This window comes from Cyclobacteriaceae bacterium (assembly GCA_025808415.1).
Taxonomy (GTDB): domain Bacteria; phylum Bacteroidota; class Bacteroidia; order Cytophagales; family Cyclobacteriaceae; genus UBA2336.
This window is the reverse complement of record CP075525.1, coordinates 3,168,715-3,226,385: the sequence shown is the minus strand read 5'-3', so window position 1 is coordinate 3,226,385 and position 57,671 is coordinate 3,168,715. Positions and strand designations below refer to the sequence as shown.

Sequence of the window (57,671 nt, the reverse complement as noted above, 5' to 3'; positions counted from 1 at the left end):
ATATTATCGGGCATCGTGTAGGGCCCTATGCCATTGAGTTGCAGGATGTGTATATCCGTTTGGATAAAAACATAGAGGACCTGCTTAAAAAACTGGATCAGGCTGTAGGAGAGGGTAACTACCTGGTTTTCCTTACGGCTGATCATGCCGTTGCAGAGGTGCCACAATTTTTGGCCGACAATAAGGTGCCGGCCGGTATACTTCGGGCAAGCCAGCTTTCGGCAAACCTGGGCGAATTCCTGAATACCTATTTTCCGGATAGAAAAGTTATTAAAGCTATTTCCGGTGAGCAAATACATCTCAACCATGAAAGTTTTAGTGCCGATCCGCGCTCGGGCGGAGTAGATTTACTGGTGGCGACAGAATTGATTTCAAACTTTTTGATGCAACAGTCTGGCATTGCCAATGTGTATCCGAAAAGTTTGTTACGCCAAGGCGATTTCAATGAAGGTGGACTGAAAGGCATGGCCATTCGTGGGTATCATCCGAAGCGCAGTGGCGACATGACCGTAATCCTTGAACCGGCTTGGTTTGAAAGCGGCCGCATACAAGGAACAACGCATGGCTCACCTTATACATACGACACACACGTACCTATTCTTTTTTACGGCAAGGGCATTAAACAAGGATCATCCGTACAGCATTACACCATTACCGACATAGCCCCAACACTTTCAATGCTGCTGAAAATAAAACTCCCCAACGGCAGCACGGGGCATCCCATTGGGGAGTTAATGAAATAGTTGGAAAGTTTTATACGTCTGCCTTAATAACGCCTATTGTTGCCAACAACACCAACAGGATTACAATCGGGCAGATGAACTTTATAAAAAATATCCACAACTGCGAGGGGGATAATCCAAACACAAGCTTCTTATGGTAGAACGGTGAACCCAACCCGATTTCATCCGAAACCTTTTGAGGCTTAAGTACCCAACCTACATAGAGGGCAGTCATTAAGCACACAATCACTATAAATAAGGTGCCAAATAAAGCATCCATTATATCCAGAAAACCAGTTTTTGCTGAACCGAAGAAATTAATACTGATTTCTGTAAAAAACTTTGAAGCTCCGCCTGATAAGGCAGAAGGGATACCAATCAGGAACGCAGCAATGCCAATAATCCATGATGCTTTTTTGCGGCCCCATTTCTTTTCGTCAATTAAATATGAGGCCGGTACTTCAATCATGGAGATAGATGAAGTTAAGGCTGCAATGCACAATAACAAAAAGAAGAGTGCGCCTACAATATTACCGCCCGCAGGCATGGAGTTGAAAATTTCGGGCAGCACCTGAAACACTAGGGTTGTTCCTCCGGCAGGATCTTTTCCAAAGGCAAACACAGCGGGGAATATCATTAACCCGCCAAGCAAGGCAACAAGGGTATCCATGGAGCCTACCCACAATCCGCTGCTGATAATGTTGTTGCTTTTCGGCAGGTAGGAGCCATAGGTAATCATGATGCCCCAACCAATGGAAAGCGAGAAGAAAGCCTGGCCCAAAGCCGCCAAAATGGTATTGCCGTTTATTTTGGAGAAGTCAGGAGTGAGGTAATATTTCACACCATCCATGGCGCCCGGTAAGGTAATGCTTCTGAAAATCACCAGAACAATTAAGATGAAAAGAACGGGCATTAAAATTTTTGAAGCTTTCTCAATCCCTCCTGATACACCTGCCTGAACGATGTAAACCGTAATAACCATGAACACAGCAAAAAAAGGTATTACATAAAGTGCATTCGAACGGAAGGTTTCAAAGTCTTTAATAAAGTCGGTGAACTCACTGATGATGTAACCGATGGTCCATCCGGCAATTACTCCATAATAAGTGAGCACAAAAAAACTTACTGACAGTGCAAGGAAACCAGCCGTGATCTGCCAAAACTTATTGGCCCCGGTATCTTTAAATGCACCTACGGTATTTTTACCGGTTAGGCGGCCAAAAGCTGTTTCGTTGTACAATAACGGCAAACCAACCAAAAGCACACACAGGATGTAAACAAAAACAAAAGCGCCACCACCATTTTGGCCGGTTATATAGGGAAATCGCCAGATGTTGCCAAGGCCCACCGCAGAGCCTGCGGCAGCCATGATAAAACCAAACTTTGAGCCCCACTGGCCACGATTATCAGATGCTTGAATTGACATAGATTAAGGATTTAAGCGCGGAAATTGTAAAATTAAATTGATTGCACAAAGGTGTTCTGATAGTTTTCTACCTTTAACGATATGATCGGCTTCATTTCTTGCACTATCAGAATTACCCGAAAGTTTTTAGTAATCACCATACCGGTATCAATACTGTTTACATTTTATAGTTGTTCTGATCCCGAAGTAAAGCCAGATCAGCTCACTGCCTACCAAAGGGAGGTTATTGATTATTTTGTTGATGTAACGCTTGGTTTTGAGTTTGGAAGTGTATCGCGCGTTACCCGAAAATGGAAGACAGAAGTTAAGGTTTTTATTGGTGGTGATAAAAGTAATGAAATGCTTAACGAGTTGGATCGGATTATAGCTGAACTTGAAGGGCTTACTGAACTTACGTTTTCCATAACGCAGGATACGCTTCAATCTAATTTTTACATCTATCTCGGAACGGCAACCGGATTTGTTCAACGAATACCTTTCGCCCAGCCACACGTAGCTTCAAATTGGGGGTTGTTTTATGTTTATTTTAACGGATCGAATGAAATTTATTCGGCTGTGATGTATGTGGACACACAACGTGCCACGCAAGCCAACGCCCGCAAACATTTACTGCGTGAAGAATTTACACAGGCACTCGGCCTTGCACGCGATTCGAACAAGTATCCTCAAAGTATATTTTTTCAACAATGGTCAACAACAACTGAGTATGCCCCAATCGATCGGGATATTATAAGACTATTATACCATCCATCAGTAATTACCGGAATGAACGAAGCAGCCGTCCGCAACCTGTTAAAGAACCTGGTGAAGGAACTGGAAATTGGGGTTTAATTTTTTAATTGTGATTGTAAAACAGCCAACCCTTCGCTAAAACCGTGCGGGGCATAACCCAGTTCCTTTTGTGCCTTGGCAATAATGAAACCTGTTTTCAGCGGCCTTCTGGCCGGTTGTTTAAATTGTGTTGAATCGGTTGGTTTGATGAGCGATTCATCTAAATTAAAATAGTGGGCTGTTTGAACGGCAATATCAAACGGGCTTAAAAAATCTTTTCCAGAGACATGGTAAATACCTTTAGCTTTTTTTTGTGCGGCCAGCCAGCAACCCATGGCTAAATCTTCGGCCAATGTTGGCGTGCGCCATTGATCGTTTACCACGTTTATGGTTTTTCCTTCTTCCAGGCTCTTCTTTACCCACAGCACAATGTTGGACCGGCTCATGTCCGTTGACACACCGTAAACCAAAACGGTGCGAACAATGCACCACGAAATAGAACTTGCCAAAATTAGTTTTTCTGCGGCCAGCTTGCTTTCGCCATAAAAATTTACCGGGGCCGGTATTGCGGATTCATCCAAAGGCCCCTCTTTACCATCAAAAATAAAATCAGTAGAAACGTGGATGAGATGGATATTATTTTTTTTGCAGGCTTCAACCAGGTATTCAACAGAAGTAACATTTGCCTGCCAGCAAGCTTCACGCTCGGTTTCGCAGCGATCTACATTGGTCATGGCAGCTGTGTTAATGATCACATCAGGTTGGGTTTTGCTGATCACCAGGTTAGCCTGTTGCTGATTGGAAATATCAAGCACATGAAACTCGCCATTCATTAAGGCAGAAACCAGTGGTCGTTGTGCGGTGGCTATAAGGTTCACACCCGGTTGTTGCTGAAGTAACGCAATTAACTTTTGCCCCAGTAAACCATTTGCCCCGGTAATCAGTACACGCATATTATTTGCTTTCAGGATATTTGTATCCGTACGTTTTTTCGATTTTGGCTTTTGGCATTTCTTCAACCGTAATAAACATGCGAATGTCTTCTGCCGGGCGGTCGCCAGGGCCTTTTTGTACGGCTGCGATTTTATCAATAACCTCAAGTCCTTTTATAACCTTACCAAACACGGTGTAGTCGCCATCCAGGTGGGGCGAGCCGCCAACTTCTTTGTAACGTGTCTTTTGTTCGTTGCTGAATGAAAATTCGCGGTAGTCTTTTTTAACTTTTTGAATGAGGGTGTCAGATTTTTCAAAGAAAGCCCCCAGCCATTCACCATCACCTTCTTGTTGTTTGCGGATAACCAGGTTGCGCACACTTTCATATTCAGGCATGAAAAGTACTTCGCGTAAGGCCTGGTTTTTACGGTTATAGCGGGCAGCCTGTTCCAATTGGGTTAATTCATCGTCCGAAAACTTTTTGCCCTGGACAATGTAAAACTGACTTCCGCTGCTGGCCTTGGTGGGATTAGCCTGATCGCCTAAACGCGCGGCTGAAAAGGCACCTTTCTCATGAAAAAATTTCGGGTTGAATTCGGCATCAACGGTATAGCCAGGCCCGCCATTGCCTAACGATTGACCGGGTTGCGCTTTTTTGGAATTTGGGTCACCTCCCTGGATCATAAACTCTTCAATTACCCGGTGAAACAACAGGCTGTCATAATATTTTTCTTTGGCAAGCTTAATGAAGTTTGCTTTATGCTTGGGTGTTTCATCATAAAGAATGGCCACCATATCACCGTAATTGGTTTTGATAGTGATAACATAGTCGTGATTTTTCTTTTGGGCACAACTGGTAACAATAAACGATACGATCAGAAAGGAAGTAAGGACACGGTTCATACGAACAAGGTTTGTTAAACAAGTTTCAAAAATAAATATTTTCAACATCTGGATTATTAAATCAGGGATTAATCACCCGGGCGAGTTGCAGCGAAAGATCCATAAAAATCATTTTAGCGCTTCCGTTGCGTTCAAGGTGGTAGCTGGCATCATTTAACATGCGGTATGCCTGCTCTATTTTTTTTACATCCATAACTTTGCTGAAGTCCTGAATAAATTTTCTTTCCTCGCCTTGCGAACGTTGAATTGCTGTGGCTCCTGATTTTTGCAGTAGCACTTCCCGAATCATATTCATGCTGTATTGCATCATATTGCGCTGGGCTAACTTGTCCAGGTTGTGGTATTCATCCGACAGCGCTACCAGGCCGGCAAAGTTTTTCTTAAAGCAAGCACGCATCCACTCAGCAAAGCGCTGGGCATGGTCATCTTCTTCATTGTCGATTAGTTTTAATGCTAAATTAAGATTGCCCTCAGCCAGTTGGGTGAGATGCGCTGCCTTTTTTGGTTCAACGGATTGATCAGTTAAATAGGATTGTACTTCACTATCGTGCAATAGTGGTACAGAAATTATTTGTGTACGGGATATAATCGTGGGCAGCAACTGGTCGGCTGCGTTGGTCACTAATATAAAGTAGGTGTTTGGGGTGGGCTCCTCCAGTATTTTAAGAATACCGTTCGCTGCCGAGGGGTGCATCAGTTCGGGTTGCCAGATGATCATTACTTTAACCGGGCTCTCAAATGGTTTGAGTGAAAGTGTTTTTATGATTTCCCTGCTTTCATCGCGCGAAATAAAAGCTTGCTTATCCTCACCTCCATAATAACCAATCCAATCGGCAAGGTTACCGAACGGCTGCTCCATTAAAAATGATCGCCACGATTTAAGGGTTTCAGCTTTGAAGCGGTCTTCATCCTTATCGTTTTTTACATTGTTTACCGGAAAGACAAAGTGCGTGTCGGGGTGGATGTACTTGAGGCTTTTGCTGCAGGCTTTACACGTACCACAGGCATCATCGCCTTTTTGTTCGCAATGGAGGTAAGTAGCAAAGGCTAATGCCAGGGGAAGGTTTAAGGCACCCTCTGTCCCCGCAAAAAGTTGAGCATGCGCGGCATGTTTACTTCTTATCGAATCAACAAGTAAATTTTTTATTGTTGATAAACCTGGAACAGCACTGAACTTCATGTTACTTCTTTTCCCAAATTCTGTTACCTGCCGTTGATTCAAAAATATGTTTCAATATTTTTTTCTCCACTTCATCCAATGAAAGATTTCGCCTGGCCATAACTTTTTGTGCGGTATCAAAAGCCTTGGCCAGTTGAAACGTGGAGAAGCCGCTGGCCCCTCCCCAGGCAAAAGAAGGAATAAACGTGCGCGGAAATCCATCGCCAAAAATATTTGCCGACACACCCACTACGGTGCCCGTGTTAAACATGGTATTAATGCCAGCTTTACTGTGGTCGCCCATCATCAATCCGCAAAATTGCAAACCTGTATCGGCAAACCCACCTTTGGCATAACTCCAGATTTTAACATTCTCGTAATTGTTCTTCAGGTTCGATGTGTTCGTGTCAGCGCCCAGGTTGCACCATTCACCCAAAACACTGTTTCCTAAAAAACCATCGTGTGCTTTATTGCTATAGCCAAAAATAACGGAGTTGGTGATTTCTCCTCCAACTTTTGAGTAAGGGCCTATGGTAGAATCACCCCGCATCTTTCCGCCCATGTTTACATGCGAACCTTCGCACAGTGCAAAGGGGCCTTTTATCAGCGCACCCTCCTGTATGACAGAATTTTTCCCAAGGTAAATGGGGCCATCTTCGGCATTTAATACCGCAGCACGTATGGTTACTCCTTCTTCAACAAAAATATTTTCTTCATGGTATCGTATAGTGTGTTTATCCTGTACGCCCTGCGATTTTCTACCTGCGGTTATCAGTTTAAAATCTGCCCGCAGTTGCGCAGCATTTTGCTGAAAGATTTTCCAAACCTGATCAATCAGGGTAACATTTCCTTCGTATTCAATGAGATTAGCTTTTTCAAAGTGATCCAAGCTAGCTTTTTCGGCACGAAGTGCTAACCGGATACCGTTTTTAATAAGTCCGGAACCCTTGGAAAGGCCTTTCAACGCATGCACTAGGTTTTCATCCGGACAAAGCGCTCCATTAATCAGGAGATTGTCATCGGTTTGGTTCACCGGAAACTTTGCTGACAGATATTCTTCGGTAAGAGAAGAAGGTTTAGTTCCAATCAACTTTTGCCATTTCTCATCAATGGTAAGTATACCCACCCGCATTTTTGCTACAGGTCTGGTAAAGGTGAAGGGCAGCAACTGAATTCGAATGGAAGGGTCGTCAAACAAGACAATATTCATGGGGTAAATATAGGAGTAATCAGCAACGATAGTTGGTTGGCAGTACAGCCAAGGAAATAAAAAAACCCTGACGGAATCGCCAGGGTTTTCATGCATATAAGAAGAAGTGAATTAAGATTTCTTTTGGTATTTCTTTTGGAATTTCTCCACACGGCCTGCAGTGTCCACAAACAACTTCTTGCCGGTAAAGAAGGGATGGGAAGCAGAACTAACTTCCACTTTAACCAATGGGTATTCTTTGCCGTCTTCCCAGGTAATAGTTTCCTTGGTTTTAACGGTAGAGCGTGTTTTAAACTTAAAATCGCTTGAAGTATCGTGGAAAACAACTTCCTGATAGTCTGGGTGTATGTCCTTTTTCATCGTTTTTAGCCTCTAAACCTTGTTTTTTCCTTAAGGGACTGCAAAGATAGTAAGCATGGGGCTAATTTCAAGAGGAGAATAAATGATTTTTGGCTCAGAAGGCTAACCTGTGTATTTTGGGCTGAACTGAATGATTCATGAGGGTAATTCTATTTTTTGCATTTATAGCTATCCATGTTGGCTTGTTCGCCCAAAGCAACTATGCTTCGCTTAATGAGACCTACTACCATTGGATAGACCGATACGAAGTCAAAACCGGGGGCACATTGCCCCAGCTTTTTACCTCCATTAAACCTTACAAACGCTCCGCCATAATTTCCTTCCTGGATTCGGCCTCAAGACTTGAGGTTTTTCGTTCTGAAGCCGATCGGTTTAACCTGGCTTACATGCATAATGATAGTTGGGAATGGGCGCGGCCTGAAACCAACGACAGCAGAAAGCCATTGTTAAGGCATTTGTATAAAAAGAAGTCGGATTTGCTTTACGTTGACATCCCCGAATTTGACCTGCATGTTAACCCGGTACTTTACCTGGGTGCCGGGCGCGACTCACGTTCGGATAACATGTTGTTTACCAACACCCGTGGAATGGAGGTGCGTGGCATGGTGGATAAGCGAGTGGGTTTCTATACTTTCCTAACGGAAAACCAGGTTCGGTTAGCGGATTACATTTCACGAACCATTGCTAACGATACAACGCTTGGCTATTACCCGGTAATTCCGCATGAGGGGTTTTGGAAAACCTTTAAAGGAAACAAAGGTTATGACTTTTTCCAGGCACGGGGCTATATCACTTTTGAAGCTACCAGGCACATTAACCTGCAGTTTGGCCACGATCGTTTTTTTATCGGCAATGGATATCGCTCCCTTATCTTTTCAGACGTTGCGCCACCCGCGTGGTTTTTAAAAGGCAACCTGAAAGTATGGAAGCTTAATTATTTCTACTTATTAAACCAATTTACTGCCAATGTTCGTGGAACATCGGGGGGGACACAAGGGTTGAAAGGCGGCTACCCGCAAAAGTTTGTAGCGTTGCACCACCTGAGTATTAACATTGGTAAAAAATTAAACCTGGGTGTTTTTGAATCGGTGGTGTTTAGCCCTGATGATGAAACGGGAGCTTCGCGTTTCCGGCTCGATTACCTCAACCCAGTAATTTTCTTCAGGGCCATTGAACAACAAAACGGAAGCAGTGATAACGTAATCCTTGGAGCTGATTTTAAATGGAATGCTTTGAAAAATATTCAGTTCTATGGTCAATTTGTGCTGGATGAATTCTTGCTGGACAACCTGCGCGATGGCAATGGCTGGTGGGCCAATAAATTTGGTGTGCAGTTGGGGGCAAAATATATTGATGCGTTTAACGTCCCTAACCTTGACTTACAGGCTGAAACTAATCTTGTGCGACCTTATACCTATTCCCACAACACCAAGTATGGAAGCTATTCCCACTACCGGCAGGCTTTAGCCCATCCGTTAGGCGCAAACTTTAAGGAAGTTGTAGGTATTGCACGCTTTCAACCAGTTCCTAAACTGGCGGTTACAGGCAAGCTTATCTACGCACAAATTGGCCGCGATACATTGAGCTTCAATTTTGGCAGCGACATTCTTAAAAATAACAGCTACCGTAAAACCTACCAGACCGATGCCAATTTTGGGAATACCATAGGCCAGGGAGTTGGCAATACCATTATACTGGCCACACTTACGGCCAGTTGGCAGTTAAAGCATAACCTTTTTATTGATGCCACAGCCACCATCCGCAACAGCGAAAGTGCTGCAACACCTTTTAACAACAGCTCAACCATAACTTCGTTAGCTTTGCGGTGGAATATTGCCCAGCGTTTGTACGAATTTTAGATCAATGAAGATTTACCTAAGGATTTTGCAGTATGCTCCAGGGCATTTAACACGGATTGTAAAGTTTTTCCTCTACGCCATTTTTGGCGTGATTTTCAGTGCTGGGTACCTGGCCCTAACTATGCCCATGCTCAAAATCCTGTTCGATCCGGTAGTGAGTGCCACTGTTCCCGGTTTGCCGGAAAAATTTGAGTTAACAAAAGCTTTTGCCGAACAAACGTTTAATCACTACTTCATTGCTATTGTACAGCAATATGGTCCACATACCACATTGTTGATCATCTGCATTGGCATTGTGGTATTGATCATTCTCGGCAATACGTTGCGTTACCTTGAGCGCTTAACGGCATCACGCATTAAGGTTGATGTGGTAAAAAACATGCGAATGGATATTTTCAGTAAAGTATCAAACCTTGATATTGGATATTTCAACAACCAGCGGAAGGGTGATTTAATGTCGCGGTTCACGAATGATATGGCCGAAGTTGAAGCATCGGTCGTGAACAGTTTAAAATCTGTGTTGAAGGAGCCCATCACATTGATTGTATACCTTGGTGTATTGTTTACGATTTCATACAAGCTAACACTATTCACGCTTATCCTTTTGCCTGTAACGGGTGGCCTGGTGGCCGAAATCATTAAACGGCTAAAGCGGAAGGCGAAGCAAAGCCAGGAATCGATGGGCAGGATTGTGAATATACTGGATGAAACATTTGGTGGCATGCGCGTTATCAAGGCTTTTAACGCACGCAACTTTATCTTGAAAAAAATTGATGACGAAACCAGTTATCACCGAAAGGTAAATTTATCGATAGCACGCAAAAACGAACTCTCTTCTCCGTTATCGGAAGTGTTGGGTGTAATTATCGTAGCGATTATTCTTTACTATGGCGGTAACCTGGTATTGGGTGGCACGGGTGAATTGCAACCGCAAGAGTTCATGGGCTTTTTGGTGTTTTATGCTTCTATGATTCAGCCCGCAAAAAATTTCTCTAATGGAATAACCTCATTACAAAAAGGAACGGTTGCTGCCGATAGGATTTTCAGGATTATCGACACAGAGCCCTCCATAAAAAACAAACCCGGTGCTATCCATATAAATGAGTTTAAACAGTGCATCGAATTCAAAGGTGTAGGTTTTGCCTATGGCACTGACATGGTGTTGAGAAATATTAACCTGAAAATTGAGCGTGGTAAAACCGTTGCCCTGGTGGGTCCATCAGGTGGAGGTAAATCCACATTGGCCGATCTTATACCCAGATTTTATGATCCCACGCAGGGTGAAGTGTTGTTGGATGGTAAAGCCTTGCGCGATTATGATCTTGAATCGTTGCGCGGGCTGATGGGCGTAGTTACACAAGAATCCATCTTGTTCAACGATACCATATTCAACAACATTGCTTTTGGTATGGAGAATGTAAAAGAAGAAGATGTGATCCATGCTGCCAAGGTGGCCAATGCACATGATTTTATTATTCAAACAGAAGAAGGCTACCAAACTTCTATTGGTGAACGCGGTTCAAAACTCTCGGGCGGCCAACGACAACGCCTTGCGATTGCGCGGGCTGTGTTAAAGAACCCACCCATTCTTATATTGGATGAGGCCACCTCAGCCCTTGATTCTGAATCTGAACGGTTGGTGCAGGATGCTTTAACCAACCTGATGAAGAACCGCACATCGATAGTGATTGCACACCGGTTAAGTACCATTCAGCATGCCGATGAAATTGTGGTGTTGCAGGACGGGCAAATTGCCGAACGGGGTAAACACGATGAACTGGTGCGTCAAAACGGCTTGTATAAGAAGTTAAGTGAAATACAAAAGGCTTAGTACCGTGCCTTTTGTGCATGTTTTGTTGCTTTTTTGTATTTTTTGGTTTTCCTGAAAACCCTAAGTTTGTCCTTCAATTTTAAAAGCCCATGATGAAAAAGAACCGTCTCATCTTTTACTCCGTATTCGGGGCGCTTCACCTGTTCATTTTTCTCTTTAGCCTGTATATGGATGGCCAAAAGGAAAACGTGGCATTTCTCTTTCAAATGCAGGGTAAAATCTGGATGCTGAAATATGGATCGTTCATGCTCTTGATACTCATGGTGGCGAACGTTGTGTTGCACTACCGTGATAACCGCAGGAACCATCGCGAGAAAGATGAGCTGACAAACGAACTCAACAACCTTAAAGCAAAACTGTACGACCTGCAGGAGGACGCAAAGAAAAGGTCGGCACAACAAAATCCTACAAACTAAAATGGACAACCGTCATATTATTACAACGGAACTGCAACAGTCGGCCACCGTTCTTGAGAATTTTTTGAACGAGCCTGCCAATTACCTGAAGATAGATGAAGCTGCAAATGCCATGATTCATGCCGTGAACAAGGGCGGTAAAATAATCGCTTGTGGTAACGGTGGATCGCATTGTGTGGCCATGCATTTTGCTGAAGAATTAACTGGCCGTTACCGCGAAAACAGGAATCCAATACCGGCCCTTTCCATTTCCGATCCGGGCCATATGTCGTGCGTGGGTAACGAGTATGGTTACGATTTTATTTTTTCACGTTTCGTTGATGCCATTGGCCAGCCTAACGATGTGTTATTGGCCGTAAGTACCAGTGGCAATTCGGCTAATGTTATCCAGGCTGCGCAATCGGCAAAAGCAAAGGGCATGAAAGTAATTGCCCTTACCGGAAAGAATGGCGGTAAACTGGCTTCGCATGCCGATGTAGAAATTCGGGTGCCCCATTTCGGCTTTGCCGACCGTATCCACGAAATCCATTACAAGATTGTCCATGTCTTAATCGTACTGCTCGAAAAGCACGTGTAATTATGCTGGCAAAAACCTACGGTTGTGCGGTGTTTGGTGTAGATGCCCGGACGATTACCGTAGAAGTTAACGTAGGGCAAGGCACCCGGTTTTGGATGAGTGGCCTTCCGGATAGCGCCATCAAAGAAAGTGAGCACCGTATTGAATCAGCGGTGAAACAGTTCCGTTATTTTATGCCACGCGAAAAAACCGTGGTTAACCTGGCACCGGCCGATATCCGCAAAGAAGGTTCTGCTTACGATTTGCCCATTGCGCTTTGTGTGCTGAAGGCATCCGGCCAAATCCAGACTGAGCGCCTCGAAGATTTTGTAATCATGGGCGAGCTTGCGTTGGATGGTACCCTTCGCCCGATAAAAGGTGTTTTACCCATTGCCATACAAGCCCGTAACGAAGGAGTTAAAGGGTTCATTTTACCAAAAGACAATGAACGCGAAGCGGCTATTGTTGATGGACTTGCTGTATATGGCGTGGCTAACCTTCGTGAAGCAATCGATTTTCTCGAATCGTCCGTTGCCCTTCAGCCGGTTCAGGTTAGCGCCAAAGAAATTTTTTCTTCCCAACTCAACAATTATGATTCTGACTTTAGCGATGTGCAGGGTCAGGAAAATATTAAGCGTGCCATGGAGATTGCGGCTGCCGGTGGTCACAACGTAATTATGATTGGCCCACCCGGGGCGGGAAAAACCATGCTGGCTAAACGGTTGCCTACCATACTACCTCCACTTTCTTTAAATGAAGCCCTTGAAACCACCAAAATACATTCGGTTGCCGGTAAACTTAACCGCGACATGGCGTTGGTTGCCACAAGGCCTTTCCGTTCGCCCCATCATACTATTTCAGATGTTGCCTTGGTAGGTGGGGGAGGTAATCCCCAACCAGGCGAAATTTCATTGGCCCATAACGGTGTTTTGTTTTTGGATGAACTGCCTGAATTCAAGCGTACTGTACTTGAGGTTATGCGGCAGCCCATGGAAGAGCGCAGGGTAACGATTTCACGCGCAAAAGTTTCTATTGATTACCCGGCCAATTTTATGCTGGTGGCCAGCATGAACCCGTGCCCTTGTGGTTACTACAACCATCCTGAAAAGGAATGTGTGTGCGCACCCGGTGTTGTGCAACGCTACCTGAGCCGTGTAAGCGGCCCTTTGCTGGATCGGATTGACCTGCATGTAGAAGTTGTTCCGGTAAGCTTTGATGAAATGACGGCCAGGCGAAGTGAGGAAACGAGCGAACAGATTCGCCACCGTGTGATTTATGCCCGCGAAGCACAAGCCAGACGCTTTTCCAATCAAAAGGATATTTACTGCAACGCCATGATGCCCTCCAACATGGTGAAAGAAATATGCATCATAAACGACCCCGGGCGAAGCTTGCTTAAAACTGCTATGGAAAAACTGGGGCTTTCTGCCCGCGCTTACGACCGCATATTGAAAGTATCCCGTACCATTGCCGATCTGGCCTCATCCGATGAAATACGGGTTGAACATCTGGCTGAGGCCATTCAATACCGGAGCCTTGACCGGGAGGGCTGGGCAGGATAATCCCCCAACACACCTCAAACACCTTCAAATGGCCTTTTTTAAGAATTATTTGGTACATTTTTTATCTATTTAGAATAATTCTAAATTGCGACAAAATTTTAAACCAGCATGAAGCCACTGAAAGAAGCCACAGCCGAAAAGCACAAACAAGCCGAACGAATGCCCTTTAACATACGTATGTTCCGGGCACAACTGACCAAAGAAGAGTACTTGCTATACCTCATTCAGCAAGCCAAAATATTTGAGGCTATTGAACAAAAGGGTACCCCGCACCCAAGCCTGAACCGTTACGATCGTGTGCAGGCGGACATCCAGGAATTACAGCCAACTGACGGATTCCAACACGAGGTACTTGAAGGTACACGCGCTTATGCCGATTATTTGAAAACTTTAAATGCGGAAGAAGTATTGCCCCACGTATACTTGAATTACCTGGCTTTAATGTATGGTGGGCAAATGATGAAAAAGTCGGTACCCTCAATGGGGCGCATGTACGATTTTGATAACATGCAGGAAGCTTTACTGGCCATTCGCAGCGTGCAAAAAGATGAATGGGCTGACGAAGTGAACAAAGGCTTTGATTTCCTGATCAACATTTTTGACGAGTTGGAAAAGGTAACGGTGCAGTCTTAAGTATACAGATCAAAAATCAATTAAACCGGTATAATTTCTTATTTTCAAGCGCAGACAGGCTTTAAGAGAGAATGGACAATAAACCAGTTTGGCTTTTTCCTGTTTAGCGTTAATGGAGTGTTCGTAAAAGAGCCACCACTGTGGCTGCTTCTTAGCGGACAGTTTTACTTATCCGGTGTGGCATGAATATTCTTATTGTAGAGGACGAGCCAAATCTTCTGGCCCTTATGCGCAAGGGTTTTGCAGAGCATAATTACGAGGTAAGTGTGGCCATGGATGGAAACACAGCTTTGGATATGCTTTCGCGTTACCAGTTTGATGTGGTAATTATGGACATTATGTTGCCGGATGTTAACGGCCTTGAAATATGCAGGCGGGTTAGGGTGTCCAAAAACTTTGTGCCCGTGTTGCTGCTTACAGCCCTTGGCAGCAATGAAAATATTGTAACAGGTTTGGATAGTGGTGCTGACGATTACCTGGTTAAGCCCTTTAAATTTTCTGAACTTGAAGCCCGTGTACGCGCCCTTTCCAGGCGCGCCAACTACTCCGACCGTGATGCCAATACCCTTCAGGTTGCTGATTTACTGGTGGACCGCGTAGCTAAAACCGTGAGCCGCGCGGGTAAAGATATTAAACTTACTGCCATGGAGTTTAAACTATTGGAATACATGGTGCGCAATAAGGGTATTGTACTTAGCCGTAACCAGTTGCTGGAAAATGTTTGGGACATACGTTTCGATATGAGTACCAACGTGGTAGATGTTTACATAAATTACCTGCGAAAAAAAATTGATAAGCCCTTCGGTGAAAAAATGATACATACCATGAAAGGTTTGGGCTATGTTATCCGCAGTGAACGGGGAGCCGAAGAGTAGACCTTGTGGATGTCAGGCTGCTTTTAATGATTAAAAAAATCTAATCACCCTTCTTAATAAATTCTAATGTTAGATTAAGGCTGCTTTTAGATTGGTGCAGTTACTTCGTTACATCGTTTCACCAAACAAAAGCGCCATGAAAAACATACTCATTCCTACAACCCTAAAGCAAGATACATTGCAGGCGGTGCGTACGGTAATTAAAAATGTACGCGAAGATAATGTGAAGATTGTGCTGCTGATGATTTCTGAAATGCCCGATGGCATAACAGATTTATTATTTGCTTCAAGATCGAGTGTTGAAACATCCAATCAGGAGCAACGGGTGTTAGATGACTGCAGAAGGTATATGGATGGACTTGACTATGTTTCGTTGAGGGTACATCACCAATACGGTATTTCGGGTCCATTGCTTCGCAACATCATGAACCACCATGACATTGAATTGGTGGTACTCACGCCATCCTTCAAACAAGAAAGGGCCTCCATTTTCCGTCAGGCAGTTAAGTTGCTGGTGACCTGTAAGTACCCATTGCTTCACATACCCGAAAGGACAGAAGAACTTGCCCTGGATCAGGCCATTTATGTGGATAACTCACCTGCCAATATTTCAATGGAAGAGGTCCAGAAAATGCTTAGCCGTGAGTTTGATGTACGCGTGGTGAGCCAAACCAAATTGCAGCAAGGGCAAAGTACTGAAGACCTTGCGCCTGAGTTAGTAGAAACCATTGAGCGGCACAACATTGATCTATTGGTTGAAACACGCAAAACTGAAACCCGTGGTTGGGGTGCCGGAAGAATTGAAGAACATGTTTCACTGGCCGAAAAATTAGGAGTGCCGGTGCTGAGTTTAGTGGATAACTGAACAGGTTTCACCATCTGATAAAAAAGAAAGATGCTGTTAAGAAAAGACATACCGCTGAAGTATGTTGTTGGTAAGATAAAGTTCGAATTCATTTTCGTGAGTGTATATGCCATAATGTTTGGCCTGGTGCACAACTATCTTAATATCAACAGCATTACAATACCCATAGCCATTCCGGCAATTGTGGGTACCATAATTTCATTATTGTTGGCTTTCCGGTCAAACCAGGCTTATGATCGCTGGTGGGAAGCCCGCATCATTTGGGGGGCCATTGTGAACGATTCGCGCACCTTGGTGCGTCAAATGCTCACGTTCTACACCGATGCAAATAATCCTGAGGCTGCCATGGAAGTAAAAAACCGTTTTGCTATGCGGCAGGCAGCCTGGTGTTACAGTCTGGGCAACTTTCTGAGGAACCACGATGCGCACTTGCCGGTTAAACGTTTTTTGAACGATGAAGAATTTCGCTTTATTGGCCGCCACAAGCATGTACCCAATGCATTGCTCATGCTGCATGGGCGTGATATCAGAAGAGCATTGGAAGAGGGGAAGATAAACAGTTTCCAGCAAGTTGAAATGGATCAAACCATTAGCCGATTATGTGATGCCATGGGTAAATGCGAACGTATAAAAAATACAGTATTCCCCACCACCTATAGCTTGTACATACATTTTGCCTTGTACCTGTTTGTTGTTTTGCTTCCGTTTGGTTTAACAGAGTACTTCGGGTTTATTGAGGCACCGCTGGTAATAACCATTGCATCGGTATTTTTCCTGGTTGAAAAAATGGCCATCCACCTCCAGGATCCATTTGAAAACAAACCTACCGATACACCGGTTACCACTATTGCTCGCTCTATTGAAATCACCTTGCGGCATATGGTTGAGGGTCATCGTGAGGAAACCGAATGGCGTAACATTGATATAGAGTTACCCAAAATGGAAGGCACTTATTATGTTATGTAAGTGGAACTGTCATTTTTTCACGAGCATCTTAAAATGTGTCAGGTTTATTTGTGCTCTTGCATAAGCCAACGAGCAGGTTTGATTTTTGTAGACTATAATTTGGTTGATAGAAAGCAGATAATATGGAAACTTTGGCATTGAGTCTATTTAGCATTTGCATTTTTTCTGCAGCCTTTATTCTCTTTATTTTAAAGAGTTCGTCCCAGATTTTGGGAGATGAGTAGCCATGGAAAAACCTCTGTATAGATTCAAAAGGCTTAAATCACCCTTAAGCCCTTTGTATTTCTTCTGGCGCTCCCTTATTTAGTCGTTGCAAGGTTACGCTGCCGCCTGGCCTCAAAAACCACCACAGCGCAGGATGTGGAAACATTCATCGAATCAATCTTTCCCTGCATGGGTATAATGATGTTTTGATCGGCATTTTTTGTCCATATGTCCGATAGACCAGTTGCTTCAGTTCCCATAACAATAGCACAAGGTTTGCTAAAATCGGTTACTGTATAGGGTATTGAAGCCTGAAGGTATGTGCAATAAATAGCAATGTTGTGTTGCTTTAACCACGCAATCGTTTCTTTGCTGGTAGCAGCTGCAATGGGTTTGGTAAAAACGCAGCCTAAACTGGATCGTATAACATTGGGGTTGTAGAAATCAGTTTGCGGGTCGCAAATAATTACGGCATCAACGCCTGCTGCATCGGCTGTTCGTAAAATTGCCCCCAGGTTTCCGGGTTTCTCAACACCTTCGAGGATCAGCAAAAGCGGATGGGTAGCCAGGCGTATTTGTTTAAGTGGATGATCCTTCATTTCGGCAATAGCGATCACACCTCCTGAATTTTCGCGCATTGCAATTTTATCATACACTTCTTTGGAAACCGGAATCAGCAACTTATCCGCTAACCCCAGGCTTTCCAATTCACTTAATGTAATCAACTCATCACAAAAAAATAAGTTTCCTAAACGATAGCCTGCTTGCAGGGCCAAGCATATTTCTTTTTTACCCTCAATAACAAATAGTTGTTGTTTCCTTCGTTCGCGTGGTTTTTCGAGCGCAAGCAGACTTTTGATTTTCGGGTTTTGTGTACTGGTAATTTTAAAATGTAAGTTGTTAACGCCCGCTGCCACACCTGAATTAGTATGGGAATTTAGATTCGCTTGGGTAGCATCATTCACTTCCTTGATAAAGGAGGGGCCTTTTTTTGTTTGTTTCCGATAGCCTCGATTATGAATACGCGCCATTTCCCTAATTGACTGCAGGTAAAGTTCTGGCTTTAAATTTCAAAATCATAGCTTCTTTCTATTTTTACCCAGACTTTGAACATTGAACCTTGAATTTGAAATTACTATATCCCGCCTCCTGGAAAGATTACGAACTCATCGACTCCGGTGACGGACAGAAACTGGAACGCTTTGGAAGGTATATCCTTAGCCGGCCCGAACCACAAGCCATCTGGTCGAAGGTGTTGCCCGACAAGGAATGGCTTGCCATGGCACATGCGCGTTTCGACCGTGAGCAGAAAGATAAATTCCGCTTTAGCGATGAGGTAATGGGAGGATGGACCCGAAGCAAAGGCATGCCTGAAAACTGGCAAGTAACTTACCACTACAACAATTTAAAACTTACGTTGCGCCTGGCACTTACCAGTTTTGGCCATGTGGGTATTTTTCCTGAACAAGGCGAAAACTGGAATTTTATTTACGACACCATTGCTAACTGGAAAATTGAAAAACCCCGCGTGCTGAATTTGTTTGCCTACACCGGTGCAGCTTCGGTGGTTGCGAAAAGTGCTGGCGCTGATGTTACCCATGTTGATGCTTCGCGCCCCGGATTAAATTGGGCTAATCAAAATATGCAGTTGAACAACTTGTCAGATATCCGCTGGGTACACGAAGATGCCTTCAAGTTCGTGAAACGTGAAGCAAAGCGCGGTAACAAATACAACGGTATTATTATGGACCCACCACCGTATGGCCGTGGGCCGGATGGGGAAAAGTGGACCTTGCAGGAGCAATTAAATGAGTTGGTCCGTGTAAGCAGTGATTTGTTGGAACGTAAGAACAGTTTTTTTATACTGAGCATGTATGCCGTAGGGTTATCCTCGTTGGTAGGGCTTAATGTGTCCAGGTCGCACTTTAATGTGCAGGATCCTGAGGCTGGCGAGTTCTTTTTAAAGTCAGGAAATGGTCGTGATTTACCGATGGGAACATTTTTTAGATTTAAAGCCTGATACTTTAATCTGCTACAACTAATGACAGGCAATAATCATCTTAAGTAAAAATCCTTCAGTTGATCCGCATTTCCGTTACATGCTTATTAGTGGTTTTAACTGCGCATGTTGTGGCGCAGAAGGTTTATCGTGGTATTGTGGTTGATTCGGCAACCATGAAAAATATTCCTGATGTTCACATCGCAATAAAAAATTCACCGCGTGGTATAGCTGCTACCCAGGACGGGAGCTTTCAACTTAGCGCGCGGCCAACGGATACACTTATCTTTACAAGCCTGGGATATAAACCGTTGGTTCTCCCGCTTCTTTTTGAAGAAGATGCCATTATGGTGTTGATGAAAGAAAATGTTCAGCTGTTAGCCAACATTACCGTTAAGGCCACACGGCTATACCCGAACAAAATCGAAGACAGGACACGCGAAGAACCTAAACGAATGGATCCGCTTCAGGCTGTAATCTCACCTATTGATTATTTTTTCTGGCGCGAAGAGCGCGACAGGCGAAAACTTGCCAAGTATGTTCGCGAAAACAACCGTACGCAAACCTATCGGCAAGTGATTACCGATCCGGATGTTGCCAGGATAATGAAAGAAACCTATAACCTTTCGGATGAAAAGTGGTACGCACTGGTTGTGAAGTTTAACGAGACGCGCATAGAGGTCCGTTACTATACTGATCCGGATGCCATCATGGAAGAGTTGCACACCTTTATTGAAACAGCGCTGGAGCGCAAGTGACCGTAAGCCTGAACAGAATCTTTGAACACCCGCCTTATTCCTAGCGATTTCGTGTGTATCTTTGCGCCCTTAAACAGCGCCTTAAGAGGATAAAAGGCAGAAAACAAGCAGAATTCGAAGTTATGGACGTAAACAAAATCAGGAACATTGCCATTATAGCCCACGTTGACCACGGAAAAACCACCCTGGTCGATAAATTATTGCATGCCGGGCAGTTGTTCCAGGCCCACGAAAACCCGGGCGAATTAATTATGGACAGCAACGAACTGGAACGTGAGCGGGGCATCACCATCCTTGCCAAAAATGTTTCTGTTCGTTATAAAGATTTCAAAATCAACATTATTGATACACCGGGCCACAGCGATTTTGGTGGTGAAGTTGAACGAGTGTTGAATATGGCCGATGGTTGCCTGCTGTTGGTTGATGCTTTTGAAGGCCCTATGCCCCAAACCCGCTTTGTGTTGCAAAAGGCCATTCAATTGGGCCTAAAGCCCATTGTTGTGGTAAACAAAGTGGATAAGAAAAACTGTACACCCGATGAAGTACACGAGCAGGTGTTTGACCTGATGTTTACGCTGGATGCAACCGAAGACCAATTGGATTTTCCTACCTTCTATGGCTCGGCCAAACAAGGCTGGATGAGCACGGATTGGAAACAGCCAACAACCGACATCACCCCCTTGCTCGAGGGAATCATTAAATACATTCCATCACCAAAACTTGAGCAGGGTACTCCCCAAATGCTCATCACTTCGCTGGAATACTCTTCTTATATTGGCCGTGTGGCTATCGGCCGCATGCACCGGGGCGAACTAAAAACCGGTCAGCCGGTTGCTTTGGTGAAACGCGATGGCAAAACAGTTGTGAAATCGCGCATTAAAGACTTATACGTTTTTGAAGGTTTTGAAAAACAAAAAGTTGAATCGGTTTCGTCTGGTGAGATTTGTGCCATTGTAGGCCTGGAAGGTTTTGAAATCGGTGACACGGTTACGGATCCTGAAAAGCCAGAAGCCCTGAAGTCAATTGCGATTGATGAGCCCACCATGAGCATGCTTTTTACCATCAACAACTCACCGTTCTATGGAAAGGAAGGTAAGTTTGTTACGTCACGCCACATTAAAGAGCGTTTGGAAAAGGAATTGGAAAAGAACCTGGCCTTGCGCTTAGGTGAAACCGGCTCGGCCGATAGCTTTATGGTGTTTGGCCGTGGCGTCCTTCACTTGTCGGTATTAATTGAAACCATGCGCAGGGAAGGATATGAACTGCAAATCGGCCAGCCACAGGTTATTTTCCGCGAGATTGATGGAGTGAAATGCGAACCTATTGAAGAATTGACCATCGACCTTCCAGAAGGCGATGCCGGCAAAGCCATTGAAACAGTTTCCATCCGTAAAGGTGAAATGACTAACATGGAGCCGAAGAATGATCGTATGATTTTGAAATTCCTTATTCCATCACGCGGCATTATCGGGTTAAGGAATTACCTGCTGAACGTTACCGCAGGTGAGGCCATTGTTACGCATCGATTCAAAGAGTACCAACCTTACAAAGGTGAAATACCCGGCCGTATTAACGGATCGTTGATTGTAATGGAAGAAGGTGAAGCGATCCCATACAGTTTACATAACCTTCAGGATCGTGGAAAATTTTTCATCGATCCGGGAGAAGCAGTTTATGAAGGCCAGGTGATTGGCGAGCACAGTCGGGCAGGCGATTTGGTAGTAAATGTTACTAAAACAAAAAAACTAACCAATATACGGGCATCAGGCTCTGACGAAAAAATGCGCATCGCACCGGCCGTTAAGTTTTCATTGGAAGAAGCTCTGGAATACATCCAGGCTGATGAGTATGTTGAAGTAACACCAAAATCAATACGCTTACGGAAAATATACCTGAAAGAAAATGACCGGAAACGCGAACGCAACAAAGCGTTGGCTGTATGAGGTGGATCCTTTTAGTGTTTATTTTTTTTAGTGCAGGCCTGTTGGCTCAACCAAAGCCCACTAAAATCCAAGTGGCCGAAGCACTTGGCGATACACTTTTTAGCCGTGAAGATTTTGTTGGTGCCCTAAAGCAGTACAACAAAGTAGTAAAGGCAACAAAACTAAAAACGCCTGAGCAACGACAGGTACTTTATAAACGTGCCGTTTGCTTCTTCTATTTAGGCGAATTTGAAAAAGCCCTGGCCGACCTGAAAGTTTTTATTCCTGAAAATGAAAACCTGCCGCGTGCACGAATACTTCGTGCTTTCATCTATCGAGAAATGGGCGAGCAGCAACTTCAACTGGATGATTTGAACGAAGTGCTGGACTGGGACAGCATGAACCCCGACCTGCTGAAGTGGCGTGCAGGATTGTTGGTAGAAATGGGTGAGAATGAACAAGCCCTGGCCGAACTGAAATTGATTCGGCAATGGGCGCCTGATGAAGAAGTTGAGTTGTATTCAGGCCTGGCTTACTATGCCCTTGAAAAACCCGATAGTGCGCTGTATCATTTCGATCAGGCCATTTTACTGGATGGAGGCTACCTGCCGGCTTATCAGTATGCCGGTTCGTTATGCCTTGAGCAGGAGGCTTTTGAACTTGCACTAACGTATATTAATCTGGCCTTACGGTTGGATGCCCAGAACTCCGAACTGCAGTTTTACAAAGGGATAGCTTTGGTTGAGTTGGGCCAGAAGGAAGAAGGCTGCCGCCTTTTGAATAAAGCATTTTACAAAGGTGTTGATGATGCAGCCGGGTACTTGGAAGAATTTTGTTTTCCAAAAGAATAGCTTTTCCGGCCAGATTCACCACCGTAATCTATTTTAGGCCATCCCTTGTTGGCTCCTGCCAGCCTGTTATTTTTGCACATGCCCGAACAGATTTTAATCCTCGATTTTGGTTCGCAATACACACAACTTATAGCCCGCAGGGTTCGCGAACTGAATGTTTACTGCGAAATCCATCCATTTAATAAAATCCCTGAAATTACCCCTCAAATTAAAGGTATTGTACTTTCTGGTAGCCCTTGTTCGGTACGCGATGCCGGCTCTCCGGATGTTGACCTTAAATTGTTTGGCAACCTTCCGGTATTGGGTGTATGTTACGGTGCCCAGTTGATTGCCCATAAAAGTGGTGGTTCGGTGTTGCCTTCGCAAATACGTGAATATGGGCGTGCCCGGTTAACAACGGTTAATCACCATAACGAGTTGTTAAAAGAAATTTCACTCGATACCCAGGTATGGATGTCGCATAGCGATACCATTGCCAGTGTGCCCGATACATTCGAAATTATTTCCAGCACCCCTTCAGTAAACGTTGCTGCATATCACGTTAAAAACACCCATACGTATGGTATACAATTTCATCCTGAGGTAACGCATACCACGGAAGGAAAAAACCTGCTACGGAATTTTGTGGTTCACATCTGCCAGTGCGCGCAGGACTGGACACCCGATCAGTTTGTGGAAACCACGGTGGCTGATCTTCAAAAAAAATTAGGCAACGATAAAGTGGTTATGGCGTTATCGGGTGGAGTTGACTCCACCGTGGCGGCAACACTTATCCATAAGGCTATTGGAAAAAACCTGCATTGCATTTTTGTCGATAATGGCCTTCTCCGAAAAAATGAATTTGAGCAGGTCTTGGAATCGTACAAAGGCATGGGCCTGAACATAAAAGGTGTTGACGCAAAAGAGAAATTTTATGCAGCTTTAAAAGGCTTAAGTGAGCCTGAAGCCAAACGTAAAGCTATTGGTAAAACTTTTATTGATGTGTTTGATGAAGAAGCCCATCGTATAACCGATGTGAAGTGGCTCGGGCAAGGGACTATTTACCCGGATGTAATCGAGTCGGTGTCTGTAAAAGGCCCTTCCGCTACAATAAAATCGCACCACAACGTTGGTGGCCTCCCGGAAAAAATGAAAATGAAAGTGGTGGAGCCACTTAATACCTTGTTTAAGGATGAGGTACGCATCGTGGGCAAAACACTCGGTATAGATCCGGCCATATTAGGCCGTCACCCTTTTCCGGGGCCCGGGCTGGGCATTCGTATACTGGGCGAAATCACAGCTGAGAAAGTCAGGATTTTGCAGGAAGTTGACCATATATTTATAAAGGGTTTGAGACAGCACGAACTTTACAATACCGTTTGGCAGGCCGGTGCCGTGTTGTTGCCGGTGCAGTCCGTTGGTGTAATGGGTGATGAACGTACGTATGAGCAGGTGGTGGCGCTACGCGCAGTAACCAGTACCGATGGCATGACTGCCGATTGGGTACATTTGCCCTATTCTTTTTTAGCCGAAATTTCCAGTGATATCATCAATAAGGTAAAAGGGGTTAACCGTGTGGTGTACGACATTAGTTCAAAACCTCCGGCCACTATTGAATGGGAATAAATTATGAAACAGGTTTTTAAGGTTGTTTTACTGGCGGTCATTCTCATTTGTTATATGACAATGGGTAATGTTTCTTTTGCCCAGGTAAACTATCAGCAGCAGTATACCAATGCCAAAGCGCTTTATAAAGAGGGTAAGTACAACCTTGCCATGGAAAGTTTTAAACCACTGGTAGCATACGATAAGAATAATCCCTTTCCTGAATACGCATCGTATTATTATGCCATAAGCGCATACCACCAGGGCTATAAGTCGGTTGCCAAGGATATGCTCACCCAGGTAAAACAGCTTTATCCCACATGGGACCAACTGGATGAGGTTAACCTGTGGCTGGCCAAAATCCATTTCGACAGTCAGGAATATTTTCAGGGTATGAACCAACTTTCGGCCATTAAAAATCCTAAACTCCAGAAAGAGGTTAACTTGATTAAAAAGAACGGCTTGGCAGGATTAACGGATGTAAGCGCACTCAGGCGCATGCATCAGGAGTACCCGAAAGATGCAGTAGTTGGTGAAAGATTGGCTAAAGAGCTTTCAAAAACAGTTGATACTCGTGAAGAGCGCGAATTGCTTGATAAACTCCTCGCTACATTTAAGTTAAAGAAATCGGATTTTATTGAGGAAACACCACCAACGGTGCATAAAGAAGTTTATTCGGTTTCTGTTATGTTTCCCTTCCAGGTAACTACACTTGAACCCAATTTATCGCGTAAGCGAAACCAATATGTGCTTGATTTATATGAAGGCATTAAGCTTGCGGTTGATACCCTTGCCAAACAAGGTGTAAAGATAAGTTTACGGGCATACGATACCGATCGCAACCCGGCCAGGATCAAGGCCTTGCTGGAGCGTGATGAATTGAAAACATCAGATTTAATTATCGGTCCCCTATTCCAGGAAGAGAATAAAATTATTCAGGATTTTTCGAGGGCTAATAAAATAAACCTCTTTAACCCGGTATCAAACAATTTCGATTTGGTGCGCGATAATCCGTACGGTTTTTTATTCCAGCCCGCGTTAGAAACCCTTGGTGAACAGTCGGCAAAATTTTTAGATGCTTATCAAATCAACAATAAAAAGTGCATGGTTTTTTTTGGTGATACCAGGCGCGATTCAGTTTTGGCCATGAGCTTTATCCAGGCCGCTACGGAAACCAGGCTTAAGATCATACAGGTAGAGCGTTTTACCAAAGAATCATCCACGCGTATATTGAGAATATTGGCTTCACCAACCGAATATGATGAATTCAAATACCCTAAACAATTCACGCTTCCGAAGGATAGCTTAGGTTGTATTTTTGTGGCTTCCGATGATCCGGTGATTTATTCTAAAATAACAAGTAGTGTTACCACACGAGGTGATAAGGTTACCATCGTGGGCTCGGAAAACTGGCTGGACCAAACCTCCGATTATGAAAAGTTAAGTGCCTTGGGCGTAGTCATGTTTGCATCAAATTATACACCCTATAATAACCCGGCTTATATCGCATTCCAGAAAAAATTTGCAAAAGTTCACGGGCGGGTAACCAGTACCATGCCTTATACCGATTACGTTAAAATAGGTTATGATTTCATGTTGTTTGCAGGCAACATGCTTAATCAACATGGTGTGTATTTTCAGGACGCACTTAATCGTAATGAAATTAAAGGATACCTGACGGAGGGATATAACTTTCAATTTTCACGTGATAATCGCCATGTTCCTTTTATCCGGTTTAAAGAGGGTGAATTGGTTTTGGTTAGTCCGTCTCAGTAGCCACATGGTATAATTTTTGCCCCCTAAAGCATTATGTTTGTATCGGCATGACAAAGCTTAAGGTATATTTCTTTCTGGCCGTTATTTTAAATGTGGTATTGTTTCACCCGCTTGAAACAATGTACAACAATGCCCCTTTGTCAGTTCAGGATCCAATTAATTCCCTTGCAGAGTTTTTGATGGAAGTATGCCTCGATATTCAGGATGGTCAACCCGGTGATGAGCGTGAGGGCGAGTCTGAGCACTTTAGCAGCGCCTTCAAATTATTTAGTTCATTAAAAAACATGAATTTACGTGCTCGTCAAAATCTTATCCTGACCGAGATTGGAAATCTTTCATTAAATGAGACACCGGTTCTACAGGTGTTTCTCTCCATCAACAATCCCCCTCCGGAGTTGTAATCCACTACCATTAATTTTTTCAGTTGTACCACCGGTACACGTGTTACATTTTTCATTAACAACGAAATTTTTATGAAAGTCAAAAGCCTTCTGGCATTTGGTTATTTACTTTGTGCAATCGAATGCCGCTCTCAAGAATATGATTCTGCTACAGTGGCAGAGGAAAAAAAGCTACCTTATAAGGTACTGCATGCCGAGCCGCTTTACATCGATTTGATTCGTGATTTAGGAGCACATAAGGGTGAGAAGGAGTGGAACCTTGGCTTTGGTATGAAGGATAAACTTCGGTTTGATCAATACGAAGCTTTGATCGAATACGAATGGGCACCGGCAAACCGTTTGGGCCTTGAGGTTGAAGTGCCGGTAACTTTTTACATGCGTGCACCCAATGGGTTAAATGCCGAGAAGCCTTCTCATAGAATAGAATCAATAAAAACAGCAGCGCAGTGGACATTTTTAGTTTCCAGGAAGTTTCAAACATCTTTAGCATTAGGATATTTGAATGAGATCGAGTTTACCGACCTGAACCGAATAAGTACTAAAGATGTGTTTCAAGGTAATTTGTTCAATCCCTTTTTTATTGTGGCGAAACGATGGGGCGATTGGCATACCTTGGTATACACCGGGCCAAAGGTTCATTTTCATTTTGAGAACCAACATTGGAGTACCGAATATGATATCAACTCGAATATTCATTATATGATACCGGGAACAAGAAATTTTATTGGAATTGAGTTTAATAAGATGTTTGGTCATGAAGGATTGTTTGAGATGGTTATAAGGCCTCAAATGCGGGTAGTCATACACGATGCTTTAATGATCGGAATTGTTCAAGGAATACCCGTTTCGAAAGAACGGGAAAGATTAAGCTCATTTTTGAGGCTGATCTATGAACCTCAACATACACTTAGGGCTAAAAACAGGCACCTGAGCCGGGGACATAATTGACCAAATTGGTTTTGAATATTACATCTGAGGGGTTATCAGGAGTAACAGGCAACTATTTATAGCCATATTTTTCTTACTTTTACCTGTTATAGAAACCTTCTTATGATTACAGGGAAGCAATTTTTTACGGCTATATGCCTGTTGGCCTTTGCAGCCGTTGCCGTTGGGCAGGATGACCGAAAGGACAAAACTGCCGTTACCTATGAAGAGATTTACGATGAGCCGTATTCCATTAATAAGCTCTTTGTACATTTTCAACCCTTATATGGCGAGTTGTTTGCCACTAACGTAAATGCCGGTTTTGGTTTGGAGGCCAGCTATTACCTCAACGATAAACTCGATTTTAAAGCCCACTTCCGGAAAACGTACAGTAAAAACTTCTACGATTTTTCACGCGACCTGGCGCAAAAAATAAGCGATGTCGATAACCGCACCGAGGTTTACAATTACTTTGAGTTTGGGGGTACCTATCATGTGAAAGACTTTACGGAGAGTTCCAAAACAAAAATGTTTTTGTATAAAAACAGCTACAAAGGAAATAAATGGGCAGCACGCGTGCCCTTAAATGCCGAGATACCTTGTAAGGTGAGGAAAATTTATGGCGCCCGGTTAGGCGGCATAATATGGGATAGTTCAACGGATATTAACCGTGCCATGGAAGCACAGGGGCTAGTCCATGCCGATTTTAAGAACGATGAAGGAAACGGTTTACCGGAGGGGGTAGATATTTTCTCTAACATTGCCACAAAGGGTTTATACGTAGGCGGATCGTTAACGTGGATAAGAAATGTGGCCGTAAGCTTCGATAAGTTTGAAACCGGTGTGGATGACCTGATCCTCACAACCTATTTCGACATCCTGGTCTCGCCTTGGATAACGCTTGATGATATTGTTTACACACCAAAAGATGCCAACGGAAATCCCATTATAGCCGATCGCAAAACTTATTCCATCGGAGCGATTAAAACCAACACGTTTGGTTTCCGTGCTGGTATTGAAGGAAAGTTTAACCGGGCCCTAAGTTGGTCCTATGGCGCTGAAGCCGGCTACCGACCAAGTGTAGATGGCCGTGGATTCTTTGCTATGCTAAAGATAAGCTTTCCGGTATACAGCACTAATCTTGATTACAAGGTAGAGGCCTTCGGTAAATAATTTTTCGTGGCCTGGGATATTCTCATCCTCAATTGCAAAGGGCTCGTACAAGTAAGGGATAAAATTTCGTTGCCGCTTAAGGGCACGGCCATGGCTCATTTGCCAATTCTAGCCAATGCCTACCTGGCTATAACGGAAGGAAAAATCGCAAGGTATGGTTCAATGGTTGACCTGCCGGCAAACTACCGGGCGACTGCGGTAATCGATGCGTCCAATCGGTTTGTTTTTCCTTCGTTTGTCGATTCGCACACACACCTTGTTTTTGCTGCCAGTCGTGAAGAAGAATTTGTGATGAAGATTAAAGGAGCAACCTATGAGCAGATAGCTGCCGGTGGGGGTGGAATTTTAAATTCAGCGAAAAAACTTCAGCAAACCTCGGACGAGGAGTTATTTGAACGTTCCCTCATAAGGGCTGGTGAAATTATGCAATCCGGAACAGGCGCTGTGGAAATTAAAAGCGGCTACGGGCTAACCCCAAAGGATGAATTGAAAATGCTAAAGGTAGCCAGAAGGATAGGAAAGGAAACACCACTAACGGTGCGAACAACGTTTCTGGGGGCGCATGCGGTTCCAAAGGATAAGAAGAAAGAAGATTACATTGAACAAATCCTTCAGGAAATGATCCCTGCGGTAGCTGAGCAAAAACTGGCCGATTACATTGATGTATTTTGCGAGCAGGGATTTTTCTCTGCAGATGAAACCGAACGGATTGTTGAACAGGGTAAACGTTTTGGCATGAAACCCCGCATACATGCCAACCAACTCCATCGTTCCGGTGGGGTGCAGGTCGGCATTAAAACAAAGGCACTGAGTGTTGATCACCTCGAAAATATTGGGGAGGAAGAAATTGAACTTCTGAAGCAAAGTACGGTAATGCCAACGGCACTTCCAGGTGCGGCTTTCTTTTTAGGGTTACCTTTTCCACCGGCCCGAAAAATGATTGATGCCGGCCTTCCTTTGGCCATTGCCTCCGATTATAATCCCGGCAGTGCGCCCTCTGGTAACATGTCGCTAATGATGGCCCTGGCTTGTATTAAAATGAAAATGACACCAGAAGAAGCGATCAATGCGGCAACACTAAACACGGCTTGTGCCCTGGAGCTTGAGCAGACTCATGGCAGTATCACCCAAGGTAAGGTAGCTAATGTGTTTATTACCAAACCTATGCCTTCGGTAGCTTTTCTTCCCTATGCTTTTGGAAGCAACCTTATTGATACGGTTATCCTTAACGGGAGTATCGTTACCCCATAGCTATAGTAGGTAGTGACAAATCCTTAACGACTCGTGCGGACCTCCACCGAGTGCGTTATCTCGCTGTTCAGCGATGCTGCCACAGAGCAATATTTTTCCAGGGAAAGAGCAGCGGCTTTATCCAGTTCTTCGGGGGTTACATCGGGCGATGTGATGATGTATTTGCAATGTATGCTCAGGAATTTCCGTGGTGTTTCATCCCTTCTTACCCCTGTTGTTTCAATGGTAAAATCGTGGATCGTTTTTTTTCTTTTTTTTAGGATAACCACAATATCAACCGCTCCGCAACCCGCTACAGAAGAAAGGAGCAGTTCCGTTGGGGACTGGGCTTGTTTTAGTTCAGCCGCTCGCATATCCATGGTTACCGTATGACCAGCGGCATTAGCTGCTTCATAAACCTCATCTTCAAGCATTCGGGTAATGATTCGCATTATTGAAATGAATTATTGGTTTTATTTTGTTTCCACGGGCACTCCCGTATTTTTGGCAAGTTAGAAAATTGATCCATGCTATTGGAAGAAAAAATAAAAAGTGCCATCCGCGATGTAATTGATTACCCGAAGCCAGGGATTGTTTTTAAAGATATTACCCCCGTGCTGGCTAACCCGGATTTGTTGAGGTTGACCGTTGACGAAATGGCAAAACACTTTCGCCATCAACACGTAGATGCTATTGCAGCAGTGGAGGCGCGAGGCTTTATTTTAGGCGGTATATTGGCACGTGAACTAAACTGCAGCTTTATTCCCGTACGCAAAGTTGGTAAGTTACCGTACACCACAGTAGCCGAAAAATATACCTTGGAGTACGGAACAGCAGCGGTTGAAATGCATGTAGATGCGATACAAAAGGGCTGGAATGTTTTAGTACACGATGATTTGCTGGCAACCGGTGGCACCGCAGCAGCGGCAGCAAGGCTGGTAAAGCAATCGGGTGGGCTGGTAGCTGGCTTTTCATTTTTAATTAACCTTTCGTTTTTGCCTGGCTATGAAAGGTTAAGCAGGGAGTTTGGGGTAAACCCCGACTGCCTGGTAACGTATTAACTTATTTTCCGTTTGCTTGTTAAGGTAATATGCCTGATGTGACAACCATTCCCATGTTTCCACTCTCCATTTTGCCCCTTCCGGGCGAATTGGTTCCCCTCCATATTTTTGAGCCCCGCTACCAGCAACTTCTGCAGGATGCAGAAAACGCTGATGTTAGCTTTGGTATATTTTTTAATCACACCTTGAATACAGAAAAAATCGGCTCGCTTATGAAATTAGAAAGCGTGATCAAACGATATCCGGGTGGTGAGTCGGACATTATTGTGAAGTGCGTGGATATTTTTTATATGGATACGCTTTTCCGCACATTCAAATCTAAAATGTATCCGGGTGGTGATGTGCGCTTTTGGCGGATTAATGACTTTGAAATGGCCGGTGCAAAGTTGGGCGAACTTTTCCAGGATTACCTGGTTAAGCGAAAGATTACCCGTCATCAGGGTTTTTTCAGCATCTATTCCATTGCCCAGGAACTTAGCCTTGACCTTGGTGAGCGGTATGCATTTTTAACGGCCAATGAGCCACAGCGTGAACGGTTGCTGCTTTCAAAAATAAAGTTCCAGATGCACCTGCTCCAGCGCGAAGAGGTTAGCCGGGATTCATTTCATTTAAACTAATAGAGGCCCTTAAGGCCTCTATTAGTTTGATTGCAAGGATTATTATATTTAGTTCCCCTCAGCTTTGGCTTTAGCTTTAGCAAAGTCACCAGCTTTTACCATGCTAAGGTTGTTGTAGTTTAAATGCTTTTTTATGGCAGCATTTATTTCTGCCACGGTTAAAGCCTGAACCTTTTTTTCCAGTTCTTCATCCCACTTCATGGTTCGACCGGTAAATAAATAGTTATTTAAGGTAGATGCAACGGAGGCATCTTGTGCACGGTTTACCGATCGTGATTGTAACCATCCGGATTTAGCTGCCTCCACTTCTTCAGCAGTGAAGCCTTCATTAACAGCCTTTAGAATTTCTTCCTTAAAGGTCTCTTCAAGTTTTCCAACATTTTCAGGGGCATAAATGGCATAAGCCGTAAATGTGCCAACCTTATCAAGGTTACCGGCATTAAAAAATGAGCCTACACCATAACTTATGCCTTCTTTGCCCCTTATACGGGAGAAAAGGCGAGAAGCAGTACCCCCGCCAAGCATATACTGGCCCAGTTCTAACGCAGCATAATCAGGTTCGCTGTCACTATACTCCCACGTGTATTGCGCCAGGAAAAAAGCATTCGCTTTGTCAGGCGTTTCCAGTTTTTCATCAATAGGTTGTACTTTTTTGATGCGCGCCTCTAGTCGTTTAAAGTTTGCAGGACTTTTCCAATTACCAAACTGCTCAGTAATGACAGAATTTATTTCAGCCGTATTGAAAGCACCGGATATCGCCAAGGTTCCATTATTAGCACCATAAAAATCTTTGTGGAATTTTTTAAGATCATCCAGTTTAAGTGCTTTGATAGAAGCCAGCGATTCGTCAAAATCTTCAGCATAACGCGGATCGCCTTTTGGATAGGGGGAAGTATATTTTTGCAAGCGTATGGAAGCTACGGCCTGTGGTTCGGTGCGTTGCGATTCTATGCCTGCTATTCTTTCGTTTTTCAACTTTTCAAATTCATCGGCAGGGAAAGACGCATCCTTTAGCACATGGCTTACTAACTTTAATGTTTCTGCCAGGTTAGGGCCTGTGGTTTCGATGGATACCGTTACTGTTGAGGCGCTACCGAAGATGGAGACTCTTGCTTTCAGTTTGTCAAATTCATCTTTTATTTCCTGCCGTGTCATTTTTGTTGTGCCCCTGTCCAACATGCTGGCTGTAAATTGGCCAATGGTGCCTTTGTTAACCAGGTTTTTTTCATCGCCAAAACGCAGTGTCATGCGTAACTGGACCGATTCGCCACGTGTTTTCTTTTGGAGATAGGCTACTTTCATGCCGTTGGGTAATGTGCTCCGTTGGGTTCTTCCTTCAATGTTGGCCGGTGATGGATCAAACTCCTCGCCACTGGCAATGGCTTGTTTACCTTTATAATCTTTAACCAAGGCTGCTACATCAGGTTCACCGGGTATCTCTGAACGGTCAGGTTTTTCAGTTGGGATAAACAACCCAACGGTTCGGTTGTCATCCTTCAGGTATTGTTTGGCAACCCTCAATACATCATCGGGGGTAACCTTTTCAATGCGGTCCCGGTAAAGAAAGAACAATCGCCAATCGCCCATGGCGATGTACTCACTCAGGAAAATACCGATGCGGTCGGCATCATTGAAATTTAATTCAAATTGTTTCAATAACTCGGTCTTGGCCCGGTCAACTTCTTCTTTTGTGGGTGGGTTTTTTACCACATCATTGAGGGTTTTTACCATGGTGTTACGTGCATCGTCCAGCGATTTTTCTTTAAGCACTTCTGCAAATGCCATCATAATACCCGGCTCTTTAGTGGCCCGTGTTAAAGCGAATACCGAACTGGCTTTTTTGGAATCTACCAATGCTTTGTAGAGCCTTCCGGAAGGACGGGTAGTGAGCAGGTTTGAGAGAATGGCAATGGGCGCATAGTCTTCATGTGATCCGGATGGGATATGGTAAGCTACGGCAGCATATTGCACATCGCCAACACGTTTTATGGTTACAACACGCTCACCATCTTGTGTGGGTTCACGCGTATAAAATTTTTGAAGTTCGCGGTTGGGTTTAGGAATAGCCCCAAAATATTCATTGATATAATTCAGTGCTTTTCCTTCTTCAAACTTGCCGGCTAATACAACAACAGCGTTATCGGGTTGGTAGTATTTTTTGTAGAAAGCCTGTAGCCTGTCTATGGATACATTTTCAATATCCGAGCGTTCACCAATAGTTGATTTTCCATAGCTGTGCCATTGATATGCTGCACCGGAAAGCTTTTTAAACAGAACACCCACCGGGCTGTTTTCACCGCTTTCATACTCGTTGCGCACAACGGTCATTTCACTATCCAGGTCTTTTTGTGCTATAAAAGAATTTACCATCCTGTCGGCTTCCATTTCAATGGCCCATTTCAGGTTTTCGTCTGTAGCGGTTAAAATTTCGAAATAATTGGTGCGGTCAAGGGAGGTGGTTCCGTTAAAATTTCCGCCACGGTCTTCCAACTCCTTCATAATGTTGAAAGGGTACTTGGGCGTGCCTTTAAACACTAAATGTTCGAGCAGGTGAGCCATGCCGGTTTCACCATAATTTTCGTGTTTGGAGCCTACCAGGTAGGTAACATTCATGGTAAATGTTTGCTTTGAATTGTCAGGGAAAAGCAACACCCGTAGGCCATTATGAAGCCTGTACTCTGTAATACCTTCAACAGAAGTGACTTTTGTTGGCGGTGGGGTTTGAGGTTTTACTTCAATGGCAGGAGCAACTGTTTCAACCGGTGCTTTATCCGTGGTTTTTGATTTTTTCTTTTGTGCATAGCCCGTGCAGGACACCAGCAGCAATAAAATCCAAATAAAAGTTTTACGCATCATACAATTGGGGGTTAATTAAGCGGTTGAAAATAACATGTAGGGGCTCCAAAAACAAGTTATAACCTACGGGTATCCAGTGTCCGATGTTGGGATGTTTTTGTTCACGAATGAACAAGTACCATATTTTTTAAAATTAAACTCCACATCATCAACGAAGTTTAATTTTATCCGTTATCGGGCAACTTCAGCGTTATTCAAGTGATTTAAAAGAAAATTTTTGTGTTAACGTTTTTTTAACAAGTACACTGCAACTTAAATTCTCCACGAGCGTCTATACACTATCAAACATGTAAAGCTATATGAAAAAAGTATTAACCCTTTTTGCAGTGCTTGTTGTAACAGGCGCTGTGTTTGCCCGTGCCATCGATGAGCCTTCGAAAGAAAGTGCTATTGTATTTGTAAAGAACGGAAGTGTCGTTAAGGTCGTTTATTCGTCCGACAAGGAGAGTGTTGCCCGCGTAACCATTACCGACCTGAAGGGGAAGGAAGTTTTTTCGGAGATTGTTCGTTCCAAAAAAGGTTTTTCACGTCCCTATAATCTTTCCCAGCTCAGTCATGGAAATTATGTTGTACGGGTTTCGGATGGAAGGAACACCAAAGCTGAAGTGGTATCGCTTCAACCCGATCGTAAAGTTGTATACAAGCTAACAGCATTAGATGCAGATAGATATGCCCTTCATATTCCTGCACTTGATGCAACAGAAGTGATTATAAATATTTATGATGAACAGTTGGGAAGAATACATACTGAAAAGCAGAACATATCCAATGATTTTGGCAGAGTTTATTCGGTAAAGAATGCTGCCGGAAAAGTAACGTTTGAAGTTCTTCCTAAGTAAGCAATATCCTTTTGTTTTAAGCGAGCTGCCGCAGAAATCCGGCAGCTTTTTTTATGACCTTTCGAAAACGTGTGCGGAAATTGCATCAATCATTTTGATCTGATAACACTTCTTTTTTAACGTGTTGCTCACAAAAACAGCAACTAAATTTCCGCAATCGATTTTCTGAATAATAAATACGGTTTTCTTACAATTTACAACCGTACATTATTCACGCCCGTACATTTGCAGTATAATTTAAACAACAACGAACTATGAAAACAAAATCATTAATGCTTGCCGCACTAGTTATGTTTAGTGCTCTTACTGCGCTGGCTAAGGATGATCCGAATAATACAGGTTTATTTGTGATCAGCGGAAAGTCAGGCGTTTATAAACTGATTTACGAAGGTGAGAAGCCTTCGGCACTTACCCTTACCATTTTTAACAACCAGGGTAAAGTGGTGTACAGTGAAACGGTGCGCAACTTGAAGGGCTTTATTCGCCCGGTTAACTTTAAAGGTATGGCTGCCGGTACGTATACCATACAGGTAAAAAGTGCTGATCAGAAAATGGAAGCTGTAGTGGAGTATAGCCCAGAATCTGCCAAGGCAGCTGTGTCATCCAAAGCGGTAGATGCTAATAAGTTTGCCATTATGATTGCCAACCAAGGCCAAGAAACCTTTGAAGTAAAAATCTATGATGGTGAAAGTAACCTGGTAAGTTCATACCGTGAAACCGTAACCGGTAGCTTTGGTAAAATCTTTAACATGAGCCATGTAAAATCAAATGCATTTACGTTTGAAGTTTACAATACGGCCGGCCTGATTGACCGCATCAAGTTTTAATTGATCAGACAGTTGGTTTTAAAACCGGGGCATTTAGTTGTCCCCGGTTTTATTTTTTTAAGTAAACCATTTACTACATATTTCGCCTGTATTGCCCGCCTACTTCAAACAAGGCTTTCGTAATTTGACCAAGCGAACAAACCTTGGCGGCCTCCATTAATTCTTCAAAAATATTTTTATTCCGGATGGCAGCTTGTTGTACGCGTTCCAGCAGAGCAGGCGTTTTATCGGCATGGAAGTGATGCAGGTTTCGCAGCAAGGCAATCTGGTACTCTTTTTCTTCGGTAGTGGCCCGGATTACTTCCTGCGGCAACACCGTGGGCGAGCCTTTTGAACTTAAGAATGTATTCACCCCGATAATCGGATATTCACCGGTATGCTTCAGCGTTTCGTAATACAAACTTTCTTCCTGGATTTTGCCGCGCTGGTACATCGTTTCCATAGCCCCCAGTACGCCACCCCTTTCGGTAATGCGATCGAACTCTGATAGTACCGCTTCTTCCACCAGGTTGGTTAGTTCTTCAATGATAAAGGATCCTTGTAAAGGATTTTCATTTTTAGCCAAACCCAACTCTTTATTTATAATAAGCTGAATGGCCATCGCCCTGCGAACGCTTTCTTCAGTTGGTGTGGTAATGGCTTCATCGTAGGCGTTGGTGTGCAGCGAATTACAGTTATCGTATATCGCGTAAAGTGCCTGAAGCGTGGTGCGGATGTCATTGAAATCAATTTCCTGGGCGTGCAAGGAACGACCGGATGTTTGAATATGGTACTTCAGCATTTGCGAGCGTGCATCGGCACCGTATTTATTTTTCAATGCCTTGGCCCATATTCTCCGTGCCACACGACCGATCACCGCATATTCCGGATCAACCCCGTTGCTAAAGAAGAAGGAGAGGTTAGGGGCGAAGGCGTTAATGTCCATCCCCCGACTTAAATAATATTCTACATACGTAAACCCATTGGCTAATGTAAAGGCCAACTGAGTGATGGGGTTGGCACCGGCTTCGGCAATGTGATAACCGGAAATGGATACCGAGTAAAAATTTCTAACTTTTTTGTCGATGAAGTACTGCTGTACATCGCCCATTAAGCGAAGGGCAAATTCAGTGGAGAAAATACAAGTGTTTTGCGCCTGGTCTTCTTTTAAGATGTCAGCTTGTACGGTACCGCGAACCTGCGTAAGTGTTTCGGCTTTTATTTTTTCATAAACCTCTTGGGGTAATACCTGGTCGCCCGTAACGCCAAGCAGCATCAGCCCCAACCCATCGTTGCCTTTCGGAAGGGAGCCCTGGTATGCGGGGCGTTCGCTTTCTTTGTCTTTATAAAGCGCAGCAATTTTTTTCTCTACATCTTCTTCCAGCCCGTTCTTGCGGATATAAAGTTCGCATTGCTGGTCGATGGCTGCATTCATAAAGTAAGCCAGCAGCATGGGTGCCGGACCATTAATCGTCATCGATACCGATGTTTTCGGGTCGGCCAGGTTAAAACCGCTGTAAAGTTTTTTCGCGTCATCCAGGCAGCAAATACTTACACCTGAGTTGCCGATTTTGCCGTAAATGTCGGGTCGGTAGTCCGGATCATTTCCATACAGCGTTACCGAGTCGAAGGCTGTCGACAAGCGTTTGGCCGGCATGGCCAATGAAACATAGTGGAACCTTCGGTTAGTTCTTTCTGGCCCGCCTTCACCGGCAAACATGCGGGTAGGGTCTTCGCCCTCGCGTTTAAATGGATAGATACCCGCTGTGTACGGAAACTCGCCCGGCACATTTTCCTGTAAACTCCAGCGCAGCACATCGCCCCAGCTTGAATAGTTAGGCAACACTACTTTAGGAATTTGCGTGTGCGATAACGATTCGGTGTGCGTTTGAATACCGATCTCTTTGTCGCGAACCTTGAATTTGAAAACGGGTTCTTTGTATTGCTTTACTTTGGCCCCCCATTCTTCGATCAGTTTCCAGTTTTTGGGGTCGAGGTTGAGTTTAACCTTATCGAATTCGGCCAGAAGAACTTTTTTAACCGATGCATCAGAAACCGATTCAATGGTTTTGCTGAAAGCGAACAATTTTTCGGCTACACTCACCTGTTCATTTACCCATGCATCGTAGTTCCGGTTGTTCTCAGAAATTTCGCTGAGGTAGCGCGTACGGTGCGGAGGGATAACAAATATTTTCTCCGACATTTCCCGGGTTATCTCAAATGATGATTTTAAGTCGGCCCCGGTTTTTTCAACAATCTTGTCGATGATGTACTTGTACAGTTGGTTGGTGCCCGGATCATTGAACTGCGAAGCGATGGTTCCAAACACGGGCATCTCTTCGGGCTTTTTATCCCAAAGCTGGTGGTTGCGCTGGTATTGCTTCTTTACATCGCGCAGGGCATCCAGGGCACCACGCTTATCAAACTTGTTCAGGGCAATCACATCGGCAAAATCGAGCATGTCGATTTTTTCAAGTTGAGTAGCGGCTCCGTATTCAGGCGTCATCACATACAAGGATACATCGCTGTGGTCTAAAATTTCCGTATCGCTTTGCCCGATGCCCGAGGTTTCGAGAATAATCAAATCAAACCCCGCAGCTTTCAAAACCTGAATGGCTTCTTTCACATAAGCCGATAACGCCAGGTTAGACTGGCGGGTGGCCAATGAACGCATGTATACCCTTGGGTTATTGATCGCATTCATGCGGATGCGGTCGCCCAGCAGCGCACCACCTGTTTTTCGTTTGGATGGGTCGACAGAAATCAACCCGATGGTTTTTTCTTTAAAGTCGACTAAAAATCGTCTTACAATTTCATCCACCATCGATGATTTACCTGCACCACCGGTTCCGGTTATACCCAGCACCGGTGCTTTCGAGGCTGCTGCTTTTTTGTTGACTTCGCTGAAGAAATCTTTGTGTTCATCATAGTAATTCTCTGCAGCCGAAATGGCCTGAGCTATTGGGAGGTGGTTATGGGTTGTTAGTTGCCTGCCTGTCCGGTAGGCAGGTTCGTTATTCGCAATTGATTTCCCTGTTGGGTAATCACTCTTTTCCACCAGGTCATTAATCATTCCCTGAAGGCCCATGGCGCGTCCGTCATCCGGGGAATAAATTCGGGTAATGCCATACTCCATCAACTCCTTTATTTCATCGGGTAGTATTACACCTCCACCACCTCCAAAAATCTTTATATGTCCTGCGCCTTTTTCCTTTAGCAGGTCGTACATGTATTTAAAGTATTCGTTGTGCCCGCCCTGGTAGCTGGTCATGGCAATGGCTTGGGCATCTTCCTGAATAGCGGTGTTTACCACTTCTTCCACGCTGCGGTCGTGGCCCAGGTGAATCACCTCCACACCGGTAGCCTGTATAATCCTGCGCATAATATTAATGGCGGCATCGTGCCCATCGAACAGGCTAGCGGCCGTTACAATGCGCACTTTATTTTTTGGTTTATAGGGCTCCGGAGCCTGATGAGCTGCCAGGTTTGTTTTTTCAGTTTTTTTTGGGGAAATGGTTTCAGTACTCATAGCATCATTTCTTCAACAGGGCTCAAAAATACAGACTAACCTACGGTTTTGCTAACAGGGGTTAGGGTCTGTGCAACAGGCAAAAATCGGGGGATGCAGGATGGTGAAAATTGTTTAAATGGCATTGGAATGGATTATTTTCATATCAACTTACAGAGTCATTATTAGTAAAAACCAATGCTTAGGTCGCTTTTCGTAATCAGTTACAGAAAATTCTTTCGTAAAGACAAACTATTTACGAGCATTAATATCATAGGACTTTCTGTAGGTATTGCTTGTCTTTTGCTGGTAACACTATTTATTCAGGAGGAATATGCTTACGACAGGTATCACGCCCATGCAGATCGCACCTACCGGTTAGTAGTTGATTTTGCCAATGAAGGCAACATCACGCACTGGGCACGATCCAGTGCGGCTATCGGTCATTTTCTTCAAGGCTATTATCCGGAAATTGAACAGGTATTGCGAATCCGTAAAAATCCAGGTACGGATTTACTGACCTATAAAGAAAATAGCTTTTATGAACAGCGTATTTTCTTTGCCGACAGTTCATTGTTTGATGTATTTGATTTTAAACTCAAACTCGGTGATGAATCGAAAGCCTTACAGGATAATAACAGCATCGTAATTACGGAAAAGCTGGCCCGAAAATTATTTCGGGATAAAGAAGCCATGGGTGAAAGTATACGCTTCAATAACCAGGTTGACTTAAAAATTTCGGGCATACTTGAGGAAATTCCGGGGCATTCTCATTTTGTGGCCGATGCCTTTATTACATTCTCAACGTTGTATGGATTATTTGGGGAAAGGCGGTTGATGCATTGGGGGCAATTCGATCATTACACTTATGTGTTGCTTGCACCATCCGCATCGTCTAAGGTGCTAGAAGAAAAGTTTCCGGATTTTATAAAAACGTTTGCCCCGGCATGGGTTGCTGAGAAGGAAAAATTCTTTTTACAGGAACTAACATCAATACACCTGCATTCTCACCGCAAAGATGAACTGGGCACAAACAGCAATGAAAACTACGCTCTTATTCTGGGTACCATTGCCTTGTTTATAGTAATCATGGCGGTGGCCAATTTTATTAACCTTTCAACGGCATCGCAGGCAACCCGGCTAAAGGAGGTTAACATCAGGAAAATGCTGGGAGCGGGTAAGAATAATTTATTGATCTATTTCATGATTGAATCATGGCTGGTTAGTTTTTTTGCGTTGGTCGTAGCTGTTTTGCTCAACTGGTTGGTACTTCCATATTTCAATCAGCTTACCGACAGGCAAATTGTTTTTCATTGGAACCTCAGGCTTACGCTACTCTGTCTGGTAGTCATATTTACCATCACCATCCTTGGTGGGCTTTTTTCCGCCTGGCAGAGCTACCGTGTAAAATACACATTACTCAACAAACTAAGTATTGGCGGTAAAGGCGGGGGCAGACTGAGGAAAGTATTAATTACCTTCCAGTTCTTTATTTCTATATTACTGATTGCGGCAACATGGATCGTAACTAAGCAATTAAGTTACCTGGAATCATCGCAAATTGGTTTCGATGGCAATAGGGTAATTGTTGTCCCTATTAAGGATCGTTCAGGCAACAACAGGTACAATACCCTGGTAAACGAGTTACAACAAATTTCGGGTGTTGAGAAAGTGAGTTTCGGATCGAGCACTCCGGGAAGTAATAACTCGTTTACCTATACCTATACTTTTTCAGGGAGTGAATTAGGCGAGCAAACGCTTTCAAGCTTTATTGTGGATGAACATTTTTTTGATTTGTATGGAATTCAATTACGCGAGGGAAGAATTTTTAACCCTGATTACACCGACACATTAACCGAAATCATTCTTAATGAGGCGGCAGTAAGGTATTTCAACCTGAAAGAACCTATCGGCCAGCGGATAACAGGCAAGGTAAAGGGAAGAGTTGTTGGGGTAGTTAATAATTTTAATCATACCAGTTTGCACGATGAATTCAGCCCGGTAATTATCTATCCATATACACCTACTTTCCGGTTTGTATCCATTAAACTAAAGGAAGGCAATGAGGTTGTTGCACTTGCTGAGCTTGAAAAGAATTGGGACAAATTCTTTCCCGGTTTTCCGATGGAATATGTTTTTCTGAACGATCAGATTAAACAACTGTACAGTGCTGAAAAACTGCTGCGTAAAGCTTATCAGTATTTTGCGGTCATTGCGCTCATCATCGCTGGTATTGGTTTGATTGGCCTTAGTGGCTTTATGATGGAGCGAAAGAGAAAGGAGATCAGCATCCGGAAAGTTTTTGGCGGATCGGTTGAACAAATTATAACGCGGATTTATATCGACTTTATTGGTGTTGTGATTATAGCTACACTAATAGCCTGGGTAATTATTTACTTCTGGTCGCAGCGGTGGCTCAGTGGATTTGCGTATAAGATCACGCTTAGCCCGATGTATTTTGTATGGCCGGTAATGATTATGGTTTTCGTTTTGCTATTGAGCACGGGTTTGCAAACACTGATGGCAGCGAGAACTAATCCTGCAGACAATCTAAGGGAAGAATAAGTTTAACTTCTTTGCCCTCCTTTCCCCCTGGCCTGTGTCCACACAGGCCAGGGGAGGGACTTAAATTGAATATAGATTTTCTCACTGACCGGTGTTAACAAAAGTAAGTGCGAAGTTGGGGAACATTTTTACTTATTTCATATAGCCATCACGGATGGTTTTAAACTCCGATCCTTCTTTCCACTGTGGCCATGTTGTTTCGAATGCTAATTTTTTTCCAACGTTGAATAATAATTTTAAGTCGTCAACGGCACCTTCCAGGTTCCAGCGCGATGGATCATATTCATCCGATGGTTTGTGATAGTATTTTGCCACATATTCATCCTGAAGTTGTTTGCCATACTCGGCACCTTTTTCGAAATGATCGATGCCGGTTCCGGTATACAGGGCCGGTATACCCACTTTGGCAAAACAGAAATGATCGGAACGGAAATAATAGCCTGCCACAGGATTAGGCTCCGGTGATGTGTAACGTCCAACGGCTTTAGCTTCTTCGTTCAGATAATCTTCCAGATCGGATTGACCTAAACCCACCACAACGATGTCTTTCATCTTACCATAAGGATTTATCCCATCCATGTTAATGTTGGCTACGGTTTTTTCTTTCGGATAGATTGGATTTTGTGCATAATATTCTGATCCCCATAAGCCCTGTTCTTCGGCCGTAACGGCAAGAAAAATGATGGTGCGGTTTGGTTTCGCTTTCATGGATTTGAATGCTTTGATAAGCTCCAGCATACCGGCTGTACCACTGGCGTTATCAAGCGCTCCATTATATATCGTGTCACCTTTTTCATCGGCTTTGCCAATACCCAGGTGATCCCAATGCGTGGAGTAAATAATGTATTCATCAGGTTGTTTGGTGCCCGTAATTTTTCCTATAACATTATGCGTTTTATCATATTTTGATTTCACCGAAAGGGTAGTAGAAAGTTTCAGGTTCATGGGCATGCCCTTAAAGCCGGGCTGGCGCGCAGCCGATACCGAAGTGGCCCAATCCAGGCCAGCGGCTTCGAATAATTTTTTTGCCGTGGGGTTTGAAACCCAACCTACGGTGGCGCAGAAATATGGATTTTTATCACGAGTATCCAAATATAACTTTGAAGCATTCCAGCTGTTCTGTACTACCCAAAAGCCATAACCAGCCGGCACATCGTCATGGATTATCAACAATCCTTTGGCGCCCTGCCGTGCAGCTTCTTCAAACTTATAGGTCCAACGTCCATAATAGGTCATGGTGTTGCCTTTAAAGAGAGTAGCATTGTCCGATCCAAACCCCGGGTCGTTCACCATCACCAGCACAACTTTATCTTTTACATCCAGGCCTGCGTAATCGTTCCAGTTGTATTCTGGCGCTACAATTCCGAAGCCTGCAAAAATCAAATCATCATCTTTCAGATCAATAGTTTCTTGTGTACGCTCAGTCCAGATGACATAATCTTTGAGGCCCTCCAGTTTAAACGATCCTTTTTTTGATTTTACTTCCATGGCTGGTGCAGCCGTGGCACTGATTTCCACCATGGGTACTTCTTGCAGGTAACTTTCACCGTTGCCGGGTTCCAGGCCAAGGGCTTTGTATTGTTCTTGCAGGTAGGCCAGGGTTTTTCGCTCGCCTTCCGTAAACGGCATGCGCCCCATAAACTCATCGGAAGAAAGCTTCTTTAAATGAGTCTCTAATCCGGCAACAGTAATTGAAGCAAGGCCATCTTCGCGGTTAAAAGTGGCTACTTTTTCGCCACAGGAAATTAATAGGATAAGGATAATAAATGTGAAAAGCAGTTTTTTCATAGGGGTTTTCATTAACATGCCAATGTTAAGCATTTATCGGGTTTTGAAAGCCAACATTTTTATAAAGGGTTGGATGAATTGTCGATAACTGATAACTTGAAAACTGAACCCAAATATTCCATCTTAAAATTGAATTAACCTATGACACGTATTGCCATGTTGGGAACCGGTTTTATCGGTCGTTTTTATACCGATTCGCTCCACGGATACAGGAGTAAGGATAAGGTTGTTTCGGTGTATTCCCGAAAAGATGAAAGTGTGAAAAAATTCATGGCCGACTATGCTGTGCCGTTCGGAACAACCAGCATGGAAGAAGCCATCAACCGGCCGGAGGTAGAGGTGGTTTGTGTTTCGTTGCCCAATAACCTGCACGAAGAAGCGGTGATGCTTTGCTGTAAACATAAAAAGGCAGTAATGGTAACTAAACCGCTTGGCAGAAATGGGGAAGAAGGTAAACGAATGCTCGAAGCGGTTGAGAAGGCCGGCATTTTTAATGGCTACCTCGAAGACCTGGTATATACACCAAAATTTTTAAAAGCGCACGAGAGTGTTTTAAGCGGGGCGTTGGGAAGGATTCTTTGGGCGAAGTCGCGCGAAACGCACCCCGGCCCTCATAGCGAATGGTTCTGGGATATGGAACAAGCAGGCGGGGGTTGCATTCTTGATCTGGGGTGTCATTGTGTTGAGATTGCCCGCACGTACATTGGAAAAGACATAAGGCCAGTTGAGGTAATGTGCTGGGCTGATACGCAGGTAAAACCGATTGATGCCGAAGATCATGCCATCGGGTTGGTGAAGTATGAGAACGGAGCCATCGGACAATTTGAAGTAAGCTGGACCTTTCGTGGTGGACTGGATTTGCGCGATGAGGTGATGGGTTCGGAAGGCACCATTTGGACAAATGGATTTTTGCGCACCGGACTTGAAATGTTCACCACGGGTAAGGGAGCAGATTACGTGGCCGAGAAGGCAGAGAGCAACACCGGCTGGCTTTTTCCCGTGGGCGATGAGTTGAATGAGCTGGGGTACAATCACATGTTTACCGACATGCTGAATGCCTTTGAACAAAGAACAAAACCGAAAGAAACTTTTTACGATGGGTATGTAGTTAATGCCATTTTAGATGCAGCCTATCGATCAGCCAAAAGTAAATTGTGGGAACCTGTTAAACTTGACATCTGGCGCGGGAAAACGGGAATCACCAAAGACAGTCACCTTCAGGAGTATGATGGTGATCATTACCTGGTAAAGGAAGAGGTTACCCATTACGGTGCAAGGAAATTGATTTTGAAAAATAAAGCCACAGGGAAAATTTCTGAAAAGGTCATGGAGTAGGTTGTTTGTTGCAGTGTTTTGATTTTAGACTTATCGTTGAAAATGCTCAAACTAGTTTTAAGTATTGGGTTTTTGTTTTCCTGCTCTGTCCTTTGGGCACAGTCTTCCTCTCTTAGGGGTTTACAACGTATTGATAGCCTAGAGTCTGTAGCGCGCCAATTATCGGGTGAAGCAAAGGTTGATTTGCTTAACTCCATGGCGCTTGAGTGCGCATCCTACGATGAGCGTAGGAGTAATGGGTTTACTTTAGAGGCGCTTGAGTTGAGTGAAAAAATTGGCTATTCAAAGGGGCAGGCGTTGTCGCTGATTTATCGGGCATTATATGAGCAGTCGTTGGGCGATCAGGAAAAGGCGGGTCAATTTTATTTTCGGGGGGTTAACCTGGCGCGAAAGGCAGGAATTAAAAATGTGGAGGGTTATGGCCTTGTAAAATTTGCTAATTTTTTAACGATAAGAGGTCAAACGGACTCAGCCATGTTGCTATTTAACCGGGCTTACGAGGTCCTGAATAGCACAGATTATCAGTTCGAGTTATCTATACTTTATAAAGAGTGGTCAAAATTTTATGGTGTGCAAGGTCAGCGTGAAAAGCAATTGGAATTGCTCAATAAATCCTATGCGCTTCGGAAAACTATCAACAGGCCTAATCTTTTAGCAGATATTTACCTGCAATTGGCAGATTACCATATGGAGATGCAGGAATATGATCGTGTTGAATATTTTCTTCAGCAGGCAAACTACATTAATACACTTCAGGTACATAGTCCGGATATTAAGAACAGCTACAAGTTTCGCAGCGCCATTCTACAACTCCGGCAATCGGAATATCAGGAGGCACTCACCCTGTTAAATGAAGTAAAAGAATATTACCAATCAAATGGCTTATGGTATGAATACGTAGCCACACAATATGAAATTGGCTATATTTTTTCAGAGGTTGGAAATTATGAGTTGAGTCTGAGTAATGCTTATGATGGTTTGAAGATAGCAGAGACTAAAGGCTACACCTATGAGCAGGCAAAATTGTTGTGGCAATTAGGGTGGGTTTATCCCTATTTAAAGCAATACACCTTAGCCAGGGAATTTGCTTCAAGGTCGCTTAGTTTGTCAAAAAAAAATTATTATCGAGTATTGGAGGGTACCAACTACAATTTACTGGGTGTTATTTTTTACGATACAAAGGATTACGATAGTTCATTTTACTATCTGAAACAAGCACTCACTATACGTGAAATCATAAATGATCCTCTGCGGATAGCCTCTACATTGAACAACCTAGGTTATTTGATGCATGCACAAGGTAAATACCGGGAGGCAATTGCCTACCAAGTGCAAAGTTTGGAACTGGAAACCAAAAGTAATAATTCCATAGGTATAGCCTGGTGCAACCTGGCATTGGGAAAAACCTATAACATGATGAAGGATTTTGAGCGTGCGGCTATTCACTTACGTTTGGCCGAAGAGATGGCCCGAAAAGCGCATGGTGTTCAGGCGTTGCATGATATTTATCTTGAAATGGCCGATGTTGCAGAGAAAACTAAAAATACAGATAGGAGCCTGATCTATTACAAACGGCATTTACAACTCAAAGACTCCTTGTATAACAGCTCGCTCTCTAATCGTATGGCCAGTCTGCAGGTTGAATACTCCCTTTTGCAAAAGAATCAACAAATTGAATTATTAAATAAAGATAAGGAATTAAAAGACGCTGAATTAGTAGTGAGGGATAGTAGGTTGCGTCAACAACAACTTATTATCCTCTTTGGCTCTGTAATTTTTTTTATGCTTTTAGTGGCTTCCTATCTGGTATATAGGAACTATGTAAAAGTTAGATCTTTAAATTTTGCCATTCAGGAAAAGACGGAGGAGATACAGGCACAATCAGAAGAGTTACAACTTTCTAACCAAACCATTGCCCGTATCAATGAGGAACTGGAGTCTACCGTTGAAGAACGAACGCGCGAGTTAAAACAGGCCTATAAGGAACTAGATACTTTTTTTTATCGCTCATCACATGATTTCAGAAGACCGCTCACTACGTTTATGGGTTTGGCTGAAGTGGCCAAAGTTGCTGTAACTGATCCATATGCAATCACTCTGTTTGAGAAGGTAAATCAAACTGCACGTAGTCTTGATAAAATGTTACTAAAGCTTCAGTCCATCAGTGATGTAGGTTCAAGTGAATTGATCTATAAGGAACTCTATGTAGACGAAGTACTAACAGCAGTGATGAATGTTTTTTCTGAGGAAATCAAAGAAAGAAATATTAAAGTTATTACGGAACTAAATATCCTTACTCCTTTTTTATCCTACCCTGCGCTGATTAAAGTTATTGTTGAGAACTTAATTGAAAATTCGATTGTATTTTCCAGCAATCAATCAACGATCAGAATTTGCATCAATTCAAATGAGGATGGCCTTACGATATGCGTTGAGGATACGGGTTGGGGAATTGAGGAGAAATACCTTAATCAGGTTTTTGATATGTATTTCCGTGCGCATGAAAGGAGCAAGGGCAATGGGTTGGGTCTTTACATCGTCAAGAAGATTGTTCAAAAATTAAGGGGCAACATTGAGTTAACCAGTATTGTAAATGAAGGTACGCAGGTATCTGTTTTTTTACCCCACCAGACTAAAGCAGTAACTGCTACATAATTTCCCAGGCACTTTTATAAAATCCCTTTGTCTGTACATACTCCAGCAACCCCAGGTAAAACGGATGAGCGCCTAAAGTAGCGCTGTCACCAATTATCATAAGTTTTTTCTTCGCACGGGTCATGGCCACATTTACCCTGCGAATGTCACCCAGAAAACCGACTTCACTTTTTTCGTTGGAGCGCACCAGGCTGATGGCAATGAAATCACGTTCCTGTCCTTGAAAAGCATCAACCGTGTTAATGGTAATAAATGAGGCAAGCGTTGAAAGTTCATCTGATGATTCTGCGAGTTTAATGAGTCGTTCAACCTGGGCGCTGTATGGTGTAATAATGCCTATTGAAAAATTCCAGTTCTCCACTCCAAAATGAAGGATCAGTTTTTCCACTTGTCTGATTAGCAGGCGGGCTTCTTCATCATTAAACCGGCTCAGTGTTTCCGGATCCTGGGCTTCTGTAAAGCCACATCCGGCAGTATCAATAAAGTCAACAGGTGAAATGCCGGGTTCCAGCAATCCGGTGCGCACCGATTCGTGTGCAATCAATTCATTGTTATAAAAATAGTTTGCTGAAAAACGCATGATGTCTTCGTGCATCCGGTATTGTGTTTGTAACATCACAGCCGTTTGTGGATGTCGTTGAATACATTTTTCAAATAAGGTTTTGGACAAACCCGCTTTTGCGGCTTCAAATGATTTTACCGTAGGGGGCAGTTGATGATGATCGCCTGCCAGAATAACCCGTTCGGCCCGCAGTATTGGAATCCAGCAGGCCGGCTCCAGTGCCTGACCGGCCTCATCAATAAAAACACTTTTATATCGTTTTCCGCGAAGCGTGGGGTGCGAAGCGCCAACCAGCGTAGAGGCAATCACTTCACTGTTTTGCAACAGATCATTAATGATATAAAACTCCAAAACATCTGCATCAGCCTTAAGTGCTTTGGCTTCCTGCAATAAAAGTTTGCGTTGTTGCCGCTCGGAGTAACCAAAGTCGCGTTTGTATTTATAGGCCATCTCGCGCAACTGTTCCATGCGCCTGCGCATCGTGCGCAATTCACGAAAGTGCACGTGCATGGCAATGCGCGAGTCCAATGTTTTGCTTAAGGATTGTTCTGTTACTCTAGCCGGGTGGCCAATTCGCAACACATTCAACCCTGCTTCACTGAGTTTATCCACCATTAAATCTACCGCAGCATTACTGGGTGCGCACACCAACACCTGCTTTTCGTCTTTCACCGTTTGAACAATGGCTTCTACCAGCGTAGTGGTTTTACCAGTTCCCGGGGGGCCGTGGATGATGGCAATATCCTCACTGTGTACAATATTATTCAAGGCTTCAAGCTGACTTCCATTTAATGAGGTTGTTAGTTGCTGGTTGTTAGAGACGGGCAGTCTGCTATTGGTTAACGGTAGTTGGTATCCTAAAAGAATTTCCCTGAGATCTGCTATCCGGCTTTTATCTGCTTTAATAACTTCTTTCAGCGCAAACTCCATTTCGCGATAAGTCATCTCATCAAACATCACATCCACACCCAACAAGGCATCATCTATCCAATCGGGCAGGTCATCACTGTTTAGGGTAATCACCATCGTATTGTCGCGCACATAATTGATCACTCCGCCTTCGTGCTCCTTTTCGGGAGTGTTGCGGGCATTGCAAAACACATTCACCACTTTACCCGATTGAAATACATGGGGCTGATCGAGCTGTTGTGTACGCTCGATTTCAATAATAAGTCGTTCACCCGTTCCAATGTAATGACGCTTTAGCCGTACCGGATACCAGCTTTTGCCTTCCTTGGTTTTCCGACTCAACGGCAACAGCATTACTTTTTGCTTGTACTGTTCCAGGTCGGCCTGGCGCTCCTGGCGGATGAGTTCAAGGGTTTTATAAAGTTCTTCGGTGGAGGTCAATGTGTAATGGGTGGATATTGTAGGCTAATTGTTATTAGTAACTAGTGGTAAGTCATTAGTCACTGGTTAAGTGTCCCTTATTTACGGGTTTCAAAATACAGATGATAATGGTTCTTGCATCCCGGATTAAATAATGAGGAGCATTTCGGGCAGGTGTTATCACAGTTCATGTATTCATTAATGGCCAGTTCGTTTCCACACACTCCACAAAGAATGGCCTTTTCTGTAAATTCTTTGGTGGGCCACACCTCTGGTTTGTGATCGGTAGTTTCTTCATGGCATGAAAAGCAGGGATAGTATTTATTGCAACACTTAAACTTGATAGCAATAATATCCAATTCCGAATGCCAATGAACGCAGCGGGTTTGGTTATCTATCGGCTTGCCAAATACCGAAGTGCCTTTTACCATGGCCTCATTTAAAGATATAACATCCGGCTTTTGCTGAGCTCTGGCGTGTATAACGCAAAGGGTCAGAATAGTTAAAAACAGATGGTGGCGTAGGGTATGCATTACTCTTCTTGCCGCCAAAGAAAATCAGATAAATTGTGTATTCAAAAATATGATTGCTTTATACTTTCTGATGATCCGCAAACATACCTATATGTCATGCCGGCCCTTGAGCCGGCATCTCAGTGATGGTTTGGGATCGTGGGTCAAATGCCTGCCTTTGCTGAAGCGGCTACGTGCAGGCAGGCCCGCGATGACTATTAATGAAGGTAGTGGTATGTTTGCGGATCATCGTATTAAACTTTACCGCTTTTAGACTTATATACTTATTTCTAACTTTAGAACATACTAATTTTCTATTTCTATGAAAAAGCGCATACTCTCCCTACTCTTTGTTTTGGTGTTCAGCTTCGTCCGTGCTGATGAAGGCATGTGGCTGTTGTATTTGCTGGGCGACCAGGTGTATAATGAAATGGTGAAGAAAGGACTCAAGCTAACCAAAGAGCAGCTGTATAGCCTTAATAAACCATCGGTTAAAGATGCCATTGTTATTTTTGGCGGAGGATGCACCGGGGAAATTGTGAGCAAGGAAGGATTGGTGTTCACCAATCACCATTGCGGGTATGCAGCCATTGCTGCAGCCAGTACGGTAGAGAATAATTATTTGCGCGATGGGTTCTATGCTAAAACCAAAGCCGATGAAATTCCTTCCCCTTCTTTGTCTGTGCAGTTTTTGGTGCGCATAGACGATGTTACTAAAGAAGTCGAAGATGCATTGAAGGGATTGAGCGGAGCCGAACGAGCAACGAAACTTCAGGCTATCTCCAATGATATTGTTAAACGCACTACGGATGGTAATAACCTTGAAGCACGTGTAGCGCCTTTCTTCCGCAATAACCAATACTTATTGTTTGTTTACGAGCGTTACCGTGATGTGCGCCTGGTAGGCACACCTCCTGAAAGCATCGGCAAGTTTGGTGGCGATACCGACAACTGGGAATGGCCACGCCACACAGGCGACTTTGCTGTGTTCCGGGTGTATATGAGCAAGGACGGAAAAGCAGCCGCCTATGCACCTGATAATGTTCCATACAAACCGAAGTATTACCTGAACGTTTCTACCAAGGGTGTAAAAGAGAATGACTATGCCATGATTCTTGGCTATCCGGGAAGTACTAACCGATATGAGACTTCGCTGGGAGTAAAAATCAAAACCGAAATTGAAAACCCTGCCATCGTTAACCTGCGCGATGCCCGCCTGAAACTGATGTTTGAAGAAATGAAGAAGAGCGATGCCGTACGGCTTCAGCTCGCCTCCAATTATGCTGCTATTGCCAACTACTGGAAATTTTTTGATGGTGAAGCACAACAGCTTTTGAAGTACGATGTGTTTGGTCAGAAAAAGGCGGAAGAGGAAAAATTCATTCAATGGGCAAAAGGAAAACCAGAATACGAAAATGTGTTTTCGGAATATGAGAAGGCGTATAAAGAATGGTGGCCTTACACAAAGCAACGCATTTATTTAAATGAAGGCATACTGGGTTCTCCGTTAGCAGCCTATGCTGCTTCATGGCAGGCGCTGGAAACTGCGCTTACACGTGATACACCTTCCCCTGATGAAATCAGCAGGGTAGTGGAAAGTCTGAAGCGTACACGCACAATCTTTTTACAAAATGAAAATAAAGCTTCCGATCAGAACATAATCGCAGCCACCAGCCGGATGTTTTATACCGATATAGAATCTTCCCAGCATCCGGCTGAATTTTTTACCCGTTTGCGCACCGGCTATGGCGACTTGAGTGATGAACAAACCTATAAAAAGTTTGCTGCGGATGTATTTTCAAAAACCATGGTGTTTGATGATGCCAAATGGGAAGCCTTTATGGCCAAGCCGGAAGCCGCTGCTTTGCGTGATGATCCGGCCTATGCCTACGTTTCGGCATTTGTGAAAAATTACAACACACGCTTTGCCGCTAAGTTCACGGAGTTTACACACCGTAACAACGACCTCAGCCGGTTATACCTGAAAGGTGTGCGTGAAATGAACCCGGGAAAAATCATGTATCCCGATGCTAACTTTACCATGCGCCTGAGTTATGGCAGCGTAAAATCATACCGCCCGCGCGATGCTGTGTTTTATGATTATGTGTGTACCATGAAGGGCGTGCTGGAAAAATACAAGCCGGGCGACTATGAGTTTGATTTGCCGAAGGAACTTCTGGAGGCTGCAAAGAAAAAAGACTTTGGCCCCTACAAAGACGCACGCACCAATGATCTGGTAGTAAACTTTATCACCAGCAATGATATTACAGGCGGTAACTCCGGTTCACCGGTACTGAACGGCAATGGCGAACTCATTGGGTTGGCTTTTGATGGAAACTACGAGGCCCTTTCACATAAAATTGCGTTCGACAAAGATTTAAACCGCACCATTTGTGTGGACATCCGCTATGTTCTGTGGTGTATTGATAAGCTGGGCGGAGCAAAGCATATTGTTGATGAGTTGACATTGAAGTGACAAGCTGATAATTAATTAAATGTCTGCTGGTTATCGGGAATACAAAACAGCACGCTTTGAAAGACCAAGCCAGTTTTTCATTCTGATTGTTTTAATTGCTTTTTCAGTTTACCTGGTGTATGTACTTTTTGATCAGGCGTCATATTGGTATGCAGTTTTCCTTATTTTTCCTTTTCTTTTTTTTATTTTACTTATTCAGGGAAGCTTAATTAATAGATTGAGAGTTGGGCCTGATTACATTAAGTACATCACTACTTTCAAAAAGGAGAAAATGAATTTCAAAGATGTTAAGCGATTTGGATTGTATATAATTGGGCGTTATGGGAAAGTCAGGTTAATTGATGAGCTGGAATTGCCCCAAATTGATCGTGATGAAGTCAATATCTTTATTTTTTTATCGACTAAGCGATTTGTTGATATACATAACATTAAAAGCAGTGAGACTATAGTTTTTCCCTTTCATGACGACTACTATCATGTAATAGGAAGGATATTGAAGACTACCTATGGAATACTGCCTTCAAAAGTGATTGCGTAATTATGCCTCTTGCATCAAGCCATGGATGAATTCCGAACCAGTATTTTTGAGAAAACAGAAGAAAGAACCAGAAAACGGCTCCTATACAATCTTGGGATTTTTGGAGCAATTGCAGGTATCTGGGTTCTATTTTTTATAGGCTTTCCCCTGGTTGGTCTAAAGACGTCAATAGCTTTTTCAATTGTTATGATAGGTATTAAGCTTTACGATGACAAGTATATGGGTATAACTGCTTATGGCGAGCGAAAGGCCAACCTGGTAATTGCTGAGGAATACCTGGAGATAAGGGATGTAAAAATTCCATATTCCGAACTAACCAATCTGGTTATCTATGTAGACGAATATTTAGGTATGCCTCGTGAATTTTTCGGCATCCACCATGGCGGTAATAACAAAATAGAATTTGAACGTAATGGAAAATCTGTGGCAATTAACTATGTGATCAAGAACAAGCAAGATTACGAAAGGGTCAGTCGGTTAGTTGACGGGATTGAAAAGAATCCAAATCTGGAGAAGAATCTGCGTAAACTCTGAACGCCAATACGCACACTTTACCTAATCAGTAGCAGAACTCCCAACCAACTTAATGCAGGTAATAAAAACCAGTTCTCCGGCCATGCAAATAGAGGCAGCATTTGAGGATTCGTAGCCGATGATTACCCTTTGATTGGCCTTTAGTTCAAAATAGTATAAGGGATCTTCTTCAGGATTTGGAGGTTGTACGTACACCCTGCGTTCGGGTTCCAGTATAGTCCCGTCTTCCAATTCAAACACCAGTCCGCAACCGTCCAGGCCTGTAAGATCTTTAACCGTGGCTTTGGTGGTGCATTCCTGCGGGAAACATGTGATCACTTTTTCGGTGTCGCATTGCCATAAGGCAAGGAGTATAAACGTAAGGCTGAATAACCGCATAGTCCTGTTTTTTTCCATTAGACACGCGCACATTTATTTTGGTTGGAAACAACCATCCGGTGATATAAAAACCAGTCCCGGTAGCCAATCGTAACCCACTATTCACTTCGCAATGAAGTTACCGGGTTGGCTTGTGCGGCACGTATAGCCTGGTAGCTTATGGTTAGCGATACAATTAGTAAAACCAGTGAAAGACTAACCACATATGTAAAAATGTCAATATCGGTGTGGTAAATGAAGTTGGTGAACCATTCGCTCATGAAGTAGTATGAGGCAGGAATGGCAAGAATAAACCCGATGAGAATCAACAATGCAAAATCGCGGTAGATCAATAACAGGATGTTGCCCACGTTGGCACCCAGCACTTTACGCACACCTATTTCCTTCACCTTACGTTTAACGGTAAACAACACCAAACCGTACACACCCAGGCATGAAATGAGAACAGCAATGGCAGTAAACACCTGGATGATTGTTCCGAAATTCTGAAAATTGGAATACTGCTGATTCAGTTGCTCATCGAGGAACGTAAACTCAAATGCTTTTTCGGGAAATAGTTTATTCCACTCTTGTTCCAACCTGGCAATGGTTGACTCCACATTCGCATTTTCAAATCGCACCGAAAGGGTATTAAATTGATTGCGGTCAATAGCCATGAGCAAGGCTGAAATGGGCGTAGTGAGGTCGGCAAAATTAAAATCCTTGATTACGCCAACAACATATCCATTCTTTCCTTCGCGGTTGATGGATTTGCCCAATGCATTCTCCGGGGTTCCCCAATTGAACTGTTGTACGGCTGCTTCATTTACGATAAACCCTTCAGGCTCGTCTGATGGATAATCCTTGCTGAAGGCGCGGCCGGCAATCAACTCCATGTCATACGCTTTTAGAAAATCGTAATCGATGGCCATGTTGGCAGCAAATATGTTGTCTTCGCGGGTAAATCCTTCGGGAATGGTGCCCCTGAAAACGCTTCCACCACCGGGCGAACCAGAGGATAATGTGGTGTTCCGGATACCGGTTTGCGCTTCTACAATATCGCGAAAGGTTTGTAAACGAATTTGAAAAGTAGAATCACGCTGTTGAAAGTATCCGTTCATGTTCTGGCTGTACAACGGAATATTAATCACATGTTCGCGTTGAAAACCTACCGGCCGGCTGCTCAGATAATTCAATTGTTTCACAATGAGCAGTGAGCCCGACAGCAACATGCATGCAATGGCCAGTTGAACCACCACCAATGATTTGCGCAAGAACTGATTTCCATCGCCAGTGGTACCGGCTCCTTTCAATGCTGTTACAGATTCAAAAGAGGAAACAAAATATGCCGGATATCCGCCTGCTAAGACGGATAACAAGATCAGAACGATCAATGATAAAAGAATCAGTTCACCATCCAAAACCTTTAAAAATTCCAGGTGTTTACCGGTTAGCTGATTGAGTAGGGGTAAGGCAGCATCGAAAACAAGGTAAGCCATTAGCAACGAGACCAGACAAAACAAAAAGCTCTCTGCTAAAAACTGAACAATAAGTTGGTATTTCATCGACCCCATAATTTTCCGGATGCCGATCTCCTTCATTCGAGTAAACGACTGGGCCGTGCTTAGATTAATGTAGTTAATGGAGGCGATTAGCAGCGTAAGAATACCTATTCCAATAAAAATGAAAATGTTTGTCATGGAATTGGTGGCTGTGGGCTCAGCCAGCAGGGTGCTCTTTAAATGTATGTCGACAACTGGCATCAGTGTGAACACCTGCCCAACCAGAAAAGTCGGTTCAGCATGTTTCTTGATGAAGGCGTCCATACCGGCATTGATATTATCGGGTGTGGCACCGTGTTGTAGTAAAATATAGGTATAGGAATGACTGATAACAAAATTTCGGGAAAGGTTATTGCGCAATACAGCTTCCGTACGTTCATCTTCAAGATCAAACATATCGTCATAGGGCACCAGCATGTTGAAGCGGAGGTGGGAATTTTCAGGAAAGTCTTTCACTACACCCACAACTTTAAAGGATTGTCTCCCGGAAAAAATCAGAGACTCACCGATCGGATCCTTATCACCAAAATATTTCTCTGCCATTTCCTCGTTTATCAACACCGTAAACTTATCGTGCAAAGCATTTTTTGGATTCCCTTTTACGAATTTCAGTGAGAACATATCGGTAAAGGCTGAGTCGGCAAAGACAATCCCATTTTCTTCAAAAGCCTCCTGACTGTTCGGTAGACTTATGCTTACATTCCGGATATACACACGGGCTGCTTCCTCAATTTCCGAAAACTCATCTTTTAACTTAGGTGCTATAGGTGGTGGTGATGTGGCAAGTTCCAACCCGTTTGGCGCAGAATACCGAAGCCGGTACAACCGGTCGGTTTTTTCGTGGAAGCGATCATAGCTCAGTTCGTGGCGAACATAAACCAGAATGAGCAGGGTAAGGGCTATGCCGCTGGTAAGTCCAACAAAGTTGATTAGTGAATAGGATTTATACTTAAGGATATTCCGGAAGGCAGTTTTGAAGAAGTTTTTGAGCATAGCGATACGGTTTATGGTGATACTACGCAATACGATACTGCTCGTTTACCGATAGTTGATGAACCTCCAAAATTCGTGATGGGTGGTGTTAATGCCGCCAATCCCAAACTGCATATTCTTTCGGGATTTTGACACAAAGTTTTACTATCTTCATGCACCATCAACCTCATATTGTAATGGCAAAGAAAAAATCAGTTAAAAAGGCGGCCAGAAAAGCCGTAAAAGCGGTGAAGAAAGTAGCCGGCAAAAAAGTTAAAAAGGCAGTAAAAATGGCTAAGAAACAGGTAAAAAAGGCTGCGAAAAAAGTGAAGACCGTTAAAGCACAGGCACGTAAAAAGGTGAAGGCTGTAAAGCGCCAGGTGACCACTAAGGTTGCTGCCACTAAAAAGAAAGTAAAAGCACAGGTTGCCGAGGTAAAAGCACAACTGGAAACCAAAGCCGCTGAGGTTGAAACAAAAGTTGCAGAAAAAATCGAGCAACTTACACCCGGCACTTCTTCCGAAACACCAGTTAACTAGACTTTCAGTTACTTTAAGGCTTTTAGCAAGCGCTTTCTAAACGCATGATAATCTACCGTTATCGTGTGACGGGGTGTTTTTATTTGCTTGTAATCTGGATGATTCACTTCACGTTGGGCAAGTTCCGCAAGGTTGTCCGGTCGCTTCCATTTTTCAGAAAGTTCACGGGCCATCAGTTTGCTTTGCAGCTCCGATCCCGGCCAGATGCACCCAATAGGTTGAAACAATCCGATAAAATACAGGTTCGGAATTTCAGGATGGAACATCCGCAGGTAAAGTGGCACATCACCGTGTGAATAGTCGATAAACGATTTATCAAAAAACGGATGATCAATCCAATACCCGGTGCAGGCTACTATGATATCGTATTCACCGGAGGTTCCATCAG

48 protein-coding genes (2 of these 48 only partly in view) are annotated in these 57,671 nt (G+C 43.7%); 32 read left to right on the top strand and 16 right to left on the bottom strand.

The window, feature by feature from the left end; translation table 11 throughout:
- Positions 1-743 carry the final stretch of an alkaline phosphatase family protein gene (locus KIT51_14315; protein UYN86030.1) on the top strand. It extends 904 nt beyond the left edge of the window, so only the last 743 of its 1,647 coding nucleotides appear in the window; its start codon lies off the left edge, out of view; it ends in the stop codon at positions 741-743.
- 10 nt (positions 744-753) lie between these two features.
- Here the strand turns inward: KIT51_14315 and KIT51_14310 are convergent, their stop codons facing one another.
- Positions 754-2,148 (bottom strand): sodium-dependent transporter, encoded by a 1,395-nt coding sequence (locus KIT51_14310; GenBank protein ID UYN86029.1) that lies wholly within the window; start codon positions 2,146-2,148, stop codon positions 754-756.
- Positions 2,149-2,229: 81 nt separating this feature from the next.
- Here KIT51_14310 and KIT51_14305 point away from each other — a divergent pair, with 81 nt between their 5' ends.
- A complete protein-coding gene (locus KIT51_14305; GenBank protein ID UYN86028.1) occupies positions 2,230-2,979 on the top strand; it encodes a DUF2927 domain-containing protein in 750 nt (249 codons plus the stop codon).
- Here the strand turns inward: KIT51_14305 and KIT51_14300 are convergent.
- The 5 genes from KIT51_14300 to KIT51_14280 form a co-directional block, all read right to left on the bottom strand.
- Positions 2,976-3,872 carry an NAD(P)-dependent oxidoreductase gene (locus KIT51_14300; GenBank protein ID UYN86027.1) on the bottom strand — a complete coding sequence of 299 codons (897 nt, stop codon included), beginning with the start codon at positions 3,870-3,872 and terminating at the stop codon, positions 2,976-2,978. The genes KIT51_14305 and KIT51_14300 overlap by 4 nt on opposite strands.
- Before the next feature lies 1 nt (position 3,873).
- Positions 3,874-4,755, bottom strand: a complete 882-nt coding sequence (locus tag KIT51_14295) for a peptidylprolyl isomerase (GenBank protein UYN86026.1) — start codon at positions 4,753-4,755, stop codon at positions 3,874-3,876.
- A gap of 61 nt (positions 4,756-4,816) precedes the next feature.
- Positions 4,817-5,935, bottom strand: a complete 1,119-nt coding sequence (locus KIT51_14290; protein UYN86025.1) for a DNA polymerase III subunit delta — start codon at positions 5,933-5,935, stop codon at positions 4,817-4,819.
- A gap of 1 nt (position 5,936) precedes the next feature.
- Entirely contained in the window at positions 5,937-7,124 is a 1,188-nt protein-coding gene (locus tag KIT51_14285; protein ID UYN86024.1) for a GlmU family protein, read from the bottom strand.
- Positions 7,125-7,235: 111 nt separating this feature from the next.
- Positions 7,236-7,484 (bottom strand): type B 50S ribosomal protein L31, encoded by a 249-nt coding sequence (locus KIT51_14280; GenBank protein UYN86023.1) that lies wholly within the window; start codon positions 7,482-7,484, stop codon positions 7,236-7,238.
- Positions 7,485-7,621: 137 nt separating this feature from the next.
- Between KIT51_14280 and KIT51_14275 the strand changes: the two genes are divergently transcribed.
- The 9 genes from KIT51_14275 (at position 7,622) to KIT51_14235 (ending at position 17,047) form a co-directional block, all read left to right on the top strand.
- Positions 7,622-9,343, top strand: coding sequence for a hypothetical protein (locus tag KIT51_14275; GenBank protein UYN86022.1), 1,722 nt, complete (start codon positions 7,622-7,624; stop codon positions 9,341-9,343).
- A gap of 4 nt (positions 9,344-9,347) precedes the next feature.
- On the top strand, positions 9,348-11,174 hold the full coding sequence (locus tag KIT51_14270; protein ID UYN86021.1) for an ABC transporter ATP-binding protein: 1,827 nt from the start codon (positions 9,348-9,350) through the stop codon (positions 11,172-11,174).
- 89 nt (positions 11,175-11,263) lie between these two features.
- Entirely contained in the window at positions 11,264-11,590 is a 327-nt protein-coding gene (locus KIT51_14265; protein ID UYN86020.1) for a hypothetical protein, read from the top strand.
- A gap of 1 nt (position 11,591) precedes the next feature.
- Positions 11,592-12,167: a D-sedoheptulose 7-phosphate isomerase gene (lpcA, locus tag KIT51_14260; GenBank protein ID UYN86019.1), complete on the top strand. Its 576-nt coding sequence runs from the start codon at positions 11,592-11,594 to the stop codon at positions 12,165-12,167.
- A gap of 2 nt (positions 12,168-12,169) precedes the next feature.
- Entirely contained in the window at positions 12,170-13,708 is a 1,539-nt protein-coding gene (locus tag KIT51_14255) for a YifB family Mg chelatase-like AAA ATPase (protein UYN86018.1), read from the top strand.
- 108 nt (positions 13,709-13,816) lie between these two features.
- Positions 13,817-14,341, top strand: coding sequence for a biliverdin-producing heme oxygenase (locus tag KIT51_14250; GenBank protein ID UYN86017.1), 525 nt, complete (start codon positions 13,817-13,819; stop codon positions 14,339-14,341).
- A 182-nt stretch (positions 14,342-14,523) separates the two neighbouring features.
- Complete coding sequence (locus KIT51_14245; GenBank protein UYN86016.1) at positions 14,524-15,216, top strand: response regulator transcription factor; 693 nt, start codon at positions 14,524-14,526, stop codon at positions 15,214-15,216.
- Positions 15,217-15,352: 136 nt separating this feature from the next.
- Complete coding sequence (locus tag KIT51_14240) at positions 15,353-16,081, top strand: hypothetical protein (protein ID UYN86015.1); 729 nt, start codon at positions 15,353-15,355, stop codon at positions 16,079-16,081.
- A gap of 30 nt (positions 16,082-16,111) precedes the next feature.
- Complete coding sequence (locus KIT51_14235; GenBank protein UYN86014.1) at positions 16,112-17,047, top strand: hypothetical protein; 936 nt, start codon at positions 16,112-16,114, stop codon at positions 17,045-17,047.
- Positions 17,048-17,346: 299 nt separating this feature from the next.
- Here the strand turns inward: KIT51_14235 and KIT51_14230 are convergent, their stop codons facing one another.
- Positions 17,347-18,282 (bottom strand): RNA methyltransferase, encoded by a 936-nt coding sequence (locus tag KIT51_14230; protein UYN86013.1) that lies wholly within the window; start codon positions 18,280-18,282, stop codon positions 17,347-17,349.
- Positions 18,283-18,377: 95 nt separating this feature from the next.
- Here KIT51_14230 and KIT51_14225 point away from each other — a divergent pair, with 95 nt between their 5' ends.
- From KIT51_14225 to hutI, 10 genes are all read left to right on the top strand, one after another.
- A complete protein-coding gene (locus tag KIT51_14225; protein ID UYN86012.1) occupies positions 18,378-19,271 on the top strand; it encodes a class I SAM-dependent methyltransferase in 894 nt (297 codons plus the stop codon).
- A 110-nt stretch (positions 19,272-19,381) separates the two neighbouring features.
- Complete coding sequence (locus KIT51_14220; GenBank protein ID UYN86011.1) at positions 19,382-20,008, top strand: carboxypeptidase-like regulatory domain-containing protein; 627 nt, start codon at positions 19,382-19,384, stop codon at positions 20,006-20,008.
- A gap of 122 nt (positions 20,009-20,130) precedes the next feature.
- Entirely contained in the window at positions 20,131-21,951 is a 1,821-nt protein-coding gene (gene typA / locus KIT51_14215) for a translational GTPase TypA (protein ID UYN86010.1), read from the top strand.
- On the top strand, positions 21,948-22,781 hold the full coding sequence (locus KIT51_14210) for a tetratricopeptide repeat protein (protein UYN86009.1): 834 nt from the start codon (positions 21,948-21,950) through the stop codon (positions 22,779-22,781). The genes typA and KIT51_14210 overlap by 4 nt, the downstream gene beginning before the upstream one ends.
- Before the next feature lie 78 nt (positions 22,782-22,859).
- Complete coding sequence (guaA, locus tag KIT51_14205; GenBank protein UYN86008.1) at positions 22,860-24,386, top strand: glutamine-hydrolyzing GMP synthase; 1,527 nt, start codon at positions 22,860-22,862, stop codon at positions 24,384-24,386.
- A 3-nt stretch (positions 24,387-24,389) separates the two neighbouring features.
- Positions 24,390-26,141 carry an ABC transporter substrate-binding protein gene (locus KIT51_14200; GenBank protein ID UYN86007.1) on the top strand — a complete coding sequence of 584 codons (1,752 nt, stop codon included), beginning with the start codon at positions 24,390-24,392 and terminating at the stop codon, positions 26,139-26,141.
- A gap of 47 nt (positions 26,142-26,188) precedes the next feature.
- Positions 26,189-26,542 carry a hypothetical protein gene (locus KIT51_14195; GenBank protein UYN86006.1) on the top strand — a complete coding sequence of 118 codons (354 nt, stop codon included), beginning with the start codon at positions 26,189-26,191 and terminating at the stop codon, positions 26,540-26,542.
- A 72-nt stretch (positions 26,543-26,614) separates the two neighbouring features.
- Positions 26,615-27,490, top strand: a complete 876-nt coding sequence (locus KIT51_14190; GenBank protein UYN86005.1) for a phosphoribosylformylglycinamidine synthase — start codon at positions 26,615-26,617, stop codon at positions 27,488-27,490.
- Positions 27,491-27,592: 102 nt separating this feature from the next.
- Positions 27,593-28,642: a hypothetical protein gene (locus tag KIT51_14185; GenBank protein UYN86004.1), complete on the top strand. Its 1,050-nt coding sequence runs from the start codon at positions 27,593-27,595 to the stop codon at positions 28,640-28,642.
- An 18-nt stretch (positions 28,643-28,660) separates the two neighbouring features.
- Entirely contained in the window at positions 28,661-29,893 is a 1,233-nt protein-coding gene (gene hutI, locus KIT51_14180; protein ID UYN88600.1) for an imidazolonepropionase, read from the top strand.
- Between the two features lie 23 nt (positions 29,894-29,916).
- Here hutI and KIT51_14175 read toward each other — a convergent pair whose 3' ends face one another.
- Positions 29,917-30,306: an OsmC family protein gene (locus KIT51_14175; GenBank protein ID UYN88599.1), complete on the bottom strand. Its 390-nt coding sequence runs from the start codon at positions 30,304-30,306 to the stop codon at positions 29,917-29,919.
- A 93-nt stretch (positions 30,307-30,399) separates the two neighbouring features.
- On the opposite strand from KIT51_14175, the gene KIT51_14170 reads away from it, so the two are divergent.
- Together KIT51_14170 and KIT51_14165 are read left to right on the top strand one after the other, a co-directional pair.
- Positions 30,400-30,933 (top strand): adenine phosphoribosyltransferase, encoded by a 534-nt coding sequence (locus KIT51_14170; GenBank protein ID UYN86003.1) that lies wholly within the window; start codon positions 30,400-30,402, stop codon positions 30,931-30,933.
- Between the two features lie 29 nt (positions 30,934-30,962).
- Positions 30,963-31,550 carry a hypothetical protein gene (locus KIT51_14165; GenBank protein ID UYN86002.1) on the top strand — a complete coding sequence of 196 codons (588 nt, stop codon included), beginning with the start codon at positions 30,963-30,965 and terminating at the stop codon, positions 31,548-31,550.
- 48 nt (positions 31,551-31,598) lie between these two features.
- Here KIT51_14165 and KIT51_14160 read toward each other — a convergent pair whose 3' ends face one another.
- Positions 31,599-34,403 carry an insulinase family protein gene (locus KIT51_14160; GenBank protein ID UYN88598.1) on the bottom strand — a complete coding sequence of 935 codons (2,805 nt, stop codon included), beginning with the start codon at positions 34,401-34,403 and terminating at the stop codon, positions 31,599-31,601.
- A gap of 302 nt (positions 34,404-34,705) precedes the next feature.
- Here KIT51_14160 and KIT51_14155 point away from each other — a divergent pair, with 302 nt between their 5' ends.
- Both KIT51_14155 and KIT51_14150 read left to right on the top strand, forming a co-directional pair.
- A complete protein-coding gene (locus KIT51_14155; protein UYN86001.1) occupies positions 34,706-35,245 on the top strand; it encodes a T9SS type A sorting domain-containing protein in 540 nt (179 codons plus the stop codon).
- Between the two features lie 254 nt (positions 35,246-35,499).
- Complete coding sequence (locus KIT51_14150) at positions 35,500-36,072, top strand: T9SS type A sorting domain-containing protein (protein UYN86000.1); 573 nt, start codon at positions 35,500-35,502, stop codon at positions 36,070-36,072.
- Between the two features lie 73 nt (positions 36,073-36,145).
- Here KIT51_14150 and KIT51_14145 read toward each other — a convergent pair whose 3' ends face one another.
- Positions 36,146-39,580 (bottom strand): methylmalonyl-CoA mutase family protein, encoded by a 3,435-nt coding sequence (locus KIT51_14145; GenBank protein UYN85999.1) that lies wholly within the window; start codon positions 39,578-39,580, stop codon positions 36,146-36,148.
- Positions 39,581-39,757: 177 nt separating this feature from the next.
- On the opposite strand from KIT51_14145, the gene KIT51_14140 reads away from it, so the two are divergent.
- Positions 39,758-42,124 carry an ABC transporter permease gene (locus KIT51_14140; protein UYN85998.1) on the top strand — a complete coding sequence of 789 codons (2,367 nt, stop codon included), beginning with the start codon at positions 39,758-39,760 and terminating at the stop codon, positions 42,122-42,124.
- Positions 42,125-42,256: 132 nt separating this feature from the next.
- Here KIT51_14140 and KIT51_14135 read toward each other — a convergent pair whose 3' ends face one another.
- Positions 42,257-43,924, bottom strand: coding sequence for a M20/M25/M40 family metallo-hydrolase (locus KIT51_14135; GenBank protein UYN85997.1), 1,668 nt, complete (start codon positions 43,922-43,924; stop codon positions 42,257-42,259).
- 129 nt (positions 43,925-44,053) lie between these two features.
- Here KIT51_14135 and KIT51_14130 point away from each other — a divergent pair, with 129 nt between their 5' ends.
- Together KIT51_14130 and KIT51_14125 are read left to right on the top strand one after the other, a co-directional pair.
- Entirely contained in the window at positions 44,054-45,247 is a 1,194-nt protein-coding gene (locus tag KIT51_14130) for a Gfo/Idh/MocA family oxidoreductase (GenBank protein ID UYN85996.1), read from the top strand.
- Positions 45,248-45,289: 42 nt separating this feature from the next.
- Complete coding sequence (locus KIT51_14125; protein ID UYN85995.1) at positions 45,290-47,902, top strand: tetratricopeptide repeat protein; 2,613 nt, start codon at positions 45,290-45,292, stop codon at positions 47,900-47,902.
- Here the strand turns inward: KIT51_14125 and KIT51_14120 are convergent.
- Both KIT51_14120 and KIT51_14115 read right to left on the bottom strand, forming a co-directional pair.
- The gene (locus KIT51_14120; protein ID UYN88597.1) at positions 47,895-49,727 is read right to left on the bottom strand and encodes an AAA family ATPase; all 1,833 of its coding nucleotides are present in this window, start codon (positions 49,725-49,727) and stop codon (positions 47,895-47,897) included. The genes KIT51_14125 and KIT51_14120 overlap by 8 nt on opposite strands.
- 164 nt (positions 49,728-49,891) lie before the next feature.
- Positions 49,892-50,326, bottom strand: a complete 435-nt coding sequence (locus KIT51_14115) for a chromophore lyase (protein UYN88596.1) — start codon at positions 50,324-50,326, stop codon at positions 49,892-49,894.
- Between the two features lie 301 nt (positions 50,327-50,627).
- Between KIT51_14115 and KIT51_14110 the strand changes: the two genes are divergently transcribed.
- From KIT51_14110 to KIT51_14100, 3 genes are all read left to right on the top strand, one after another.
- Positions 50,628-52,781, top strand: coding sequence for a S46 family peptidase (locus tag KIT51_14110; GenBank protein ID UYN85994.1), 2,154 nt, complete (start codon positions 50,628-50,630; stop codon positions 52,779-52,781).
- 19 nt (positions 52,782-52,800) lie between these two features.
- A complete protein-coding gene (locus tag KIT51_14105; protein ID UYN85993.1) occupies positions 52,801-53,319 on the top strand; it encodes a hypothetical protein in 519 nt (172 codons plus the stop codon).
- A 186-nt stretch (positions 53,320-53,505) separates the two neighbouring features.
- Complete coding sequence (locus KIT51_14100; GenBank protein ID UYN85992.1) at positions 53,506-53,853, top strand: hypothetical protein; 348 nt, start codon at positions 53,506-53,508, stop codon at positions 53,851-53,853.
- 21 nt (positions 53,854-53,874) lie between these two features.
- Here KIT51_14100 and KIT51_14095 read toward each other — a convergent pair whose 3' ends face one another.
- Positions 53,875-54,231 carry a hypothetical protein gene (locus KIT51_14095; GenBank protein ID UYN85991.1) on the bottom strand — a complete coding sequence of 119 codons (357 nt, stop codon included), beginning with the start codon at positions 54,229-54,231 and terminating at the stop codon, positions 53,875-53,877.
- 98 nt (positions 54,232-54,329) lie between these two features.
- Complete coding sequence (locus KIT51_14090; protein UYN85990.1) at positions 54,330-56,765, bottom strand: ABC transporter permease; 2,436 nt, start codon at positions 56,763-56,765, stop codon at positions 54,330-54,332.
- A 176-nt stretch (positions 56,766-56,941) separates the two neighbouring features.
- Here KIT51_14090 and KIT51_14085 point away from each other — a divergent pair, with 176 nt between their 5' ends.
- Entirely contained in the window at positions 56,942-57,283 is a 342-nt protein-coding gene (locus tag KIT51_14085; GenBank protein ID UYN85989.1) for a hypothetical protein, read from the top strand.
- A gap of 8 nt (positions 57,284-57,291) precedes the next feature.
- On the opposite strand, the gene KIT51_14080 is transcribed toward KIT51_14085, so the two are convergent.
- Positions 57,292-57,671, bottom strand: partial view of an NAD(P)-binding domain-containing protein gene (locus tag KIT51_14080; GenBank protein ID UYN85988.1) — the end only. The gene runs 904 nt beyond the window's last position; the window shows 380 of its 1,284 coding nt (coding positions 905-1,284); its start codon lies off the right edge, out of view; it ends in the stop codon at positions 57,292-57,294.

Coding starts and splice junctions, on each gene's coding strand:
- KIT51_14310 (UYN86029.1), bottom strand. CDS start 2,148: ATGTCAATTCAAGCATCTGATAATCGTGGCCAGTGGGGCTCAAAGTTT.
- KIT51_14305 (UYN86028.1), top strand. CDS start 2,230: ATGATCGGCTTCATTTCTTGCACTATCAGAATTACCCGAAAGTTTTTA.
- KIT51_14300 (UYN86027.1), bottom strand. CDS start 3,872: ATGCGTGTACTGATTACCGGGGCAAATGGTTTACTGGGGCAAAAGTTA.
- KIT51_14295 (UYN86026.1), bottom strand. CDS start 4,755: ATGAACCGTGTCCTTACTTCCTTTCTGATCGTATCGTTTATTGTTACC.
- KIT51_14290 (UYN86025.1), bottom strand. CDS start 5,935: ATGAAGTTCAGTGCTGTTCCAGGTTTATCAACAATAAAAAATTTACTT.
- KIT51_14285 (UYN86024.1), bottom strand. CDS start 7,124: ATGAATATTGTCTTGTTTGACGACCCTTCCATTCGAATTCAGTTGCTG.
- KIT51_14280 (UYN86023.1), bottom strand. CDS start 7,484: ATGAAAAAGGACATACACCCAGACTATCAGGAAGTTGTTTTCCACGAT.
- KIT51_14275 (UYN86022.1), top strand. CDS start 7,622: ATGAGGGTAATTCTATTTTTTGCATTTATAGCTATCCATGTTGGCTTG.
- KIT51_14270 (UYN86021.1), top strand. CDS start 9,348: ATGAAGATTTACCTAAGGATTTTGCAGTATGCTCCAGGGCATTTAACA.
- KIT51_14265 (UYN86020.1), top strand. CDS start 11,264: ATGATGAAAAAGAACCGTCTCATCTTTTACTCCGTATTCGGGGCGCTT.
- lpcA (UYN86019.1), top strand. CDS start 11,592: ATGGACAACCGTCATATTATTACAACGGAACTGCAACAGTCGGCCACC.
- KIT51_14255 (UYN86018.1), top strand. CDS start 12,170: ATGCTGGCAAAAACCTACGGTTGTGCGGTGTTTGGTGTAGATGCCCGG.
- KIT51_14250 (UYN86017.1), top strand. CDS start 13,817: ATGAAGCCACTGAAAGAAGCCACAGCCGAAAAGCACAAACAAGCCGAA.
- KIT51_14245 (UYN86016.1), top strand. CDS start 14,524: ATGAATATTCTTATTGTAGAGGACGAGCCAAATCTTCTGGCCCTTATG.
- KIT51_14240 (UYN86015.1), top strand. CDS start 15,353: ATGAAAAACATACTCATTCCTACAACCCTAAAGCAAGATACATTGCAG.
- KIT51_14235 (UYN86014.1), top strand. CDS start 16,112: ATGCTGTTAAGAAAAGACATACCGCTGAAGTATGTTGTTGGTAAGATA.
- KIT51_14230 (UYN86013.1), bottom strand. CDS start 18,282: ATGGCGCGTATTCATAATCGAGGCTATCGGAAACAAACAAAAAAAGGC.
- typA (UYN86010.1), top strand. CDS start 20,131: ATGGACGTAAACAAAATCAGGAACATTGCCATTATAGCCCACGTTGAC.
- KIT51_14210 (UYN86009.1), top strand. CDS start 21,948: ATGAGGTGGATCCTTTTAGTGTTTATTTTTTTTAGTGCAGGCCTGTTG.
- guaA (UYN86008.1), top strand. CDS start 22,860: ATGCCCGAACAGATTTTAATCCTCGATTTTGGTTCGCAATACACACAA.
- KIT51_14200 (UYN86007.1), top strand. CDS start 24,390: ATGAAACAGGTTTTTAAGGTTGTTTTACTGGCGGTCATTCTCATTTGT.
- KIT51_14195 (UYN86006.1), top strand. CDS start 26,189: ATGACAAAGCTTAAGGTATATTTCTTTCTGGCCGTTATTTTAAATGTG.
- KIT51_14190 (UYN86005.1), top strand. CDS start 26,615: ATGAAAGTCAAAAGCCTTCTGGCATTTGGTTATTTACTTTGTGCAATC.
- KIT51_14185 (UYN86004.1), top strand. CDS start 27,593: ATGATTACAGGGAAGCAATTTTTTACGGCTATATGCCTGTTGGCCTTT.
- KIT51_14175 (UYN88599.1), bottom strand. CDS start 30,306: ATGCTTGAAGATGAGGTTTATGAAGCAGCTAATGCCGCTGGTCATACG.
- KIT51_14170 (UYN86003.1), top strand. CDS start 30,400: ATGCTATTGGAAGAAAAAATAAAAAGTGCCATCCGCGATGTAATTGAT.
- KIT51_14165 (UYN86002.1), top strand. CDS start 30,963: ATGCCTGATGTGACAACCATTCCCATGTTTCCACTCTCCATTTTGCCC.
- KIT51_14160 (UYN88598.1), bottom strand. CDS start 34,403: ATGCGTAAAACTTTTATTTGGATTTTATTGCTGCTGGTGTCCTGCACG.
- KIT51_14155 (UYN86001.1), top strand. CDS start 34,706: ATGAAAAAAGTATTAACCCTTTTTGCAGTGCTTGTTGTAACAGGCGCT.
- KIT51_14150 (UYN86000.1), top strand. CDS start 35,500: ATGAAAACAAAATCATTAATGCTTGCCGCACTAGTTATGTTTAGTGCT.
- KIT51_14145 (UYN85999.1), bottom strand. CDS start 39,580: ATGAGTACTGAAACCATTTCCCCAAAAAAAACTGAAAAAACAAACCTG.
- KIT51_14140 (UYN85998.1), top strand. CDS start 39,758: ATGCTTAGGTCGCTTTTCGTAATCAGTTACAGAAAATTCTTTCGTAAA.
- KIT51_14135 (UYN85997.1), bottom strand. CDS start 43,924: ATGAAAACCCCTATGAAAAAACTGCTTTTCACATTTATTATCCTTATC.
- KIT51_14130 (UYN85996.1), top strand. CDS start 44,054: ATGACACGTATTGCCATGTTGGGAACCGGTTTTATCGGTCGTTTTTAT.
- KIT51_14125 (UYN85995.1), top strand. CDS start 45,290: ATGCTCAAACTAGTTTTAAGTATTGGGTTTTTGTTTTCCTGCTCTGTC.
- KIT51_14120 (UYN88597.1), bottom strand. CDS start 49,727: ATGCTGTTGCCGTTGAGTCGGAAAACCAAGGAAGGCAAAAGCTGGTAT.
- KIT51_14115 (UYN88596.1), bottom strand. CDS start 50,326: ATGCATACCCTACGCCACCATCTGTTTTTAACTATTCTGACCCTTTGC.
- KIT51_14110 (UYN85994.1), top strand. CDS start 50,628: ATGAAAAAGCGCATACTCTCCCTACTCTTTGTTTTGGTGTTCAGCTTC.
- KIT51_14105 (UYN85993.1), top strand. CDS start 52,801: ATGTCTGCTGGTTATCGGGAATACAAAACAGCACGCTTTGAAAGACCA.
- KIT51_14100 (UYN85992.1), top strand. CDS start 53,506: ATGATAGGTATTAAGCTTTACGATGACAAGTATATGGGTATAACTGCT.
- KIT51_14095 (UYN85991.1), bottom strand. CDS start 54,231: ATGCGGTTATTCAGCCTTACGTTTATACTCCTTGCCTTATGGCAATGC.
- KIT51_14090 (UYN85990.1), bottom strand. CDS start 56,765: ATGCTCAAAAACTTCTTCAAAACTGCCTTCCGGAATATCCTTAAGTAT.
- KIT51_14085 (UYN85989.1), top strand. CDS start 56,942: ATGGCAAAGAAAAAATCAGTTAAAAAGGCGGCCAGAAAAGCCGTAAAA.